This is a genomic window from Gorillibacterium massiliense (assembly GCF_000455485.1).
Lineage (GTDB): Bacteria > Bacillota > Bacilli > Paenibacillales > NBRC-103111 > Gorillibacterium > Gorillibacterium massiliense.
The window spans coordinates 1-57,671 of record NZ_CBQR020000078.1; the positions used below are offsets into that span (position 1 = coordinate 1).

At 51.2% G+C, this 57,671-nt stretch carries 47 protein-coding genes and 2 pseudogenes (1 of these 49 running past the window's edge); 8 read left to right on the plus strand and 41 right to left on the minus strand.

Annotation, left to right across the window (positions count from 1 at the left end; genetic code table 11):
• A partial coding sequence (locus TJ79_RS09150) for a DEAD/DEAH box helicase (protein WP_040950001.1) occupies nucleotides 1-1,223 on the minus strand: 1,223 nt, incomplete at its 3' end.
• A gap of 338 nt (nucleotides 1,224-1,561) precedes the next feature.
• Between TJ79_RS09150 and TJ79_RS09155 the strand changes: the two genes are divergently transcribed.
• Both TJ79_RS09155 and tlp read left to right on the plus strand, forming a co-directional pair.
• On the plus strand, nucleotides 1,562-2,362 hold the full coding sequence (locus tag TJ79_RS09155) for an AAC(3) family N-acetyltransferase (protein ID WP_040950002.1): 801 nt from the start codon (nucleotides 1,562-1,564) through the stop codon (nucleotides 2,360-2,362).
• Between the two features lie 100 nt (nucleotides 2,363-2,462).
• Complete coding sequence (gene tlp, locus TJ79_RS09160) at nucleotides 2,463-2,687, plus strand: small acid-soluble spore protein Tlp (RefSeq protein WP_040950003.1); 225 nt, start codon at nucleotides 2,463-2,465, stop codon at nucleotides 2,685-2,687.
• Nucleotides 2,688-3,079: 392 nt separating this feature from the next.
• Here the strand turns inward: tlp and TJ79_RS09165 are convergent, their stop codons facing one another.
• From TJ79_RS09165 to helD, 3 genes are all read right to left on the minus strand, one after another.
• Nucleotides 3,080-5,464, minus strand: a complete 2,385-nt coding sequence (locus TJ79_RS09165) for a phosphoketolase family protein (RefSeq protein WP_040950004.1) — start codon at nucleotides 5,462-5,464, stop codon at nucleotides 3,080-3,082.
• Between the two features lie 181 nt (nucleotides 5,465-5,645).
• Nucleotides 5,646-6,374, minus strand: coding sequence for a GntR family transcriptional regulator (locus tag TJ79_RS09170; protein ID WP_040950005.1), 729 nt, complete (start codon nucleotides 6,372-6,374; stop codon nucleotides 5,646-5,648).
• 179 nt (nucleotides 6,375-6,553) lie between these two features.
• Nucleotides 6,554-8,971, minus strand: coding sequence for an RNA polymerase recycling motor HelD (gene helD / locus TJ79_RS09175; RefSeq protein ID WP_040950006.1), 2,418 nt, complete (start codon nucleotides 8,969-8,971; stop codon nucleotides 6,554-6,556).
• Between the two features lie 462 nt (nucleotides 8,972-9,433).
• Here helD and TJ79_RS09180 point away from each other — a divergent pair, with 462 nt between their 5' ends.
• Nucleotides 9,434-10,030 carry an NADPH-dependent FMN reductase gene (locus tag TJ79_RS09180; RefSeq protein ID WP_081756800.1) on the plus strand — a complete coding sequence of 199 codons (597 nt, stop codon included), beginning with the start codon at nucleotides 9,434-9,436 and terminating at the stop codon, nucleotides 10,028-10,030.
• Nucleotides 10,031-10,260: 230 nt separating this feature from the next.
• Here TJ79_RS09180 and TJ79_RS09185 read toward each other — a convergent pair whose 3' ends face one another.
• The 4 genes from TJ79_RS09185 to TJ79_RS09200 form a co-directional block, all read right to left on the minus strand.
• The gene (locus TJ79_RS09185; RefSeq protein WP_040950008.1) at nucleotides 10,261-12,249 is read right to left on the minus strand and encodes a methyl-accepting chemotaxis protein; all 1,989 of its coding nucleotides are present in this window, start codon (nucleotides 12,247-12,249) and stop codon (nucleotides 10,261-10,263) included.
• Between the two features lie 260 nt (nucleotides 12,250-12,509).
• On the minus strand, nucleotides 12,510-13,736 hold the full coding sequence (locus TJ79_RS09190) for a DUF4097 family beta strand repeat-containing protein (RefSeq protein ID WP_040950009.1): 1,227 nt from the start codon (nucleotides 13,734-13,736) through the stop codon (nucleotides 12,510-12,512).
• 413 nt (nucleotides 13,737-14,149) lie between these two features.
• Nucleotides 14,150-17,191 carry an efflux RND transporter permease subunit gene (locus TJ79_RS09195; protein ID WP_040950010.1) on the minus strand — a complete coding sequence of 1,014 codons (3,042 nt, stop codon included), beginning with the start codon at nucleotides 17,189-17,191 and terminating at the stop codon, nucleotides 14,150-14,152.
• The gene (locus TJ79_RS09200; RefSeq protein WP_238322914.1) at nucleotides 17,188-17,436 is read right to left on the minus strand and encodes a hypothetical protein; all 249 of its coding nucleotides are present in this window, start codon (nucleotides 17,434-17,436) and stop codon (nucleotides 17,188-17,190) included. Before TJ79_RS09200 ends, TJ79_RS09195 begins: the two co-directional genes overlap by 4 nt.
• Before the next feature lie 25 nt (nucleotides 17,437-17,461).
• Between TJ79_RS09200 and TJ79_RS09205 the strand changes: the two genes are divergently transcribed.
• The gene (locus tag TJ79_RS09205) at nucleotides 17,462-18,184 is read left to right on the plus strand and encodes a class I SAM-dependent methyltransferase (protein WP_040950012.1); all 723 of its coding nucleotides are present in this window, start codon (nucleotides 17,462-17,464) and stop codon (nucleotides 18,182-18,184) included.
• 97 nt (nucleotides 18,185-18,281) lie between these two features.
• Entirely contained in the window at nucleotides 18,282-18,950 is a 669-nt protein-coding gene (locus TJ79_RS09210; RefSeq protein ID WP_040950013.1) for a 3'-5' exonuclease, read from the plus strand.
• Nucleotides 18,951-19,048: 98 nt separating this feature from the next.
• Here the strand turns inward: TJ79_RS09210 and TJ79_RS09215 are convergent, their stop codons facing one another.
• The 13 genes from TJ79_RS09215 to TJ79_RS09270 all read right to left on the minus strand — a co-directional run bounded on the left by TJ79_RS09215 (nucleotide 19,049) and on the right by TJ79_RS09270 (nucleotide 30,257).
• Nucleotides 19,049-19,564, minus strand: coding sequence for a PaaI family thioesterase (locus tag TJ79_RS09215; RefSeq protein WP_040950014.1), 516 nt, complete (start codon nucleotides 19,562-19,564; stop codon nucleotides 19,049-19,051).
• Nucleotides 19,565-19,729: 165 nt separating this feature from the next.
• On the minus strand, nucleotides 19,730-21,667 hold the full coding sequence (locus TJ79_RS09220) for an immunoglobulin-like domain-containing protein (protein WP_040950015.1): 1,938 nt from the start codon (nucleotides 21,665-21,667) through the stop codon (nucleotides 19,730-19,732).
• A gap of 140 nt (nucleotides 21,668-21,807) precedes the next feature.
• Nucleotides 21,808-22,341, minus strand: coding sequence for a CDP-alcohol phosphatidyltransferase family protein (locus TJ79_RS09225; RefSeq protein ID WP_202903309.1), 534 nt, complete (start codon nucleotides 22,339-22,341; stop codon nucleotides 21,808-21,810).
• Between the two features lie 85 nt (nucleotides 22,342-22,426).
• Nucleotides 22,427-23,413, minus strand: a complete 987-nt coding sequence (locus TJ79_RS09230; RefSeq protein ID WP_040950017.1) for a lipoate--protein ligase — start codon at nucleotides 23,411-23,413, stop codon at nucleotides 22,427-22,429.
• A gap of 115 nt (nucleotides 23,414-23,528) precedes the next feature.
• Entirely contained in the window at nucleotides 23,529-24,299 is a 771-nt protein-coding gene (locus TJ79_RS09235; RefSeq protein WP_040950018.1) for an SDR family NAD(P)-dependent oxidoreductase, read from the minus strand.
• A gap of 116 nt (nucleotides 24,300-24,415) precedes the next feature.
• On the minus strand, nucleotides 24,416-24,544 hold the full coding sequence (locus TJ79_RS28425) for an RCKP-type rubredoxin-like domain-containing protein (protein ID WP_272944742.1): 129 nt from the start codon (nucleotides 24,542-24,544) through the stop codon (nucleotides 24,416-24,418).
• Between the two features lie 136 nt (nucleotides 24,545-24,680).
• On the minus strand, nucleotides 24,681-25,427 hold the full coding sequence (locus TJ79_RS09240) for a YwaF family protein (protein WP_238322915.1): 747 nt from the start codon (nucleotides 25,425-25,427) through the stop codon (nucleotides 24,681-24,683).
• Nucleotides 25,406-26,188 carry an alpha/beta hydrolase gene (locus tag TJ79_RS09245; protein ID WP_040950019.1) on the minus strand — a complete coding sequence of 261 codons (783 nt, stop codon included), beginning with the start codon at nucleotides 26,186-26,188 and terminating at the stop codon, nucleotides 25,406-25,408. Before TJ79_RS09245 ends, TJ79_RS09240 begins: the two co-directional genes overlap by 22 nt.
• 14 nt (nucleotides 26,189-26,202) lie before the next feature.
• Nucleotides 26,203-26,925: a phosphonate ABC transporter ATP-binding protein gene (locus TJ79_RS09250; protein WP_337588936.1), complete on the minus strand. Its 723-nt coding sequence runs from the start codon at nucleotides 26,923-26,925 to the stop codon at nucleotides 26,203-26,205.
• A gap of 40 nt (nucleotides 26,926-26,965) precedes the next feature.
• Entirely contained in the window at nucleotides 26,966-27,958 is a 993-nt protein-coding gene (locus TJ79_RS09255; RefSeq protein ID WP_040950021.1) for a YpdA family putative bacillithiol disulfide reductase, read from the minus strand.
• Between the two features lie 127 nt (nucleotides 27,959-28,085).
• Nucleotides 28,086-28,808 (minus strand): amino acid ABC transporter ATP-binding protein, encoded by a 723-nt coding sequence (locus tag TJ79_RS09260; RefSeq protein WP_040950022.1) that lies wholly within the window; start codon nucleotides 28,806-28,808, stop codon nucleotides 28,086-28,088.
• On the minus strand, nucleotides 28,795-29,454 hold the full coding sequence (locus TJ79_RS09265) for an amino acid ABC transporter permease (RefSeq protein WP_040950023.1): 660 nt from the start codon (nucleotides 29,452-29,454) through the stop codon (nucleotides 28,795-28,797). The genes TJ79_RS09260 and TJ79_RS09265 overlap by 14 nt, the downstream gene beginning before the upstream one ends.
• 11 nt (nucleotides 29,455-29,465) lie before the next feature.
• On the minus strand, nucleotides 29,466-30,257 hold the full coding sequence (locus TJ79_RS09270; RefSeq protein ID WP_040950024.1) for a transporter substrate-binding domain-containing protein: 792 nt from the start codon (nucleotides 30,255-30,257) through the stop codon (nucleotides 29,466-29,468).
• 268 nt (nucleotides 30,258-30,525) lie between these two features.
• Here TJ79_RS09270 and TJ79_RS09275 point away from each other — a divergent pair, with 268 nt between their 5' ends.
• Nucleotides 30,526-31,707 (plus strand): M20 family metallopeptidase, encoded by a 1,182-nt coding sequence (locus TJ79_RS09275; RefSeq protein ID WP_040950025.1) that lies wholly within the window; start codon nucleotides 30,526-30,528, stop codon nucleotides 31,705-31,707.
• Nucleotides 31,708-31,786: 79 nt separating this feature from the next.
• Here the strand turns inward: TJ79_RS09275 and TJ79_RS09280 are convergent, their stop codons facing one another.
• The 15 genes and pseudogenes from TJ79_RS09280 to cymR form a co-directional block, all read right to left on the minus strand.
• Nucleotides 31,787-33,928 carry a methyl-accepting chemotaxis protein gene (locus TJ79_RS09280; RefSeq protein ID WP_238322917.1) on the minus strand — a complete coding sequence of 714 codons (2,142 nt, stop codon included), beginning with the start codon at nucleotides 33,926-33,928 and terminating at the stop codon, nucleotides 31,787-31,789.
• 311 nt (nucleotides 33,929-34,239) lie between these two features.
• Nucleotides 34,240-35,510 (minus strand): annotated as a pseudogene (locus TJ79_RS28430) (peptidase U32 family protein).
• 10 nt (nucleotides 35,511-35,520) lie between these two features.
• Entirely contained in the window at nucleotides 35,521-36,453 is a 933-nt protein-coding gene (locus TJ79_RS09290; RefSeq protein WP_040950026.1) for a peptidase U32 family protein, read from the minus strand.
• A 159-nt stretch (nucleotides 36,454-36,612) separates the two neighbouring features.
• The gene (locus TJ79_RS09295; RefSeq protein WP_040950027.1) at nucleotides 36,613-38,772 is read right to left on the minus strand and encodes a methyl-accepting chemotaxis protein; all 2,160 of its coding nucleotides are present in this window, start codon (nucleotides 38,770-38,772) and stop codon (nucleotides 36,613-36,615) included.
• Between the two features lie 238 nt (nucleotides 38,773-39,010).
• The gene (mltG, locus tag TJ79_RS09300; protein WP_052339426.1) at nucleotides 39,011-40,087 is read right to left on the minus strand and encodes an endolytic transglycosylase MltG; all 1,077 of its coding nucleotides are present in this window, start codon (nucleotides 40,085-40,087) and stop codon (nucleotides 39,011-39,013) included.
• Between the two features lie 90 nt (nucleotides 40,088-40,177).
• Nucleotides 40,178-40,483 carry a DUF1292 domain-containing protein gene (locus tag TJ79_RS09305; RefSeq protein WP_040950028.1) on the minus strand — a complete coding sequence of 102 codons (306 nt, stop codon included), beginning with the start codon at nucleotides 40,481-40,483 and terminating at the stop codon, nucleotides 40,178-40,180.
• Nucleotides 40,483-40,794: a DUF1292 domain-containing protein gene (locus TJ79_RS09310; RefSeq protein ID WP_040950029.1), complete on the minus strand. Its 312-nt coding sequence runs from the start codon at nucleotides 40,792-40,794 to the stop codon at nucleotides 40,483-40,485. Before TJ79_RS09310 ends, TJ79_RS09305 begins: the two co-directional genes overlap by 1 nt.
• Before the next feature lie 8 nt (nucleotides 40,795-40,802).
• On the minus strand, nucleotides 40,803-41,219 hold the full coding sequence (gene ruvX / locus TJ79_RS09315; RefSeq protein WP_040950030.1) for a Holliday junction resolvase RuvX: 417 nt from the start codon (nucleotides 41,217-41,219) through the stop codon (nucleotides 40,803-40,805).
• A 19-nt stretch (nucleotides 41,220-41,238) separates the two neighbouring features.
• Entirely contained in the window at nucleotides 41,239-41,499 is a 261-nt protein-coding gene (locus TJ79_RS09320) for an IreB family regulatory phosphoprotein (protein ID WP_040950031.1), read from the minus strand.
• 189 nt (nucleotides 41,500-41,688) lie between these two features.
• Nucleotides 41,689-44,316 (minus strand): alanine--tRNA ligase, encoded by a 2,628-nt coding sequence (gene alaS, locus TJ79_RS09325; RefSeq protein ID WP_040950032.1) that lies wholly within the window; start codon nucleotides 44,314-44,316, stop codon nucleotides 41,689-41,691.
• A 480-nt stretch (nucleotides 44,317-44,796) separates the two neighbouring features.
• Nucleotides 44,797-45,867: an AI-2E family transporter gene (locus tag TJ79_RS09330; protein WP_040950033.1), complete on the minus strand. Its 1,071-nt coding sequence runs from the start codon at nucleotides 45,865-45,867 to the stop codon at nucleotides 44,797-44,799.
• A gap of 172 nt (nucleotides 45,868-46,039) precedes the next feature.
• On the minus strand, nucleotides 46,040-46,240 hold the full coding sequence (locus TJ79_RS09335; RefSeq protein WP_040950034.1) for a hypothetical protein: 201 nt from the start codon (nucleotides 46,238-46,240) through the stop codon (nucleotides 46,040-46,042).
• 8 nt (nucleotides 46,241-46,248) lie between these two features.
• Nucleotides 46,249-46,833, minus strand: coding sequence for a PRC-barrel domain-containing protein (locus TJ79_RS09340; RefSeq protein ID WP_155987825.1), 585 nt, complete (start codon nucleotides 46,831-46,833; stop codon nucleotides 46,249-46,251).
• A 46-nt stretch (nucleotides 46,834-46,879) separates the two neighbouring features.
• Nucleotides 46,880-48,028 carry a cysteine desulfurase family protein gene (locus tag TJ79_RS09345; RefSeq protein ID WP_040950036.1) on the minus strand — a complete coding sequence of 383 codons (1,149 nt, stop codon included), beginning with the start codon at nucleotides 48,026-48,028 and terminating at the stop codon, nucleotides 46,880-46,882.
• A gap of 15 nt (nucleotides 48,029-48,043) precedes the next feature.
• Entirely contained in the window at nucleotides 48,044-48,463 is a 420-nt protein-coding gene (gene cymR / locus TJ79_RS09350; RefSeq protein WP_040950037.1) for a cysteine metabolism transcriptional regulator CymR, read from the minus strand.
• 416 nt (nucleotides 48,464-48,879) lie between these two features.
• On the opposite strand from cymR, the gene mnmA reads away from it, so the two are divergent.
• A complete protein-coding gene (mnmA, locus tag TJ79_RS09355; protein ID WP_040950045.1) occupies nucleotides 48,880-50,010 on the plus strand; it encodes a tRNA 2-thiouridine(34) synthase MnmA in 1,131 nt (376 codons plus the stop codon).
• A gap of 84 nt (nucleotides 50,011-50,094) precedes the next feature.
• Here the strand turns inward: mnmA and TJ79_RS09360 are convergent, their stop codons facing one another.
• From TJ79_RS09360 to TJ79_RS09370, 4 genes and pseudogenes are all read right to left on the minus strand, one after another.
• Complete coding sequence (locus tag TJ79_RS09360; RefSeq protein ID WP_040950046.1) at nucleotides 50,095-50,550, minus strand: GNAT family N-acetyltransferase; 456 nt, start codon at nucleotides 50,548-50,550, stop codon at nucleotides 50,095-50,097.
• 126 nt (nucleotides 50,551-50,676) lie between these two features.
• A complete protein-coding gene (locus TJ79_RS28735; RefSeq protein ID WP_474995146.1) occupies nucleotides 50,677-51,411 on the minus strand; it encodes a X2-like carbohydrate binding domain-containing protein in 735 nt (244 codons plus the stop codon).
• Nucleotides 51,412-54,309: pseudogene (locus TJ79_RS09365) on the minus strand (X2-like carbohydrate binding domain-containing protein); the annotation flags it as partial.
• 374 nt (nucleotides 54,310-54,683) lie between these two features.
• Nucleotides 54,684-55,526, minus strand: coding sequence for a helix-turn-helix transcriptional regulator (locus tag TJ79_RS09370; RefSeq protein ID WP_040950039.1), 843 nt, complete (start codon nucleotides 55,524-55,526; stop codon nucleotides 54,684-54,686).
• A 136-nt stretch (nucleotides 55,527-55,662) separates the two neighbouring features.
• On the opposite strand from TJ79_RS09370, the gene fabF reads away from it, so the two are divergent.
• Complete coding sequence (gene fabF, locus TJ79_RS09375) at nucleotides 55,663-56,901, plus strand: beta-ketoacyl-ACP synthase II (protein WP_040950040.1); 1,239 nt, start codon at nucleotides 55,663-55,665, stop codon at nucleotides 56,899-56,901.
• Nucleotides 56,902-57,538: 637 nt separating this feature from the next.
• Here the strand turns inward: fabF and TJ79_RS09380 are convergent.
• Nucleotides 57,539-57,671, minus strand: part of the annotated coding region (locus TJ79_RS09380; protein ID WP_040950041.1) for an AAA family ATPase (this coding region is incomplete at its 5' end). The annotated region continues 508 nt past the right edge of the window; 133 of its 641 annotated nt are in view.

The window sequence follows — 57,671 nt, forward strand, 5'->3', positions numbered from 1 at the left end:
CCCCGCTCGCCACGGCTATCGGCCGCCCCGTCGCCGCGCCGTCCGCGGCCCTCAGCCGCTCCGCGCTCAGCACCGCCGCGCCTGTTGCGGCCGCCCGCCGGCAGCGTCACGCCGTCCATGGTGCGGCGCTCCAGCGTTTGGCCGATCTCGGCCTCGATGCGCAGCAAACCGCCGCGGTCCCGGGGCGACGACAGCGTAATCGCTGTGCCTTTCTCCCCTGCCCGCCCGGTACGGCCGCTACGGTGGATATACATCTCCGCATCCTGCGGCATGTCGTAGTTAAAGACATGAGTGACCCCTTCCACGTCAAGCCCCCGGGCTGCGACATCAGTCGCCACGAGAATTTGCAGGTCGGCTTCCCGGAATCGGCGCATCACCTGCTCCCGCTTTGCCTGAGACAGGTCGCCATGGAGCTCGTCGGCGTTGAAACCGGCTAATTGCAATTCCTCCGTCAGCTTTTTGGCGCGGATTTTCGTGCGGCAGAAGACCACGGCCAAATACGGCCGATGCTGCAGGATCAAATCCTTCAGCGCCTGAAGCCGTCCCCGGTCCGTCGTTTCGATAACGATCTGGCGGATAGCCGCAACGGTTACCTGCTCGCCTTTCACTTGAATATCCAACGGTTCGCGCATATATTTGCTTGCAAGTCGCCGCACGTTGTCCGGCATCGTCGCCGAAAAAAGCAGCGTTTGCCGGGTGGCGGGAGTGCGGCGGATAATGTCTTCAACTTCCGTTAGAAAGCCCATATGCAGCATTTGGTCCGCTTCGTCAAGCACCAGGATCGCCAACTTGGACAGATCCACTGTCTGTCGGCGAACATGATCCAACAAACGTCCGGGGGTAGCGACGATCACTTGCGGCACCCGCTTCAGTTTGCGGATTTGTCCCTCCACATCCTGCCCGCCATAGGCGGCCAGAACGGCCGCTCCAACAGCAGGGGCAAGCTTGCCCACTTCCTGGGAAATCTGAATCGCCAACTCTCGGGTAGGCGTGACGATCAGAGCCTGAACCTCTTTCAGCTCCGGATCAATCTTTTCCAATATCGGCAAAACAAAAGCCAGCGTCTTCCCTGTCCCCGTCTGCGCCTGGGCGATGACATCTTTGCCCTCCCGCACCAGTGGGATCGCTTTCTCCTGAACCGGGGTAGGAACCCGGATACCATCTTTCAACAAAACGTTGCTTAACTCCGGGGGAATCCCCAAACCGGCGAATGTATTCGTCATTCGTCATAATCCTCATTTTCCGTAATATAGTGTTGCTCCCATAAGCCAACCTTCATTATACCATTTTATCCAGCGCCGTACCGAAAAACACGCAAACCGCACCAGAAACCGGATGACCGGTGAAAAACAACGCGAATCCACAATCCAACCCAATCCCCAGTCGCGGTGATGGTTTCAATCTGGCTGCCGAATTTTCTGTAAGATTCTACACGTTTTTGGTATAATGTAGAAAGCAATTCAATCTAAGGGCAATGCTTCACTAGCATACGCTAGAGACAACCCCGCTACTTGTAGCCGGGTTGTTTTTTTATTTTAGGATAAGGTGGCGATCCAATTTTATGAACACGAAAGATACGAGAGTTATTCTCACCCAAGATGATCTCATCGACCAGTTTAAAAAGTGCGGCCTTCAAGCGGGGCAAACCGTCATGGTTCACACTTCGCTCAGAAAACTTGGCTTTGTTGTCGGCGGCGCTGAAACGGTTATCCGAGCTCTTCTTGAAATCGTTGGAGAAGAAGGAACCTTGATCATGCCGTCGCAAACGTGGAAAAACCTCGACCCCTCCACAGGCGTGCATTGGGAAGAGCCGGTGGAATGGTGGCCGATCCTAAGAGAGCACTGGCCAGCCTATGACAAAGAGGTTACGCCCGCAATCGGCATGGGCGCTGTAGCCGAGATGCTGCGTACATGGCCGGGAGCGAAAAGATCCGATCACCCGGCACGTTCCCTGGCTGCGGTTGGCAAACACGCTGCCTTTCTAACGGAGAATCATGATTTGAGCAATATCTTTGGCGATGGCTCGCCGCTAGATAAGCTGTACCAACTTGACGGTTATGTGCTTTTGATCGGAGTCAGCTACGATAAAAACACCTCTCTCCATCTGGCGGAAACGAGATCCATTTTCCCGAACAAAGCGTTCACGGAAGAAAGCAGCGCCATCCTGATAAACGGGAAACGAGAATGGGTCACTTACAGGACCCAAGCCGTGGAGGACGAAGATTTTATCCGGCTAGGACAGCAGTTCGATAAAGAAATGAACATCAAGGTGCATAAAGTCGGGAACGCCGATGTCCGGCTTCTGGCCCAACGACCGCTAGTCGACTGGGCAACCGCATGGATGGACCGCAATCGAGTGTAGAACCGATAAATCTTCTATTCGGTGTATAGTGTCCCCCATAGGCGATCAAACTACCGGGTAGCGCTCCAACGGGCGCATTACCGACAAGGAGGCGATTACCATGGCAAAACCCGATAACCGGGCGGACAATGTCGACCATTTGCAGAAAAGCATCCAGAACACTCAGGAAAATCTCCATGAAGCTGAAGATTATCTGGAAGAGTTTTCTTCCGAAATCAGCAGCGAGGAGCATAGCCAGATCGAAGAAAAGAACGAGCGCCGTAAAGAAGCCATCAGCGGCTTCCGTTCGGAAATCAAGGACGAAGCGCAGCATTCCCAAGAATAGAGAAACCGGGCGGTTCAGCCAGAGCCTAACTCCAGCCGGATCGCCCGATCCTTTAAACCAACTCCGAATAATGAGTTGATCGGTTTCTGCCGTTTTCTTTAGAAGCGTAAAGGGCTTGATCCGCGTGAAGAATGACGGATTCCTCGGTATCTCCCCACATCAATCGTCAGATTGCCCATAATAAAACTTCTTACCTCCATCCAATCAATACCTTCATTTTGATGGGGGATCGTCTAAATAGCAAGACAAACAAGGTCAGAATCTTTCGTTACGGACCGATGCCGAAGCGGAAATGAAAAACGCCAAACGGCAGCCTCGCGCATATGCGCTTACGGCTGCCGTTTTTTTACTATCTCTCCCGCTATCCGGTTTACTACCTGATAACTAATGCCTTATTTCAATTCTTTCCATACCCAGCTGTCTACTTCCGGCAGATCGACGCCTTCTTCGCGAATGTAAAGATGATGCTTCGCAATGATCGCATCCATTTCATCTGCGATGGCTTTGTACTTGTGAGCTTCTGGAAGACCCAGTACTGCTTCCTTCGCCAAGTCAAAACGGTCCATTTGGTTCAATACGCGCATATCAAACGGCGTTGTGATGTCGCCATTTTCCCGATAGCCGTGAACATGCAGGTTATGGTTGTGACGCTCAAAGAACAGATCTTTAATCAGACCTTCATAACCGTGGAAAGCGAAGACAACCGGTTTGTCCTTGGTGAAATAACGATCGAACTCCTCGTCGGACAAGCCCCGCGGGTCCAGCTTTTGACTTCTCAGCCGGAGCAGATCAACCACGTTGATATAACGGATTTTCAACTGCGGCAGCTTTTCATGGAGGATGGTGATCGCAGCCAAGCTTTCAATAGTCGGTTCCGTGCCGGCCGAAGCGATGACGATATCCGGTTCCCCATCATGATCCGTGCTTGCCCAATCGATGATTTTCAAGCCCTTTTCCACCAATTCCTTGGCTTCTTCTACAGAGAACCATTGGTGGCGCGGGTGTTTCGATGAAACGATCAAGTTGATCTTTTGACGGTCGTTCAATACGGTATCGAAAACAGCCAGCAAGGAGTTTGCATCAGCAGGCAAATATTCGCGGATGAATTCCGGCTTTTTATCAGCCAGGTGACCCAATAAACCCGGATCTTGGTGGGTGTATCCGTTATGATCCTGTTGGAAAACCGTCGATGTAGCAACCACGTTCAAGGACGGAATATCCGCACGCCAGCCTTGATCCGTTGCTTTGCGCAGCCACTTGAAGTGCTGGGTAAGCATCGAATCAACAACGCGTAGGAAAGCTTCATAGCTTGCGAAGAAACCGTGACGTCCGGTTAATACATAGCCTTCCAACAGACCTTCCGCTTGATGCTCGGACAATTGGGAATCGATCACGCGGCCGTAAGAGGACAGGAATTCATCGTTCGGTTCGATAATTTCATCCATCCACTGGCGTTTGGTTACTTCGAAAACAGGTCCCAAACGATTGGACATCGTTTCGTCAGGTCCGAAAATCCGGAAATTCCGGTTCTCTTCGTTAAGAAGAACGACATCCTTCAAATATTTCCCCAGAACCAGCATATCTTGCGCAATCACTTTGCCGGGAACGGAGTTATCAAGGGCATACTCGCGGAAATCTGGCAATTTCAAGTCTTTGACGAGCTTGCCCGCATCGGTAACAGGGTTCTTGCCCATACGTTTGTCGCCCTTCGGCATGATGGCGGCAATTTCAGCTTTCAAGAGGCCGTTATCCTCGAACAGTTCCTCAGGACGGTAGCTGTTCATCCATTCAAGCAGCGCGGGAGCGTGCTCCATATGCTTTTGGTCGACGGGAATCGGAACCTGGTGAGCGCGGAAGGAATTTTCGTTAGGCACGTTATCCCATTCCTGCGGTCCCGTCCAGCCTTTGGGGGAACGGAATACGAGCATCGGCCATGCGGGACGAGTTGCGTCATTGTTTTCACGGGCATGCTTTTGAATCGATTGGATCCGCTCGATGATGGCATCCAGCGCCTCAGCCATGGCCGGGTGCATTTTATTCGGGTCAGACCCTTCTACAAAGAATGGCTCCCAACCCAAGCCCTTAAAGTAAGCGGTGATCTCTTCTTTCGATTGACGGGATAGTATTGTCGGGTTGCTGATTTTGAACCCGTTCAAGTGCAGGATAGGCAGTACTGCGCCATCGGTGATAGGGTTAATGAACCGGTTAGAAAACCACGAAGCAGCCAAAGGTCCTGTCTCTGCCTCACCATCGCCAACAACGACAGCCGAAATCAGATCAGGATTATCCAAGATCGCGCCAACGCCATGAGAGAGGGAATAGCCAAGCTCTCCACCTTCATGAATGGATCCAGGCGTTTCCGGTGCGGCATGGGAAGCGACCCCGCCTGGGAACGAGAATTGTTTGAACAGTTTCTTCATGCCAGGGATATCCTGGGTAATTTGCGGATAAATCTCCGTGTAGCTGCCGTCAAGATAGGAATTGGACACCATGACCTGGCCGCCGTGACCCGGTCCTTCGATGTAGAACATATCTAGGTCGTACTTGTTGATGACACGGTTCAGGTGAGCATAGATGAAGTTTTGCCCCGGAATGGTTCCCCAGTGTCCAATGGGTTTTACCTTCACATCAGAATCTTTCAGCGGTTCTTTCAGCAATGGATTGTCTTTCAAATACAGCTGCCCAACGGAAATATAGTTCGCCGCGCGCCAATAGGCGTCGAGTTTATCCAAATAGGCTTTGGACGAATAATCGACTTTCAGGTTTAGTACGGTCATCTTCTCCACTCCTTATATATCGTTCTCTCTATCAATCATTTCCACAAGATCATCATACCGCTTGTGAAATATAATACAACCTATTTCAAAAGTGATACGTATCAATTTTGTGAATTTTTGAACAAACTTGTGTAAATACGGAGGTTGGCGCAAAAAAATAAGACCAAAAGGAGCTTTGGCCTTATTTCGATTGAACCGATACGATCGTATTGAATTTCGAGTATTTGTAGTGAAAACGCATGTGGGAGAACTCGAAGGGAGTCCCGTTGTCCAGAAAGAAAATGCCCTCCATAATGCTCACCGGCTCATTTTCCTTCAGATGCAGCAAATCTTGATCATTAGCAGTGGAAGGCTCTGCGAATATCGATACGAAGGATTTGGTAACGGCCAAGTTGCGCGAGTCTTCTAGATAATTGAAGATGGACCCTTCGATAATCGTTTGGTTCAGGTCCTGAACGATCTTTATCGGTATGTAGCCCGTCTCGATCATAAAGGGATCGTCGTCAAACAGACGCAGGCGAACGATTTTATAAACGAAATCATGGGGCTGCAAGAACAATTCCTGCCGGATATCTTCAGGTGGCGGAATCACCTCAAAATTCAACACTTTGGTCTTCGGCTTTTTACCGTTCATTTGAAAGCTGTCGGTGACGCCCAAATTCGAACCTTCGTAGTTGAAGATGGATTCGTTTTTTATGTATAACGGATTGATATAGGTTCCGGACCCGCGTTTTTTAAAAATGATCCCTTCGCTCTCCATTTTGGTAAGAGCGCGTTTCACGGAGCTCAGGCTGACCTCGTAAGTTTTGGCAAGACTGCGTTCGTCCGGCAACCTCATATCCGAATACTGGCCGGAAAAAATGTTCTTTTTCAGATCGTCGATGATTTGCTTATAGACTAATTGTGCCATGCAATCCTCCACTTCGATTCAAAAAAATCGATTCCATTACCATGATACCATTTCTTCCACCCGCGGAGTAGTGTCATTCATTTCCTCGCCGTTACAAAAAAACAGGCGATCCCACTTGTAACATCCCAAGCGGATCACCTGTTGTTGAATTCCGGCCTCTCAGCGCCTATTGCTTGGCTTCAATCCTTCACGTCATACAGCGATGGATCCAATGTCTGGACTAAGGGAGTCCATTCCCCGACTGAGTACAATAGAAGCCGGTGCATGGCGCGAGTGCATGCCGTATAAAAGAGTTTGCGCTCGCTTTCCCGGCGGTACGTCTGCGTGGAAGCGTCGTAAATCAGCACGGCGTCAAATTCAACGCCCTTGGCAAGATAAGCTGGGATCACCATCACTCCCTTCTCGAATGCGGGAGTTTTCTTACTAATGAGCGTCAGCTCTTGGCAACCCGCGGCATTCAGCACCTCGAAAGCCTCATGGCTTTCCGCCTCCGTCTTCGTTATGACAGCAATTGATGGGAAGCCTTCGGCTTGCAGCGCGGCAACATCCGCGGCTATCCGCTTTGTTCGTTCTTTACTACTGGCCATTTTCAGGAGCAGCGGTTTCCGTCCGCCGCGATCAAAGGGGACAATGGCTTCACCATGAGGCAGCATCGATTTCGTAAACTCCACAATCTCTCGAGTCGAACGGTAACTGCGGATGAGAAAAATTCGGCTCGTATCCTCCAGGCCGAATAAACGGATTAGAGGCGAATCATCTTCATGCAAATTCATGGACTGGGTGAAAATCGCCTGGCCGAAATCCCCTAGCACCGTCATGCGCGCATAGGGAAACAGCTTTTTCAAAAATACGTATTGGAACATCGAATAATCCTGGCCTTCGTCAACGAAAACATGCCGCACTTCCGTATTGGTCCGTACTCCTTCGACCAGTTCTTTTAAGAACAGATAAGGGGTCGCATCCTCATAAAACAACTCGGCACGGCTCAGCTTCTCCCTGGTCCCACTACAGATGTCCGGCCAACATTCCGGCACATCGGCTTCCTTCGTCATCTCCTGGTAAGACGCAACGCCATCGAAAAGCTGGACGTATAGACAGATCATATCGATGAACTCCATTCGCTTGACGCTTCGTTTAAGCGGCTTAAAGCGCTCCTTCACCACCATGCGGCGCAGCAAATCTTCTTCTTTTTTGGCAAAATCAAAGTCGTCGTCTTCTTGCTGACCTTGCCCGGGCCTCATGTTGAATGCATCGACGAATTGTTCGGCGAAGTGGAAGACTCCCTCTTCTTTACGCAGCGCTTTATAGGCTTCGGCATACTGCTCGTTATCCAAGTAATTCAATTCCTCTTGAACCCAAAGCTGCTCCCGTTCCTTGCGTTCCAAGAGCGACAGTTCCCTCAGCAACCATTCCTGCAGCAGATTTACGCGATTTCCCAGCCGAACGGAAGGGTCATAGCTGTAAAATTGCTTCTCCATTTGCTCTGCGGTGATGACGTCACGATCCCGGAAGCGGATGGCGTTGAAGCGCATGCCTTTCCGCCCCAGCCATAGCGCATAGTTTTGAAGGGCTTGGAGATAAGCTTCCGACGACTTATACTTGATTCCGCTTAACCGGGCAGCATAACCCGGCTTTTTTTCATCCGATAATACATACTCAAGCTGATCGAATGGGTCCTCCAGCCGCATCTCGGCTCCAAGCCAATATTCCAAATACTCTTGAAAAGTCGTCTGCTGCATATTCTCCTCGCCAAGCTCGGGGAGGACGGTGGATACATAGCTGTTGTACATCGGATTCGGCGAAAACAATACAATTTGGTCGGCTTTGAGTCTATCCCGGTGTTTGTACAGCAAATAAGCCACACGCTGCAGCGCTGCAGAGGTTTTGCCGCTTCCCGCCGCCCCTTGTACCATGAGCATTCGGCTTTCGTCGTTGCGGATTATGGCGTTTTGTTCCCTCTGTATTGTCGCTACGATACTTTTCATCTGGGGATTTGCGCCCTTGCCCAAAACCTGTTGGAGCAGTTCATCGCCTATCGTCAAACTCGAATCAAACACGTTCCGAAGTTGACCGTCGCTTATTTGATACTGCCTTTTTAACGTCATCGTTCCTGAAATGAGTCCTCCCGGCGTTTCAAAAGAAGCTTCACCCGGAGGATAGTCGTAATACAGGCTTGCAATGGGTGTACGCCAATCGTAAATCAGAAAACTCATCCCGTTCGTATCGACAAAAGACGATACGCCGACATAAACTTGCTCGTTTTCCTTCTGGCCATCCTCCAGAAAATCGATACGCCCGAAATAGGGAGAAACCATGAGCCTATTCAAACTCTTCCATTGCTGGATAAGCTGGCGGTGCCGCCGCTCCCTTTCCGACAATACTGCAGCTTGCTGCTTAATCGTGAAGTAGCTTTCCTCGAAGTCTTCTTGCGTGCTGGTATTGACCGTAACTTCTTCCCAAAACCGCTTGCGGATATCCGCCGCCTGTTCGTGCAGTTGATTTACCTCGGGCTGCAGTTCAATGATTCTCGCCTCAAGCTTTTCCATGATCAAATCCAGCCGATCCTGCTCTTGCTGCCAGTCTTTTGCGTTAATCATCTTTGAATCCGCTCCTTCTCATTGGCATAAGAAAAAACATTTGACAAACCACAAATTCACGTGCTATGATTAAGGTGTAAATAAAATAGGTTACTTGTGTCTTTCGTAAACAGAACAATCGTCTTTTCATATTACCATAATGCGTCTTTGCGCGCAATTCAGAAAGAGAGAACCCAGCTCCTAGCTCGGGTTCTTTTTTGTTCTGCTTCTAAACCGCTAGCAAACATGATCTTCCTGTAATATCCAAATCTTAAGGATGAATATTTTATCCGGTTTGGACAAAATATGATGAAGAAAAGTGTGGTCGCAAAACGAAAGGAGTAGGTATCTTTCGGGATACCAGGTTTCTTTTAAGTACCTTCTTCCCTTGTCGATTACAATGAGTTACTATTATTTATGAGCTTACGATTTTAGAGTATCTTAAACGAATGAAACAACAAGAAAAGGCTGGCGGTGAATGAATTGGGTTTCTTAAATAAACTATTTGGAAGAACTGAGGAGGAAGAAATCATGACGAAGGAAAATTTAAAGATTGGCATCATCTTGGGCAGCACACGTCAAGGCCGGGTAAGCCCGCAAGTAGGGGAATGGGTTAAAGGCATCGCCGACAAACGTGGAGACGCGAGTTACGAAATCGTTGATATTGCGGATTATAAGCTTCCGTTTCTCGGAACAACCGACGGATCGGAACCCGGAATCGCTGCCTGGAATGCAAAGCTCGACAGCCTCGACGGTTTCGTCTTCATCGCTCAGGAATATAACCACAGCATCACGGGCGCATTGAAAAATGCCCTCGATTTTGCCCGCGAAGCTTGGAATAACAAAGCGGCCGGTATCGTCAGCTACGGTTCTTCAGGCGGAACCCGTGCAGCGGAACATCTCCGCGGCATTCTGGGAGAACTGCTGGTTGCCGATGTTCGCGTCCACCCCGCATTGTCCCTGTTTACGGATTTTGAAAATATGACCACCTTCAAACCGGCGGATCTGCATCTTCCCAATGTAACCGCAATGCTTGACCAAGTGATCGCTTGGAGCGGTGCTTTAAAAACGTTGAGATAATTTCTAAGGACAATTAAAAAGACCTAATCTACAAGCTGGCGCCGGTTTTCAACCGGTGTCAGCTTGTTCTGTTTTCACAGATACTCTATTTCAAATAAAAAAACACTCCCTGGAATTCCATCGGACTAACCCGCGAAGGGTTTTCCAATATCCAATCTAGGGAGTGTATACTGCTGGTGTTACTTGCCGATAAGGCCCGTGGTTTTCAGCAAATTCGCGATCAGGGTTGACTACAATTTAAACCGTTCAACGACACTATGAAGCTTTTCAGCCATTTCCGCCAAAGCCTTGGCCGATTGGCCCACTTCTTCCATGGTAGCCAACTGTTCTTCCGATGCAGCCGAGACGCTCTGCGTATTCCCATTCGACTCTTTGGACAAGTTGGCCATTTCGTCAACTGAAGCGGCTACTTGCTGGGCGCTGGCTGACATCTGCTCTGTAACCGATGAAATTTCCACAATTTGATCGGCTATGCTTTGGGTCGACTTTTCAATCTGATGGAAGGCTTGCTCCGCTTTGTTCACGATGGTGAGACCTTCATCGGCTTGCTGTGTCTTCTGCGCCATATCATGTTTAGCCTTGTCCATAAGGGAGGCCATCTCGATAATGACAACGAGAATACGTTCCACGGTGCTCTTGGACTGTTCCGCCAGTTTCCGCACTTCGGTAGCGACAACAGCAAATCCTCTTCCGTGTTCTCCCGCCCGAGCAGCTTCAATTCCCGCATTCAAAGCAAGAAGATTGGTTTGCGTCGACATATCGGCAATTGCTGAGTTCATATCTCGAATGTTTTCTGAAAGACGGCTCAGCTTGCCGATCATTTCAGCCGTATCCATAACGGACTCCCGAATGGAGACCATTTGGGACGTAACTTCGTAGATAGCCTGTCTTCCCACCTCAACATCTTGCCCAGTTGAAATCGACGTATCCACAATCTGGTTAGCCGATTCGGCGATTCTCGAGATGCCCACCGACATTTCCGACATGGCATACGCGGTTTCCGTAGCAGACAGAGACTGTCTTTCCGCACCGGATGCCACTTCTTGGATAGACATGGTGATTTGCTCGGAGGCTTTAATCGTCTGTTCGGCGCTTGCGATCATTTCCTCCGAAGAAGCCGCTAATTGGCTGGATGCATCGGACACTTCATGCAAAACAAGATGCAGGGATTCGGTCATTCCATTGAATGATGACGCAAGATGGCCCAGTTCATCCTTAGATTTCGTTTCAATCCGCTGTGTCAAGTCACCGTTGCCGACACGTGCGGAGGCTTCCACCAGGTGCTTAAGCGGACCCGAAATAGAGCGGACAATGAATATCGCCAGAAGAATACCAATCGTAATGAAAATGGTCTCAACAACCAAAGCAGCTACCCATATTGGCTGAGTGGCTTTGTCAACCTCCTTCAACTCGATGGTGCCGACGATTTTCCAGCCTGTCTTCTCATTGGTTTCGAAGGCGGCTCGCTTCTTGACGCCGTTCAGCTTATAGTCAATCATACCTGCGGTTTGGGCCAACATTTTTTCGTAATGTGAACCGGTGGCTTCGCTTCCAGCCGCATTTTTCGGATGGTAAACGAACTTGCTGTTACGGTCGAGGATATAGACATAACCCTCTTTCCCGATTTTGACATCACTGAAAATTTCGGCGAAATGCTTCATGCTTAAATTAATGGAAACTACGCCTTTTTTATCCTTTGTTGCTTTGCTAATGGAGAACACTACATTATTCGTACTCACAGAAACGTACGGATCGCTGATGACGACTTCGCCCGGCTTGCTCATGGCCAATTTGTACCAATCCCTTGTCCGGGGATCGTACTCTTGCTTGCCGGGATCTGGAGATTTCATCCAGTGGCCTTTGTCATTTCCCAGGATGAGAAGCTCCACTTCCGGATGATTGGTTGTGAAGTTGTCAATGAACGTTTGGACTCCGCTGTTCGCTGCATCGGCCGCTGAGGAGTCCATCAATTCGGAAAGCAATTGAACGTTCTGCATCTCTGCTTGAAGATACTGTTCAGTCAAATGATTCGCGATATTCACATTTTCTTTTGCAGATTGGGAGATACTGTCATTCAGTTGGTTGGCTGCGGTTAAATAGGAAAAAGAGGAAGCCACAAGGACAGGAATAATCAATAAAGTAAGAAATGAAATAAATAATCGGGCTTTGATCGAAATGCCTTTGAATTTGCGAAAAACCGGGATCCCCTTTTTCATCATCTTTACATTCTCCTCGGCGCAGGCATTCCCTTATGCCTACCTATGTTGTTGTAAAACGGTTAAAATTTACATTTATTGCATATATACACCGGAACTGACAACATGTCACTCCAGATGCTACGGTCTATATCGGAATATTAATAGTAATATTGTAGGGGTTTTAATAATGGCTAAAAACGCCAAACGGCAGCCCTCGCGCCTTAAGCGCTCGCGGCTGCCGTTTATTCAAACTCTCCTACTCTCTATCTAAACACCGGGTCTTAGTCGAGGGTATTTACCTCAATTTTCCCAGTTGTTGCACCAAGTTGGACATGATAATCTCCGCTCCCCAAGGTAGCGGTCTTATTATGCGTCTTGCCTTTCCAAGGAATGTCTCCGCTAATGCCACCCATCGTTGTAGTTGCTTCAAACATTGCTGACGATCGATTATTTATCTCCATGCCAATTTTGCCAGTAACGGTGTTGATGTCATAATCGCCGCCGATAGGCGAACCGGCATCAACCTGAATGGATCCGGTGGTATTTTTGACGTGAACACCTTTTTTAGCGTTTTTCACGACGATCGATCCGGTGGTGGTGTTGATTTCCAGGTCGCCGCTTATCTCCTCTGCCGTTATGGCTCCTGTAGTTGCACTCAAGTTCGCATTACCCTGAATATTAATACCTCTTACCGATCCGGTTGTCGCCTCTGCTGTCCCGTCCCCGTCGATATCTTGGAGCGTTATGCGCCCCGTGGTGGTATGAATCGTCGCGCTGGCTACATGAGTCGCCGTAATGTCACCGACAGAGGAATCTACCTCCACTTCCATCCCCTCCGGTACTTCAATAACCAATTCGACGGTAGGAGGATTGATTTTACTGCCATGATCAACTACTTGCAGCACCGCCTCACTGCCGCCGTGCAAGTTCACATCGATCTCCGCAGCGCGTTTTTTTGCAGCTTCCTCATTGTCCGTGCGAACGTGGATCACGCCGGTCATCCGTATGCTGTCCCCACTGATTCCAGTCACTTTAGTAATCCCGACATTGTTGCTAACCTTGAGTATTCCCGCATCCGGCGCCGATATGGTCTGTTCCGTTAGGGGAATATCAGTCATTTTACCTGTTACCAGATTACCTTCGGATACTTTGTCTACAACATCGTCAATGACACTGTCGACTACCGTGTTAACCTTATCCCCGAAGCTAAGGTTCCCATGCAGCACTTCTTCCATCGTACCGGACTGTTTGCTGCTATGATACCAGTTGGCAGCCACCAGCACGATTGCCAGCAGGATGACCAATTTCCAACTGATCCTCCAATTGTTATTTTCCGTCCGACGCATTTGCAGCCAAATCAGTTCAAGTCCCAACAAGATGAGCAGTGCCGGCCACCAGCCAAGTATTACGCCGAGCCAATCAGTCCCCCTTAACTGATCCGCTAAAAACGCTCCACCCAGAACGATTAAAGTAATGGCGACTGTAAAGCCCCCCAGTTTTCTCTGCATCCCGTTTCCTCCATCCTATCTCCTGCTCTATGGCATTATTGTAGCTTATGGTTTAAAAGTGCTGAACGGACTCGGGACGGTAATTACACTGGACTTTGGTCGGGTAGATCCCAATCTATACAAATCGAACGAAAGATTGAATGGATTCTGTCCCTGCAAAACCTGATTATTCTTCCAATCGCTGTTGCACTCAGATTCCATGATTAGATAATCCCTATAGGTAGGAATCTGATTGCAAAGGCGACCGCTGACGCTTTTCCAGAACAATCGGTTTCTCCGCTCCTTCATCCCTTTCTTTCGTTCCATTTATATATTTGCCTCAGTAAGATCCCCGATTTACAAAATGAGGCCGTCCCGCCGGTCGGAAATCCGAACCTTTGGAGACGGCCTCATTTTTCGATCCATTTTACTTATTACGCTTCAACCGATGCGGCTGCGGCCACAAGGGTCTCGCTGCTGGTTTCACCAACCGCCGCTTTCCGCTGCTTGGCGGCCTTGCGGAAGTAGAACAATTCATAGACGCAAGGAATGACGATGAGCGTCAGCACCGTGGCTACCACCAGCCCGCCGATAACGACGATGGCAAGGCTTTGGGAAACGATGCTGCCCATTTCCGCTTTACCGAACAGCAAGGGCAGCATGGCGCATATGGTCGCGATAGCCGTCATCAAGATCGGACGCATGCGCACCGATGCGGCTTCGATCAACGCCTCGCGGATCGGCATCTTCTCTTCGTTATGCCTTACCCGGTCGATGAGCACGATGGCGTTGGTGACGACGATGCCGATGAGCATCAAGGCTCCGAAAGCTGCCGTATAATCGGGTGTAATTCCGGCGATGATGAGGCCGACGACGGAACCGATAGCCGCCAGGGGCAGCGACAGGATGATGGCGAATGGCGCGCGGAAGGTCTTGAAGGTAACCACCAGAATCAGGAACACCAGTCCGATGGAAACTAGCGCCGTCGTGTACAGATCGGAGAAGTTATCGGATTGCTCCGCCGAGGCGCCGCCGATGACCAGGTCGGTATTCGCCGGCAGCGTGATCTTATCCATCTCCTTCTTGATATCCGCGGCTACCACGGAAAGCTTCTTCGCATCGGCCGAAGCCGTGATCCGCACGTATGGTTTGGCATCCTTGTGATATAGGAGACTGGGCTCGTCGACTTTGACGATTTGGGCTACTTGGGACACGGGAACTACGCCCGCCGCCGTACTTACCGTCAGCTTATTCAAGTCGCCGACACTTGCCGGAGTGATCAACGGCTCCAAATTAACGGCTACATCCTTACCCCCGTCGGTGATTTTCCCAAGGGGGATCGAATTCATCATCCCCTGCAATTGCGCCCCGATCTCTTGGGCGTTGCCGGCTTCCGGCTTCACCTTTACGTTATAAACAGGTTTTGTCTCTTCCATGTTGCTGGTTACTTTGGTGACACCTTCGATGGCAGCGATCTTCTTCATGGCATCCGCAGCCGTGCCATCAATAGCCTTGGCGTCCTCACCAACGATGTCGACGGTGACGGAGGTGGTGCCGCCGCCCATCAGATTCATGGCGCTCACGGTAAATTCGGCATCCGGAAATTGATCCTTTTGCTTTTTGACTTTCTCGATGAATGCCTTGCCGTCCTTACCGTCTTTCAGAACCATGATGTAATCGACCAGCGTCGGGGAGACGACGTTGCCCCATGCCGCCGAATCGGAACTGTTGCCGTTTTGCATAAACGTATACTTCGATTCCGGCTGGTCAATGAGATAAGCCTCCAGCTTCTTCCCTTCGTCCAGCACTTTGCTGATCGGCGTATCGCTGGGGAAATTAAGCGAAGCGCTGATCAAGGAGTAATCGGAGGAATCGATGGCTCCTTTTGGCATGGCCATATAGCTAGCGATCGAACCGAAGAAGAGCAGCGTCGCGACAACGAGCGGAACCCATTTATGCTTCAAGTTCCAGCCCAAGATGCCGGCGAAGCGGGCGCTCCCGCGGTGCTCTTTGGTCCGGGTACGGCGCAGCAGCAAAGAGCTGAGCAAAGGCACGACGGTCAATGCTACAATCAAAGAAGCGAGCAACGAGTAGGTCACCGTCAGAGCGAAAGGCAGCAGGAACGCCTGCAAGGAGCCTTTCAAGAGACCGATTGGCAGGAATACCGCCACGGTCGTGATCGTCGAAGACGTAATCGCGGAAGAAACTTCCCGAGTAGCGTCGATGATAAGCCCGGCGCTGAAGGATTCTTTTTGCAGCCTGCGGTAGATATTCTCGATGACGACGATACTGTCGTCCACCAGCCGGCCGACTGCGACAGCCACGCCGCCCAAGGTAATGATATTGAGAGTAACGCCGGACAGGTTCAACAGGTAAAGCGTAATCCCAAGAGAAAGAGGGATGGAAACGATGGTAATCAGCGTCGTCCGGATATTGCGCAAGAACAGGAGAATGACGATCGTGGCGAACAGCGCACCCATCAAGACCTCCCGCATCATGCTGTTCACGGAATGAACGACCATGTCCGTGGTGCTGAAGAAGACATCCAGTTTCACTTTGCCTTCATAATCCTTGTTGATCCGGTCAACGGTCTTTTTTACTTCCTTGCCGACCTTGACGGAGTTGGCATTCGCCTCTTTGGTGATGTCTACCACCAAGCTCTCTTTGCCGTTCAGACGCGTAACGCTCTCCTGACCCGCCGATAACTTAACCTGGGCCACGTCCGCCAGCTTCACTCCGGGTGCGACGGGAAGATTGCGTAGGGCATCGATGCCTTCCACGCTGGAACTGACCTTCAAATTGGCCATTGCTCCGTCGATGGCTTTCTCCCCGACGGTAAGGGAGCTGTCTTTTCCTTGCAAAAGGCCCATCAGCACTTGTGGAGCGATGCCCTTCTGCGCCAACTTGGACGTATCCGCGGCCACCGAGATACCGGGAACTGCTTTTCCGAAGATGAGCGCGCTGCCGACGCCGTCTATTTTATTCAACTCGTAGGATATCGTTTTCCCCAATGATTCCCGTTCCGTATCCGACAGACCGTCGGCATACACCACCGAAAGCTCGGACACTGGGATCATGCTCGTATTCAATTGGAGCACGTATGGTTTTATGACGCCTTGAGGGAGCTGCACCTGGCCGACGGCTTCCTGTACATCCGCCTTTGCCTGCTTCATATCTGTCTTCGATTCAAAAAAGAGATTGATCTGGGCGTATCCGTCTCCCGATTCAGACAGCATTTCCTTCTTGCCTTTGATGGCGCCTAAGGCGCTTTCCAACGGTGTGGATACCTCCCGCTCCATGCTTCGGGCATCATAACCCGGGCCGATGGCGGTAACCGTTACCTGGGGATTATCCGCAGACGGCAACAGCTCCATGGGCAGTTGAAAATAACTCAAAATCCCTACTGCCAAAGCCATGATGACTAGTAAGCCCACCGCCGCTTTGTTTTTGAAGCCCCACTTCGTAAACAAACTCATTTTCCCACTCCTCCTGATTTCACCTGGTTTCTCTCTTCTTGCTGTATGTTGGCTTGCCTTATGCACTTTGCGATCAACAACCGGGCGATTCCTCTCATGACGATAAGACGCTCAATCTTCACTGTTTGTTCATCTTGACTCAGTTTAGCCTGATCCAGAAAAATCCAAAACGGACCGAAGACGGTTAAAAAACTGGACTTTAGTCGGGCAAAATCTGGCAATGTCATTTCCGCCTCTACCGCCATATGCTGAACATAAAGAGGTGGAACCATGAATTATTTGGATATGTTAACCAAACTGGGAGAGGCAAGTGCCCATCCCGGCGGTTTCAAGGCAACGGCAGCATTATTGAAAAAAAGACGGCTCCCCAAAGGGAGCCACGTGCTGGAGGTCGGCTGCGGCGCCGGCCGCACCGCCTGCTTTTTGGCCCGACAGGGTTATCAGGTAACAGCGGTGGATCAAAGTGCGGATATGCTGGAGAAGGCACAGCGTCGCGCAGCCAAAGCAGGCCTTGATATCCGCTTTCTCAAAGCGGATGCGGAATCGCTGCCTTTTGACAACGAAAGCTTTGATATGGTGTTCGTTGAATCGGTGACGGTGTTTACGAAGGCCGATATTTCGCTGGGCGAATATTGGCGCGTGCTTAAGAAGGACGGCAGGCTGTACGACCGGGAAATCGTTCTTTTCGGCAATCCGGGGGAGAAGGCGCGCCGCAGGATCCAGCGTTTCTATGGAATCCGCACCCTCCTGCCCCTTCCCGAATGGATCAAACTGTTGAAATCAAACCGGTATGCCGGATCGAAGACCGTCGTGGTCAAACGAACCATTCCTTTTATCACCGAGCTGGACCAGCAACGGGAATCTGACCCAGGCTCCATCCTGGACCCGGAACTGCTGCAGATCGCAGTAAAGAACTACAGGATGCTTGTCCGTTATCGGAAACATCTTGGTTATGCCGTGTTTACGGGAAAAAAAGAGGACGCATCCAGATAAGCCTGCTGAAAATGAACCCGGCCGCCTGCTTTTTCCTTACATCCTCCTGACAAAAATCTGCTATAATAGGATGACTATTTTTTTGGAGGTGGCCGGAATGGTTCATATCATCTATGATCTGGAAATGACTGTTTGCCGTAAGAAAACCCACATCTCCGAAACCATCGAGATCGGCGCCGTCAAGGTTCTCGAGCAAAATGGAAAAATGGAGATTATCGATACATTTCAATCCTTTATTCGCCCAAAACTTCAGGTGCTCTCCCGGGCAACCGTCGAATTCACCGGAATCACCCAAGCTGATGTAGACGGCGCGGAAGCCTTTGATAAAGTAATGGAACGCTTTCTGCAGTGGATCGGAGAGACAGAGGATTATTACCTTTGCTCCTGGGGACCTGACGATAAGCTCCAGTTGACCCGAGATTGCCGGGCTCATCAAATGACGATGGAGTGGATCCGCAATCACAACAATTTGCAGAAGCATTTGAACAAACTGCGCAAGCAGGAAAAGCATCAGCAAATGGGGCTTAAAGCGGCGCTGGACTGGCTGGAAATTCCCTTTTCCGGATCGCAGCACCGGGCTCTCGATGACGCGCTGAACACAGCGAAAATTTTCCTCAGACTGGCTGACGACATGGAACTGGAGAAAAACGAATTCGACTCCGAAACCGGTGAAGGCGAAGAAGTCGTATACAAAACGGGAAGCTTCAGCAATAATCCATTTGAAAAATTAGCAGGAATGATGGGCAACGAACCTTTCGCGGGATGAGGCGAAGGTTCTTTTTTTTTCGCAAAAAAGCCCCGGCCGCCCTGCGAATTCGCATTTGGACCGGAGCTTTCACGCTGCTTCTCTTTTTTTCGTAATTCTTATTGATCTTCCCCACTAGCCTGACGCTGCCCTCTGCGGACTAGGTGTAAAAAGGTCCCCGTCGACGTGACGACAAGATCGCCCTTATCGTTTTCGATCTCACAGCTCACTTGCAGCACTTCCCGGGCAACGTTTACGAGCCGCGATTTAGCGATGAGCCGCTTGCCGGTTCCAGCATTGTGATAATTGACGTGCATGTCGATGGTGACAAACCGCGCCCGCCGGCCCATATCTTCCCTATGTTCCAGCATCCAGGCCATGGCCATGTCGGCAAGAGCCGCCGTAACTCCGCCATAGACGATGCGCAGCGGATTCAACAGCTCGGGCACGATGGGCATAGAGCAGACGAAAACGTCCGGGTCGTCGCTCTCCTCTTTTACAATGTCTAAAAAATTCCCGAAAAACGGGTATTTGTTCACCTTCATATCGTCTAGCGCTCTCAATACATTTTCCACGGGACGCAGTTCGCGCTCTGATAGCGCGCCGATACGATCCAGCAATTCGTTCCGTTCCATCCTTATCCTCACCTGCGGTATCGTGATTTTTTGAAGGAAGCCATTTGTTTATCTTACCCCAAACGCTTCCCGTGCACAATAAAACCGCCCTGCCGAACGCCGCTCTGGGCGTCCAGACAAGACGGTTTTGGACCAATATGCCGCGTTCTGCGACAGTTGGTCATTTTACCATTCCTTGACGACGACTTGGAAAGATTTCGTGCTGCTGGCGCTGCCGTTGACCAAGACGGCTGTGAGCGTAATCACCGCATCACCGCTGCCGTCCTTCGGCCGCACAACCGTTTTGCCGTTGTTTGAGATGACGCTTGCGTTCGAGGACAGCCAATAGATGGTGGACCCGTTGGCCCCCTTAACCGGCAGCGTCAGCGCGCCTGTTACCCAAACAGCCGAATCCGTACCGGTATAGCCAATAACGAGTGCGGCCGTGTCGGCAGCGATTTTTTGGGCGTCCGTGAGCAAATTCTGTTTTACGGTAAGAATAAACGTCGTTTGATCTACCGCATTGTTATATCTAATAAAAGCGATAAGTGCGACTTGCGTATCACCTGATCCTGCTGCTGGCCGCACGAGCACTTTGCCGTCGTTGGACAGGACCGCCGGATTGCTCGATGTCCAGGTGATGGTCGATCCATTGGCGCCTTTTGCAGGAAGAGTATCCAAAGGCATCGTCACGGAGCCGGCATTGTCGTTGCCGCCAAAGCCAATTTTCAGCGCCGCCTTATCCGCAGCCACCCGTGTCTGATCCGACTGTTGCTGCTTGATAGTTAACTCGAACGTTTTAACATCCGATGCGCTGCCGTATTGGATCAGTGCAAGCAGCGTCACTTTCATGTCTGCCGCTATCGGCCTTATAAGCACTTTGCCGTCGTTTGAGAGAATAGACGGATAACTTGAGGTCCAAGTGATGATGGACCCGTTCGCGCCTTTTACGGGAAGCGCGTCCACAGGCACCGTCACGGAACCGGCGTTGTCGTTGCCGCCAAAGTCGATGGCAAGTGCCGCCTTATCTGCCGCCACCCGTGCTTGATCGGAGACTTGCTGTTTAACGGTTAGCTCGAACGTTCTGATATCCGATGCGCTGCCGTATTGGATAAGAGCAAGCAACGTTACTTTCACGTCTGTCGATGCCGGTCTCACAAGCACTTTACCGTCATTTGAGAGAACGGCTGGATTGCTCGACGTCCAGGTGATAGTCGACCCGTTAGCCCCTTTTGCGGGGAGAACATCCAAAGGCACCGTCACGGAGCTGGCTTTGTCATTACCGCCAAAGTCGATGGCTAGCGCTTGCTTATCCGACGCCACACGGGCCTGATCCGACTGCAGCGGTTTAACGGTGAGCTCAAAGGTTTTGACATCCGAAGCGCTGCCGTACTGGATCAAGGCAAGTAGCGTCACTTTCATCTCTGCCGTTGCCGGCCGCACAAGCACTTTGCCGTCGTTTGAGAGAATGGCAGGATTGCTCGACGTCCAGGTGATGGTCGATCCGTTCGCCCCTTTTACGGGGAGAGCATCCAGAGGCACCGTCACGGAGCCGGCTTTATCGTTGCCGCCAAAGTCGATGGCTAGCGCTTGCTTATCTGCCGCCACCCTTGCCTGGTCCGTCGTTTGCTGGGAGGAAAGCTGCTTCACTGTCAGTTCGAATGCTTTCTTCGTCGTGACGTCGCCGTATTTGATCACGGCAGTTAATGTCACTTTTACATCGCCAGCCGATGGCCGAACCAATGTCTTTCCGTCATTGGACAAAACCGCCGGTTTGTTTGACGTCCACGTAATCGTCGAACCACGTTTCCCCTTTGTGGGCAGTCCGTCTAAAGGTACCGTTACAGACGACGCTTTATCCTTGCCGCCGAAATCGATCTTCAGGTCCGCTTTGTCCAGTGACACGATCCATTGATAGTATTTTTTCTCTTTTTCCCGGTATTCCTTGTCATTCTTTCCGTGTTTCTCTTTCTCATGTGCAAGGGACATTCCTGCGAGATGACTTGGCATATTGCCAGCCATCGTCGCACTTCCTTGGGCCGGGTGCGCGAAAGCCGCTGCAGGCAAAGCTGACGTTACCAAAAGCATTCCGGCAGCCATCCAGGTTATCGCTTTCTTCCTCATCTCCTTCATCCTTTCCCCACTGTATTCGATTCTATAAACGAAACAAAGCTGACAATTGTTTCACCCATATGCCGTGACATTTGCCCCGTCTATATGCACCTATAGCAATCGGAAGGATATTCCATTTTAAGGGGATACGTTTACATATTTCTGAAAAAAGTTTTCCGGTTCAAATCCAATTCCACGGAAGTCGCATGGATCAGGCTTTCTTCCGCTGCTGACAGCACAGCAAAACTACACGGAAGCCAAAGGTATTCCCACCAGCCGTACGCAACAAACAGGGGAGCCGCAAATAAAAAAACGCCAGTCAGCTTGTTTCCCCACGTATGCAAACTCGCCGGCTCCCCGTATTTGGATGCGGAAAACGCCAGATTCACGCCGCGGATCGCGGCAGCGGCAACAGCCATGAAAATGAACGCGTTCCCGCTAACAGGAAGCTTGGATAAAACGTAGACGACGATCAGGGCGCAGAATAACCCGTCGGCTGCAGAGTCCAACCGGGCGCCGAAAGCACTCGCGGTTTTCGTTTTTCGCGCTACAAAGCCATCCAGAACATCGCTCAGCCCGCACAGCAAATAAACGGCAACAAAGAGCGGTGTAAATCGGAACGAAAGCAACAAGACCGGTATGAAGGCGATTCGGGTTACAGATATCCAATTGGCGGCATGCTTCACAATACGGCCTCCCTTTGCAGCAATTAAAAAAAGCCCTGCCGCTAGTTGTTTCTTATGCGGTGGGCTGGTTGAGTACTATTACTTTTTAGAACAGCAGGTCGATGAAGTCGCTTGCTTCTATATTGCCAAAATAACGCTTGATGTCCGTATCCTTCAGCGCCTGTGTGACGGCTTCGCGGTCATACCGCACACCCTTGAGGGTTTCTTCCACATCGCTGACATCCCCGAGTCCGAAGAAGTCGCCGTAAATGTTGGCGCTCTCGATGAGCCCGCCGGCAATCTGCAGCCGAACGTCGAAGGTACCGGAAGCAAGCCGGCGCGTCGCCCTAAAATTGGACTCCGGCGATTTTCCGTAGTTCCAATCCCAGTTGGCGTACCGTTCTTTGGAAAGCTCGTGGATTCCGTCCCAATCTTCCGGCGTAAGCCGATATTGCTGGACTTCTTGGCCGTCAAAGATCGATTCCAGGACAAATTGTTTGAATTCTTCAATGGTCATGGGCTTGTCCAAAAATTCGGAGATATTCGCCACCCGGCTGCGGATGGATTTGATGCCCTTGGATTTGATTTTCTCCGGATTGACCTTGAGCGCCGCGTTGACATCTTCCATATGGGAATCGAACAGCAGGGTGCCGTGGCTGAACATCCGGCCTTTATGACTGAATTGAGCATTGCCGGATATTTTTCGCTCGCCCACTTGAATATCGTTGCGGCCCGACAGTTCCGCCTCCACACCCAATTTGCGCAAAGCATTGATCACCGGTTCGGTGAATTTTTGGAAGTTGTGAAAGGAGTTTCCGTCATCCCTGGTAATAAAGCTGAAATTCAGATTGCCCAGGTCGTGATAAACCGCCCCTCCGCCGGACAAGCGGCGAACGACGTGAATCCCGTGCTCCTGTACATATTCGTAGTTGATTTCTTCCATCGTGTTTTGGTTTTTGCCGATAATAATCGAGGGTGCGTTGATGTAAAACAATAAGTAATCATTCTCGATTGGCAGATTTCTTAAAGCATATTCTTCAATCGCCAAGTTGATTTGCGCGTCTGTAATGCCTTCGTTGTCGATGAACAGCATGGGGCTCCCTCTCTTTTCCAAAAGGTTTCTAGTCTTAACATTCACCTTACCATGCTGGAAAAAGGGAAGCAAGGGCACTGCCCTCCCTTGACCCTTGTGCATTAAGTACGTCCACCTAGAAGCCGTAAATCGTCATGCCGCCGTCGACCATCAGCGTTTGCCCCGTTACATAATTGGCCGCATCGGAAGCGAGGAACACGACGGGACCGACCAGCTCCTCCAGCGCCCCAATTCGTCCCAGCGGGGTTCTGGCCAAGATCTCGCCCACATATTCCTCGTTTGCGAGAAGCTTTTCCGTCAGTGGGGTACGGAAGTACCAGGGGCCGACGGCATTGACGAGTACGCCGTATTTTCCCCATTCCAGTGCGAGGATTTTGGTCATCTGAATGATTGCAGCCTTCGTTGCCCCGTAGACGACACCCGTCCGCAGAGCGACATGACCTCCAACCGAGGAAACGTTGATAATTCGCCCTGCGCCTGCCTCCTTCATGATGCGTCCGCAGGTTTGGCTCATTAGAAAAACGGATTTCAAATTCGTCTGAATGATCGTATTCCATTGCTCGTCCGTCACCTCAAGAGCGGGGGTACGGATATTCATTCCGGCATTATTGACCAGAATATCGATGTTGCCCGCCAGTCCGCGGACTTCTTCAACAGCCGATTCCACCTCTTCACGCTGAGTGACATCGACGCGGAGCGGATAAGCTTTTTTGCCGATTTTCCGCACTTCTGCGGCGACTTCCTCTAGATCGCTTTGGGTACGGGCAAACAAAGCTACATCGGCGCCTGCTTCAGCCAATCCTATAGCCAGAGCTCTGCCGATCCCTCTTCCCGCTCCAGTGACGATAGCTGTTTTTCCTTCAACGCTAAACGATGGCAAGTACATAAACCTTACTCCTCTCTAATGGTCCGAAGTATATACTTCCTAACCTGAAATAACCTTCATATGAAGTAAAAAAACCGCCCATGCGGACGGTTTCGGGAAAGCCGGGACGGAAAAACTTACGCCTTTTTGGTCGCTTCTTCTGCTTTAACAAAGCTTTCCTTAGGCGCGCCGCATTTCTCGCACGTATTCGGGCGGCAACGTCCTTCTTTCGTTTCGCCGCATGCACTGCATTTCCAAACCGCCATCTTCGACACCTCCGCATAGTCGGCCTTCCAGCTTATAAAAAGCTGCTGCCATCCTATACTCGTTCTCGAAGAAAACGCCGAAATCCTCTCCTGCAACTTCGAGTATTTTGTGAACGGCTAGAGTGGGAAAGCTCCTTCAACCCGCAATCCGTTTTCTCCGCCTATCGCTTATGGCAAAGGGCAGGTACATCAGAACAAAGAGCACGATGGCCGTCCCTTCCAGCGAAAGCAGGTACCAAGGATAAGGACCCAAAACATCCAAAAGCGAAGGCGTATCCGGCTTGCCGGCAAGAAACATATAATTGCCGCCTGTCCACTTATTGACGCCCAGATCGATGACCAGCATCACGTTAAGAAAGCCCATCGTGATCGGAATGGACTTCCAGGTCGGCCGGTACTTCTCCACCCATACCATATAAAGTACGGATAAAATGATCGCAATATGGGCGGCAAAAAACTCCAGAAAGCGGTAATGGGGAAAGGCATACCCTACCGCAGGGGTAAGCATCGCTTGCATCGCTCCACCGATACCGGTAAAGTAAACGATCTGAAAGAGCCAGTAACTGCGGGTCAAAAGCATGAAAAAACACATATAGAGCGAAAGGCTGCAAAGCTCAAGAGGCAAGCTATCCTTCACGTCATACATGTTCTGCCAAACATACCACAGATTAAGAGACAGCTCCGAGAGGCCCAACACCCCCGCAAGACCATACCGCACCCATCGGGAGCCCCCGCCTTCACGCAGCCCTTTACGCCAAATAAACAGCGCAGCCGTCAAGAAAACAAAGATTAGGAGCACCACCCAATGGGAGGTTGAGTAAGCGACAAACCACGCCGGATCGTCTGCGGCAAAGTATCGGTTCATCGGGTCAGCGGTAGCCATTCCAGCACCCGCTGGATCTTCATGTCCCAATATTCCCAGTTATGGGTTCCCGGCTCCTCTTCATAGACGAGGTCCAGATTCAGGCTACGGGCGTGCTTGAGGAAATGCTGATTGTCTTCATAGAGAAAATCTTCGGTTCCGCAGCATTGAAAAAGCTTCGGTTTCGCACCTTCGCGCCGTGCCACTTCCTCCGCCAGATGGAACAAATCGTTTGGCCCTCCGGAGAATACTTCTTCGCTTCCGAAAATATTGAGCCATTCCTTAGGGGAGAGGGGACTATCTATGCGAAAATGCTGCAGCATGTCTACCGCGCCGGATAGGCTCGCACCCGCGGCAAAACGGTCCGGGTGGGAAAGTGCCAGCTTGAAGGCGCCATAACCGCCCATGGACAAGCCAGCCGTGAAATTGTCCTCTCTCGCCTCCGACAGCGGGAAGAAGGAACGGGCAATAGCTGGCAGTTCCTCGCTGATGAAGGTCCAATACCGCAAACCGTTTTCCATATCGGCATAGAAGCTGCGGCCGACGGCGGGCATAACGACGGCGATGCCCAGTTCGGAAACATACCGCTCGATCGAAGTTCTTCTCAGCCATATCGAATGATCATCCGACAGCCCATGGAGCAGGTACAGCGTCGGAAGCTTTTCTTTTGTTCTTACGGAATCCATGCCGATTTGCCCCGTGGTCGTTTGCGGCAGAATGACATACATCGAGCTGGATAAGCCCAGCGCTTCCGAGAAAAAATCGCAATGAATCAATGCCATTAACGTTTCTCTCCTTAAAAGATCATGTTTTTCTCCCGCAGCGTCAACCGGCGTGCCGGGATGTCGAGCATGATTTTGCCATCCTTCAAGCCCCAGATGCGGGTGGCAAAGCGCTCCGCCAACTCCAACTGCTGCATGGCACAAATGACGATGATTTTTTCCTTTTCGGCGATTTTCCGAAAATCCTGCATGATCCGCTCCACCGATTGGGGATCAAGCCCTTTTACGGGATCATCGGCGCATATCATCTTCGCCTCCTGAACGAGAGCCTTGGCTAAAGCGACCCGCTGCTTCTCGCCGCCGCTCAACTTTTCCACTTTGGCATCCCCTTTGTCCAAGAGGCCTACCTTCTCCAGAAAATCCGAGGCGAGGAAATGCTCGTCCATGGAGCTGCGCCGCGTGATTTTTCGCCAGATCGGCATGTGCTGCCAGCGGGCGCCTAATACGTTGCGGACAGCCGTTTTATTCGGATTGATGTTGGGGTTCTCCTCCAGGAAAGCCCAGCGGCTCTTGACCCGAAACTTCTCCCACAGATTCGCCTTCAGCAAATCCTTTCCTTCGTAAACGAACTCGCCTTGATCCCAAGAATCTTTCAAGGTCAGGCAGCGAAGCAGCGTTGTTTTCCCGCTGCCGCTTGCGCCGACCAAGGCGATAAACTCACCCGGATCAGCTTGAAAGCTGATCCCTGACAAGATGGATTTGCCTTCATGCGATTTGCTCATGTTGCGAACAATCATGATTTCACACTCTCCTGTAGCTGACTAGTGATCAACCTTTTTAAGCTTTTGAACCGTTCGAACCTTTTGAAATGATATCCGCCGCAATCAGCTTGCCGTGATGACGGCCGGTTTCGATAAAGATTTCATTCGCACGACTGCCTGCGGCAACGACTCCCGCGATATACAGATTCGGCACAGCGCTTTCCATCGTGTCCGACTGATAGATCGGGCCGCCGGTTTCCGGATTAAGGGTTACGCCCGCTGCCAGCAGCAGCGACCGGTCCGGCTGAAAGCCCGTCAGAGCCAATACCGCATCGTTTTCCAACCGCATCTCTCCGCCAGGGCCGGTGATGACGACTTCGTCTTCCCTAACCTCTGTCAGTTGGGAGGACAACAGCAGGCGGATTTTTCCTTTGGCCACCATGCTTTCAAAAAGCGGCCGGGTCCAAGCTTTTACATGGGAGGACAAAACGTCGCGGCGATAGACAACCGTTACGTCCGCCCCTCCCCGCGCAAGCTCCAGAGCTGCATCAACCGCTGAATTGTTGCCGCCGACGATGATCACCTTCTGCCCGGCATAAGGGTGCGCTTCCCGGTAGTAATGGGACACTTTGTCCAGCTCTTCGCCGGGAATGCCCAGCATATTGGGATTGTCGAAGTATCCGGTGGCGATGACCACAGCTTTCGATCCGTACTCCTTTTTCCTGCCGCTGCGGTCCGAAGTCGAGATGATAAATGGCCCGTTTTCCTGCCGGTCGATGGCCTTTACCGTCTCGTAAGTACGAATGCGCAGCTCATGCCGTTCCGCCACAGTCCGATAGTACGTAAGCCCTTCCAGCCGTGTCGGTTTTTCATTTGGCGTTACAAAAGGTACGCCGCCGATTTCCAGCAGCTCCGGTGTGCTGTGAAAGATAAGGTAAGTGGGGTAGCGGTATATAGAATGGACGATCGAGCCCTTTTCGATAATAAGCGGGTCAAAGCCCGCATTTTTCAGCTCAACTGCCGCCGACAAACCGCAAGGTCCTGCTCCGATAATGATCACTTGTTCCATGTTGTCAGTCTCTCCTTGAATGCTTCTATCCGGTTTCATTATACTATACCATTGCCCGGATTTGGGAAAAGCATAAGGAAAAACCGGCTCGCCCTCCTCGCAAAGGGCTGCCGGTTAGTTCACTCATTTATAAAACCTTGCTGAGAAAATCCTTCGTACGGGGATGCTTCGGGTTGCCGAAGAGTTCTTCCGGCGTACCTTGCTCCACAATGGTGCCGCCATCCATAAAGATGATGCGGTCGCCAACCTCACGGGCGAAGCCCATTTCATGGGTTACCACAACCATGGTCATGCCGGCTTTGGCCAGATTCTTCATGACGTCGAGCACTTCCCCGACCATTTCCGGGTCAAGAGCCGATGTCGGCTCGTCGAAGAGCATGACATCCGGCGACATGGCCAAGGCACGGGCGATGGCGATGCGCTGTTTTTGGCCGCCGGACAGCTGGTTCGGATAGCTCTGAGCTTTTTCCTCCAACCCGACCATTTTCAACAGGCGCATGGCGTTTTGCTCTGCATCCGCCTTGTTTTGTTTTAGCACATGGTTAGGAGAAAGGGTCAGATTGGCCATGACGTTCAAATGGGGAAACAGGTTGAACTGCTGGAACACCATGCCCATTTTCTGCCGCAGCTTGTTGATATCCTGCTTCGGATCGGTGATGCGGTAGCCTTCAAAAATTACATCACCCTGCGTCGGTACTTCCAACAGGTTCAGACAGCGGAGAAACGTGCTCTTGCCGGAGCCGCTGGGGCCGATGACCACGACCACTTCGCCTTTTGCTATCTTCAAGTCTATCCCATTCAACACGTTCAGCTTGCCAAAAGCTTTGTGTAGGCCGTTAACCTCGATCACTGGTCGCGAGCCTCCTCTCGAATTTGCTCAGCAGCCTGGACAAGGTAAAGGTAAGGATAAAGTAGACAAGGGCTGCGCTGATGAGCGGTTCAAATGCTTGATACGTAGCGGCCTTGACCACATTCGTATTGTACATTAGCTCGTGAATACCAATGACACTGACGATGGAGGATTCCTTGATCACCACGACAAACTCGTTGCCGAGGGCCGGAAGGATATTCTTCACCGCCTGCGGCAAAATGACGAGACGCATCGCAAGGGATTTTTTCATCCCGAGGGATCGGGCGGCTTCCATTTGCCCCCGGTCGATATTCTCGATGCCGGCGCGGAAAATCTCTGCGATATAAGCGGCACTGTTGATCGACAAAGCGATAATCCCCGCGGTAAACTCCGGCAGATCAAAAGGCGTAATCTGAGGAATTCCATAGAAGATAATGAAGACTTGAACCAACAGCGGCGTTCCTCTGATAAATTCAACATAAGCGGTGCCAAGCCATTTTAGCGGCTTGACCGATGACATTTTCATTAGGGCGATAAGCATACCGAGGATAGTCCCGAAGACGACGGTAAAAAAGCTTAAGTAAATCGTGATGCCCGCGCCTCGTTCGAAATAGCCCCAAAACTCAGGTAAAAATGAAAAATCCATTAGCTCTCACCTTACTTTTCCATCAGGTTCGAAGCATCAACGAAGAAAGCATCGATCTTTTTCTCGGCGGCCAGCTTGTCGATGGCGCTGTCCAACGCTTTTACCAAGCTCGGGTTTTTCTTATGCACAGCGATGGCGGATCCGCCTACGTCGTCATTTGGTTTAGCATCCGCGATAACCAATTCCGGGTTCTTGGAAACATAGACTTGAGCAACAGGCAATTCTACAATCAGCGCATCCACTTTTTTGGATTTCAACTGCAGCATCAGATCGCCTACCGAAGCGATAGCGGTAATTTTGGCGTCTTTCACTTGGGTTTTCGCGATTTCCTCTTGAGTCGTTCCCAGCTGTACGCCTACTTTTTTGCCATCCAGATCGGACATTTGCTTGTAGCTGTCTTTGTCTTCGCTGCGGATGACAACGCCTTGCTGAGCTTGATAATAGATCTTGGAGAAATCAACGCTCTTCTTGCGTTTTTCGTCCGGCGTCATCCCTGCGATAACCATGTCCACTTTTCCGGCTTGCAAAGCAGCCAACAAACCGTCGAACGCCATATCCTTGATTTCCAGTTGAACGCCAAGCTCATCCGCAATGGCTTGGGCGATGGAGATGTCCATGCCGACAATTTGGTCTTTTCCGTCGATTTGCTTGTGGAATTCGTAAGGCGGATATTCGGCGTTCGTGCCGATTACCAGCTTGCCGCTCTTCTTGATGTCGTCCATTTTTGCATCGGTTTTGCCGCAACCTGCCAATACCGTTGTTATAGCCATGACAAGTGCCAGCAGCACTACTACTCTTTTCATGAATCTTGCCCCCCATTTATTCTTGAAAAAGCATCAGGTTGTTTTCAACATGAGCTATTATATATAATCTACTATAGGAATAGCAATGATTCCTAACCATTGTTCACTGAATTTTTATACATGGATTGGTATATTTTCGCTATTCCGTAACGATTTCGCAAAATTACTCGTAAAGCTCTATCCACATACTTACAATATTTATAAAACCAATCACTGCAATTGAAACGTTATACAATTTATTTCTGTTTAAAAAGGAGCTGCAAAAACGTTGAAAAACAAGATTATTGAAGCAATTGAAGCTCACTCAGGCGTCATAACCGAAACCGCGAAATTCATTGGATCGCATCCTGAATTAGGAAATGAAGAATTTCTCGCTTCTTCACGGCTTATTGATGAATTTACAAAATTTGGATTCCATATTGAAAAAGAACCGCTGCGGATTCCTACCGCGTTTATCGCCTCTTATGCATCATCCAAGCCGGGTCCCGTCATTGCCTTCCTATGCGAGTACGACGCACTGCCTGAATTGGGCCACGCCTGCGGCCACCATCTAATCGCAGCGATGGGACTTGCTGCCGCTGTCGGTCTCAAGGCAGTCATAGACGAAATCGGCGGAACGATTCGGGTATACGGCACACCTGCGGAGGAAACGGAGGGTGCCAAAGTACTTATGGCGGATGCCGGAATGTTTGACGACGTCGATGCCGCAATGATGGCGCATCCCTACCATTCTCACGTAAAATCGGGAACCTCACTGGCTATGGATGCCCTGCAATTCGACTTTCACGGCAAAGCCGCCCACGCCGCCGCTAGTCCGCATGAGGGAATCAACGCACTGGATGGCATTATTCAGTTGTTCAATGCCGTGAGCGCCCTGCGCCAGCAACTGCCCAGCCACGTCCGCATCCACGGTATTGTCGCAAATGGCGGCAAAGCGCCTAATATTATTCCCGACTATGCCTCAGCACAGTTCTACGTCCGTTCCGCTAATCGCCCTTTCACCAATGAGACTGTGCAAAAGGTGCTGCGCTGCGCAGAAGGAGCCGCGCTGCAAACCGGCTGCCGGATGGAGTCGTTTCATTATCAGCTCTCCTACGATGAGCTAATCACCAACAGCGCCCTTTCGGAGCTATTTACACAAAGCCTGGAATATCTGGGCGTCTCATCGGGTGCGATTCAGGAGCCCCGCAAAGACAGCGGCTCTCTCGATCTCGGCAACGTATCCCGCCGCTGTCCCGCCGTACATCCGTATGTAAAAGTCGCGGATGGAGATTATTCCCTGCACACGCCGGAATTTCGCGATGCGGCGATGCTGCCGAAAGCTTTTGACGGCATGCTGCTGGGTGCCAAAGCCCTCGCCCTATCTGCTTATGAAGTCATGACCCGTCCGGATTTGATGCAGCGTATCAAAGACGAGTTCGCTTGGTCCCTTCAAAATCCCCAGGAATAAACGAGCATGAAAAAAGGCTTCTGTTCCAACGATTCAGTCGATGGGAACAGAAGCCTTTTCATTTTTGGTGATATTGATTTTAGATTTTGAAAACAGCCAAGCTTTGCTTCAAAGATGTCGACAACCGTTCCAGATTTTCAGCGAGATTGGTCAGCGCTTCGCTGACGCCAAGCTGCTCCGTACTAAGCGATGCCACCTCTTCGGAAGTAGCAGAAGATTCTTCAGAGACCGCGCTGACATTGCTCATCGAAGTGGTCAGCTCCCGCTGGGTGATCTCCAGTTTGCCTACGGATTCGGATACTTCCGACAACTGCAGCTCAAAGCCGTGCATGCTATTTTGCACCTGGCGGAAAATGGCGTCGACGGCGGAAACGGATTGAATCTGTTCTTGGAAGATCGGATAGGCTTCAGAGAGAACAAGAACGGTTTCGTCGATTTCCTTCTGGATCGTTTCGGTAATTTCCCCGACATAGCCGATATTCTCTTTCGATTGCTCTGCCAGCTTGCGAATTTCGTCGGCTACGACCATAAACCCTTTGCCTGCCGTTCCGGCACGTGCTGCTTCAATGGCTGCATTCAACGACAGAATGTTCGTCTGTTTCGTTTGATTGATGAGCAAATCGAGAATCTTCCGAATGGAAACGGTGCTTTGCTTAAGGTGTTCCACCTTATCCACCATGGAACGAGTCATCTCTTCGGTTGACGAGGTTTTCGTCGTCAAATCGGCCATGGTCAAGGAACCTTGCTTGCTGGCTTGCTGTACAACAGTTGCCGCTTCCTTCATTTCCAGGTTGGCTTCCACTACCCCATGCATCCGGGTGCCAATTTCATGAGTCAAATGGTTGCCTTTCTCTGCCTCCAACGCCAAGCTGGAAGCGCCTCCCGCAATTTCCTCCGTAGCGACGGCGATCTCCCGCGCCGAAGTTGTTGTTTGCTTGGAAGCTTTAAGCAACTGGGCGGAAGTATCCAAAACCTCGGTAGCAGATTGAGTCGTTTGCTCAACCAGCTTTGTGATCTGTTCCATCATCTGATTGAAGCTTATGCCAACCTGTCCAATTTCGTCTTTCGATTTAAACGAAGTGCGGATCGTTAAATTTCCTTTAGCCCCTTCTTGCATCCGGCTGCGAAGATTCCTTAGCGGTCTGCCGATCATGTAAGCAACAAATATTCCGACAACCACCGCCACCAGAATGGCTACCAATGTACTTATAATGGTAATATTTTTAATTTTCGCGGTTTCCTTTGTCAATTCGGAGACGGAAGCTGTTGCAACAACCGTCCATCCGCTCTTCGACATCTTTTTATAAACATTTAAGCGCTCGCTGCCGCTGGAGCTATCTTTGCTTGCAACTGCCCCTTCCAGACTTGCATCTTTATCTTTGATCTTGATATCAGAGACTTTGCCTACATTCTCGGCGTTCCCCGAACGAATGATTTGATCCTGATCATTCAGAATCAGCACATCTCCGCTATCCCCCATTGAGAGTCCCTGAAGATAGGATTTTTCGATGTAGCTGAGGGGAATCTCATAAATGACAACGGCATTGCCTGTTGAACCAAGGGTATTTTTCAGGAGTCTGCCCATAGCTAGGAATTTACCGGTCTTGGAACTGCCGGCTAGATAGCCGCCATCCTTGGATTCAAGCCATACGACCTTTCCATCCGCGTCCATGATCCTCTTATACCAATCTTGCTCCTTATAACTGTCATCTGGCTTTACAGAGTTTACTGGGTCCCCGTTGGACAAAATCAAATCCGCCGTCGAAATCCCATTTTGTCCGCCTACTGTATAAGAGAGCATCTTGTCCTGAATATCCTTCGTAGCCGTAAAACGGTCGAAGGTTTCAGTTTGCGGATCTTGTACCGTGACGAGCTTCTCGGAAAAATCTTTATCCGTCAGGAGCTGCAAGCTCAAATCCTCGTAGAAACGGAAAGCCAGCTCCAGCTTGTTCGCCAACTGATCGACCGTTTGGCTCGTCGTTTCCGAAACCTTATCCGCGATAATCTTTTTGGATTGGTTGTAGGAGGACAACCCGACAACTAGAACGAGTCCGACCATAAATAAAAAAATGATGAGAAACAGCTTCATGCCTACAGAACGCAGCGGATTCATACTAAAACCGCTGGAACTCATCGACTCGATGCTCGGCATAATCGACTTGCTTTTGACCTTCCCCTGCTTTGAAAGCGCATTCTTTGAATTCCGCACTGATCTACTCATTGTGCCACCGTCCTGAAAATAAATTAGTCACCGTTCCCGAAATTCCTCATAAAGAGACAAAGAAAAGCACCTTTTGACAACCTGGAATAACGTCTGACTATGGGGTCAAAAAGGCACATTGGATATTCTGTTACCCCTTCTTCCGTTGAACGTCGTCAGCTACGTGAGTGAGACTCATTCTATCTAAAGAATTAGATTCGACAGGTCTTTTTTATTTCCTTTTCGTTAAGAAATAAAAAAACCCGCTTTCGCGGGTGATTTACAATTTTTTACAATATTTCACAAATTATTCATCTTTCATCTGATTGTCTCTATCTATTTGCACCGATACGTTTGCGCATCATATCGAATTCATGCAAGGGTTGATCAACGGCAAACCTGACTTTCTGCAGCGGATGCCTTGCCGCGTCGAGGGTATTGCCTTTTTCATCCTGTAGGGCGCCAACGGTTTGTTTGAAGAACGTTCCGCCGGGACCGAAAAACTCCACTTCCTGGCCGGGTTTGAAATGGTTCCTCTGCTGGATCGTGGCAATTCCCGTCAACGGGTCATACCCCGTCACCAAACCGGCAAAATCATAAGGTGCCAATTTGTCTTCCGCGCCATAAATATGGTCCTCGTGCCCAGGCTCGTCAAAATAAAAGCCGGTATTAAGCGGCCGGTTCGCCGCCTTATGGATTTCCTCCAGCAGCCGCGGGTTAAGCTTGTAGCCTTCCGGATCGCGCAAATAAGCGTCAATCGCTTGCCGGTACGCTCCGGTAACCGTCGACACATAGTGGATGCTCTTCATTCGTCCTTCGATTTTGTAAGCTGTCAATGCCCGCTTCGATCAACTGAGGAATGTGCTCGATCATGCACAGGTCCTTCGCTCCCACTGGCAAAAGGATCCTCCTCATGTTGTCCGTAAAGATGAGCATCCTCTTCCGAAAACAAATCGTACTTCCAACGGCACGATTGGCAGCAGCCGCCCCGATTGGAATCCCGATCTGTAAAGTGGTTGGACAGTACGCAGCGACCGGACCAGGAACTACACATGGCACCGTGCACGAAGGTTTCGATCTCGATGTCCACCCTGCTTTTGATCTCTCGAATATCGGCTAATGATGCTTCCCGGCCAAGAACGACCCGGTCCACGCCTTCATCCTTCCAATATTGCACCGCCCGCCAGTTTACGGTGGACTGCTGGGTGCTGAGGTGCACCTCCAGCTTCGGCGCCGCTTTTTTGCAGGTTTCGATGATGATGGGGTCGGCTACGATAATGGCGGCTACTCCAGCGTCCTGCAACGAGCGCATATAGTTGGCGATGCCGGCAATGTCTTCGTTATGCGCGATGATATTCGCAGCCACAAACACTTTTGCGCCGTACCGGGAGGCAAATTCAACCCCTTCCCGCATCTCGTCGAAGGTGAAATTGTCGGCACCCGAGCGAAGACCGTATTTTTGTCCCCCGATGTATACCGCATCGGCGCCGTAGCGCACGGCGAATTTAAGCTTCTCCAGACTGCCGGCAGGAGCCAACAGCTCGGTTTGTCTTGTTTTCTTATCTATGATTGTTTGCATTTGTTCATTCATATTCACACTCATGGGATTCACCTCAATACACTTGATCTTTGTAGAAAAATCCGAAGGAAAGCGGCCGTTCCGCAGGCTGCATGGCTTCGATTTGCTCCACCCATGCAGGATCGTACCAATCACCTTCCGGGTTGGTGCAATAAGCATCAATGGCCTTGCGGTAAAGGGAGACGACTGTTTCGTTATAGAGTGGGCTTTTCAGCAGCCCCTCGATCCACAAGCTGTCGATTCCGGCTTCGATCAACTCGTTCAAATTCTCCAACATGCAAATATCCTCAGAACTCATGATATGCATCCCGCTTCGGTCTTCAAAAACCGGGAATCGCTCATCCTGACGCTCTGCCTCGATTAGGAACAAACCGCGTTCCTGGGATAAATCCGTCACCTGCGCGCCTGCACCCAGATGGTTGCCATAATGCTGGAGCAAATTGCGTTTGGAGTGATAGATGTTCGTCGCCCCATGCACTTGAACCTGCACCTCAACCTGAGCGTTTGCCTTGAACTCCAGCACTTCGTCCATATTCAACTCCCGAGCCAGAACAGCGCGCACCGCTCCGCGCTTTCCCCAATAATTGGCCGTCTCGTAGTTGGTTGTGGTCATTTCCCCGTTCCAGTGGAGTGGCAATTGAACCCCAGCTTCTTTCATGGAGAAAATCACGGCGGGGTCGCCGAACAAGAGGGCATCCGCTCCGGCGGCATGGATATCCCGGATGAATCCCGGCAGCTCATCCAGCACTTGATTCTCCATGATTCCGTTGGCGTTTATATAAATTTTTGCGCCTAGAGCGTGGGCGATATCCACCGCGTTACGAATATCATCAACGGAGAAGCTGCCTTTCAGCCGCATGCCGAAGACATCGTTGCCGATGACAGCAGCGTCCGCCCCTGCCTTCAGAACTTGTGTAAGCTCTTCTATTGTACCTGCCGTCGCCAGCAGTTCCGGTTTTTTCAGCATAGCAAATCACCTCAATTGCAAGACATATCTTTTAGTATAACAAATCTCACACTCGACCGCGAACGGAAAACCCCGGGAATAAAAAAAAGCCGCGAATCGCGGCTTTTTTTCCTCTAAAGGCGGTCTGTCTTTATTGATTGTTCATCGATAAATTTTTTCTTATATTTTGAAAACGCGCAAGCTTTCCTGCAAGGAGACGGAGAGCTGCTCCAGCTTTTCCGCCAGATTGGTGAGGGCCTCGCTGACGCCAAGCTGTTCCGTACTGAGGGAAGCCACCTCTTGGGACGTTGCCGATGATTCCTCTGATACGGCACTGACGTTGGTCATAGAGCCGGTCAGTTCCTGCTGAGTAAATTCCAGGTTGCCAACGGAATCTGAAACTTCCGAAAGCCGCTGACCGAAGCCGTCCATGCTGCTCTGCACTTGCTTGAAGATGCCGTCTACAGCCGCGACGGTCAGGATCTGCTGTTGAAATACCGGATAGGCTTCGGAAAGGACATCGACGGTTTCCCCGATTTCCTCTTGAATCGTTTCGGTGATTTCTCCAACATAGCCGATATTCTCCTTTGACTGCTCCGCCAGCTTGCGGATTTCATCGGCAACTACCATGAAGCCTCTACCGGCTGCCCCAGCCCGGGCGGCTTCGATCGCCGCATTAAGCGACAAAATATTGGTTTGCTTAGTCTGATTGGTAAGGAGATCGAGAATTTTTCGAATGGAAACCGTACTCGATTTCAGGCTTTCGACTTTCTCCACCAAGGAGCGGATCATGGTCTCTGCCGATGATGTTTTTGCCGTCAGATCCATCATGGTTAGGGAGCCTTGCTGACTGGCGTTTTGCACCGTACCCGCCGCATCCCTCATCTCCGTATTGGCTACGACAACCTCCTTCATCCGGCTGCCGATCTCTTGGGTCAGCATGTTTCCTTTCTCCGCTTCCAGCGCCAAACTGGAAGCCCCACTGGCTATCTCTTCCGTAGCGATGGCAATTTCCCGCGCTGAAGTCGTCGTTTGCTTCGACGCACTCAAAAGTTCCGCGGAGGTAGAAAGTACTTCCGCTGCGGACCGGGTTGTCTGTTGGACGAGTCCGGTAATCTGCTCCATCATGACGTTGAAGCTAGAGCCGACCTGCCCGATTTCGTCTTTGGAGCGGAAAGCGGTGCGTACGGTAAGATCACCTTTGGCACCTGCTTGCATTCGTTCACGCAAAATCCGCAGGGGCCGACCGACCATCAAGGCGATGATTAGGCCGACAACAGCAGCGATCACCATTGACGCGAAGGCGCTAATCATTGTAATGTCTTTGATTTTACTCGTTTCTTTAGTCAATTCCGCAACGGATGCCTTTGCCAGCACGGTCCAACCGCTGGTATTCATCTTTTTGAAGACATTTAGATAAGCCGCGCCATCTACCTTGTCTCGGGCGACAACAGCTCCCTTCAGACTAGAGGCCTTATCCTCCGATGAAAGGGTGATTCCCGAAGGCTTTCCTACGATTTCGGAGTGTGTGGAGCGGATGACTTGGCCTTGATCATTCAAAATAAGCACATCGCCGGCATCTCCCATCGAGACACCTTGCAGGTACGAATTTTCCAAATAGGTGAGCGGAATATCAAAAACAACTACCGCTCCCCCCTGCTTTCCACCGTTGTATTTCAACAGCCTGCCCATTGCGATATAGTTTTCATCCTTGGAGGCGTTTTGACTTTTGCTCAGATAACCGCCTTGCCGCGTATCCAGCCAAACGACTCGACCTTCCGCAGCGACAATCTGCTTGAACCAATCCAAATCGAGAAAGCCGTTCTCCGGCTTCACGGTATTGACCGGCTCCCCGTTCATTAAAATGATATCGGCTACATCGATTCCGTTATTGCCGCCGATAGTGAAGGCATTGATTTTATCTTTGATCGCGGTGATCATAGAAAATTTATCGAAGGTGCCCACGTCTTTGCCTTGAACCGACGTAATCTTTGTACCCAAATCTTTATCCGTCAGGAGCTGAAGGCTCAAATCCTCATAAAAGCGGAAAGCCAGTTCCAGTTTGCTTGCCAACTGGTCGACGGTTTGCGCAGTTGTCCCGGAAACTTTGTTTTCAATGATTTTTTTAGATTCGTTGTAGGAAAATATTCCCACAGCATAAACAAGGGCGACCATGCAGCAGAAAACAATAAGGAACAGCTTCATTCCAACAGAATGCAACGGGTTGAAGCTGATACCCCGAGCTTTGCCTAGTAATCCAACTCCAGTTTCGCTTTGCATGCTTACAGTCTTTTTCGTCTCGGGAAGCGATTTTTTTGTCCGTTGCCCCAATTTGCTCATAGATGACACCATCCTGTATGTAAGTTGATCACGATGAACCCCTCATTTACCGGTATTTTGCCTGAACGGCTACGTTTTTTCGAGTTGTTGCCCCTTTCCTAGATTGTCTCATGGTCTCTGTTTCTTCGAGTCAAAGGGAGTAAATTCGACAGCGTTTTCATAATTCCTTTTCCGAAACGAAAAAAACTGCCGCAAACGCGGCAGTTTCGATAACCGGGTATATCAGCTGTCAGGACGATTATTTCGCCGTTTTCTTACTCTCTTCGATGTTCTTCAAATGCTGCTCGTAGGTTTCCGCGAACAGATGAGTGCGGGAGCCATCTTTTTTCGTGACATAAAATAAATACTTGCTGTCTTTCGGCGACAGCGCCGCTTCGATGGAATCGAGTCCCGGGTTCGCGATGGGACCTGGGGGAAGCCCGTCGTGCAGGTACGTGTTGTAGGGGCTTTCGGTCTTCAAATCCGCCTCAAACAAACGCTCCTTATATTCGGGCAGCGCATATTGGACGGTGGCGTCGATTTCTAAGCGCATCTTCGCCTTCAGTCTGTTATAGATTACACCAGCAATCATCGGGCTTTCTTCTTTAACGGCAGATTCCTTTTCAACGAGAGAAGCGACCGTCAGAAGTTCATGCAAAGTCAGTCCCCGGGCTTTCAAACGCGAATCAAAGTCGGGAATCGCACTCAGCTTGTTCTTCAGTTCCTCCGCCATCCGTTCCATGATGTCCTCAGCCGTGCTGCCTTTTTTCATTTCGTAGGTTTCCGGAAAAAGGTACCCCTCCAGCTTATGGCGAACCTGATTGTCCGTTGGCAGCGGCCCAGCCAGCACTTCGGATAGCGCCGTCGGCGGCTTGTCCGCCAGCTGCAGGAAGGCGGTCGCACTCACCGCATTTTGCTCTTCCAGCTTCTTGGCAACCTGCTCCAACGTATACCCTTCCGGCACCGTAAAATGGATGGTTTCTTCCTTGACCGTCTCACCCCGGTTCAACTTGCCGATGACCTCGTTCAAGGTCATACCCGGCGTCATCTCATACTCTCCGGCTTGGAACCGGGCGCCTTCGCCTTTGTATTTTAGATAAAGCCAGAAAAAGCTGCCATTCTTGACGATCCCCTTCGTTTCAAGGGTATCGGCGATATCCCGGCTGCTTGTACCTGCGGGAATGGTGAAACTCACCATTTCTCCTTTATGGGGAGGCTGCAGTTCATTCCAAACATAAGCAACCCCGCCTGCCGCAGCGATGAACGCTACAAGCAGCACAACCAGGAAAAGTTTAAATATTTTCCAAGCTAAACGGGGACGACGCGTTTCCTCCATGCACAAATCCTCCTATAGACAACGCTCACAACAGAGTGCAATAAAAAGAGCGACAACCGCCGCTCTCTTGAATCCTATTCAAATCGTTCGTTACTCGAAGGAGACGGTCATCTCGTCATACAGCTCGACAAGATCCTCCCATGCGTCGTTATCCTCTACAATAGAAAGCTGCAAGGTTCCGTCCGATTCTCGCTCGATGCGGAATACTTCAACTTCATCATGCTTCTGCATAGCAGCGCTTTGCAGGATGGCGTATTCTCCTCCGCCAACGGAAAATTCGGCAAGAATGCGATAAGGCTGCGATTCCGTGCCATCGTCCTCCAGCTTGATTTCGTCTCCGAAAGCATCCTTCAACAATTGTAGCGGGACAACGTCTTTAAGCGCATAAGCTGCCATTAGTTCTCCTCATCCTCAGCTTCCGCCATCAAGGTGTTGAAGGTCTCTTCCACAATGTCCCATTCCTCTTCATCCTCGATGGTAAAGAGCTTCAGATCGTCGCCATCCTCTTCGTACCGGAAAGCGTACACTTCATCCGATTCCTCATCCTCGGAGTCCACGGGAACAACCATCATGTACTTGCGATCCGAATCGTCAACCTCGAATTTCATGATGACTTCAAATTCTTCTTCATTGCCGTCTTCATCCGGGATGTAAATGATTTCGGGCTCTTCGTTGTTGTCCGTGTTTTTGAGATCATCGTTTGCCATCGTGAACCTCACCTCTTCGTCATAGAATCGAGATAACCTTGCAGAATGAACGACGCGGCCAGCTTATCCACCACTTGTTTGCGCTTTTTTCGGCTGACATCCGCTTCTATTAATGTACGATGCGCGGATACGGTAGTCAATCTTTCGTCCCATAAATGGACGGGCAAACCGAAAGTTTCCCGCAAAATGTCGGCAAATTCTATGCTGGCTTCACCGCGGGGACCGATGGTGCCGTTCATGTTCTTCGGCATTCCGAGGACGAATGCCTCTACGCCGTATTCGTCGACAAGCTGGCGGAGGCGGCCAAGGTCGCTCTCGCCGTTTTTGCGGCGGATTACTTCCACGCCTTGAGCCGTCCATCCCATCTCGTCGCTTACCGCCACTCCGATGGTTTTATCGCCATAATCCAAACCTAATATTCTCATGCAGCAGCTCCTGTATCCTTTATCGGTTTCGGTTCAGGTAGGAACGGACCAATTCTTCGATAAGTTCGTCCCTTTCTCTGCGCCGAATCAAGCTGCGCGCATTGTTATGCCGCGGAATATACGCCGGGTCTCCGGACAGCAGGTAGCCCACTATCTGGTTGATCGGGTTGTACCCCTTCTCCTGAAGCGCGTCATAAACAGATAGAAGCACTTCCCGGGGGGAGGTTTCTTCTCCGTCCCCTTTTACGTTAAATTTCATTGTCTTGTCCATGGAATTCATAACCGGCACCTCCCGGAAAAGATTGGCTCCCCAATACTTAACATATTCTTGACTCAGCAAAAAAATCCTGCTAACTTGCGGCTTCTTACCGATAAGTCGCGAAAATTCGGTTATTCGGTAAAGGTTCGAGTAAATAGGTTGAACGAAAGATAGAAACTGTGGAAACGTCGGAACTGAGGAAAATTTGAACTAAGCCATTTGCGCTACCAACTCTTCGATACGACGCAGAGCTTCCGGCAGCTTTGCGCTATCCTTGCCGCCGGCTTGAGCCATATCCGGCCGTCCGCCTCCGCCGCCTCCGCAAACCGCAGCCGCTTCTTTGACTAGCTTGCCGGCGTGGAAGCCCTTAGCCACCAAATCGGGCGTTACCGCAGCAACCAGATTGACCTTGTCGCCAGCTGCAGAGCCCAACACGATGACGGCGGAGCTAAGCTTCGTCTTCAACTCGTCGACAATGGTACGCAGAGAATCCATGTCGGCTGCACCCACTTGGGCTGTCAAGAGCGGCACGCCGCCAATCTCTTGCAGACTGTCAGTCAAGCTGCCAGCTTCGGCATGGCTCAGCTTGCCCTTCAGCGATTCGTTCTCCCTGCCGAGCTCCTTCAATTGCTGCTGCAATCCTTCTACGCGCTTCGGCAGGTCGGCCACATTAGCCTTCAGCAAAGCGGCAGATTGCTCCAGAAGACCCAACTGCTGTTCCATATAGTCATAGGCATGGCGTCCGGTTACCGCTTCGATGCGGCGGATTCCGGATCCGATGCCGCCTTCACTCGCGATTTTGAACAAACCGATCTCTGCTGTGGTGCTGACGTGGCAGCCGCCGCAAAGCTCGATGCTGTAATCGCCGACACGCACAACCCGTACGATGTCGCCGTATTTTTCGCCGAACAGTGCCATGGCCCCCATTGCCTTCGCTTCCGCAATAGGCTTCTGAGCGATGCGCAGCTCGGTGTTATTCCAGATCTGGTTATTGACCAGATGCTCCACCCGCTTCAATTCTTCTGGGCTAACTCCACCAAAATGGGAGAAGTCAAACCGCAGACGCTCCGGCGCCACAAGGGAACCCGCTTGATTGACGTGCTCACCCAGCACTTCTTTAAGAGCCTTGTGGAGCAAGTGGGTGGCGGTGTGGTTCTTGACGATGTCCTCCCGCATGGTGCGGTCGACAGTGGCTACGATTTTGTCTCCAACATGCAGAGTACCGCTATCCACGCGAACCGTCATGACGTGCTGGCCGCGGGGAGCTTTGGCTACATCCGTAACGACAGCTTTGACATTTGCGCTTTCAATGGTTCCGTGGTCGCTGACTTGGCCGCCGCTTTCAGCATAGAAAGGAGTTACATCGAGAATGACGGAGCACACCTCTCCTGCTCCCACCTGATCCACCATTTCGTTGCCGAATACGATGGTTTGGACATTCGCCTGAGTTATCCACTCAGTATATCCGACAAATTCCGATTTATCCTGATAGTCTGAGAGCGGACCTCCCTGGACCTTCATGCTCTCCGTTTCCTGCCGGGCTGCACGGGCCCGTTCCCGCTGCTCGTCCATCGCCCGATCGAAACCTTCGCGATCGACGCCAAAACCGGCTTCGCGGACGAAATCTTCCGTCAGATCGAAGGGAAACCCATACGTATCGTACAGCTTGAAGGCGTCGTCGCCGGCGATGATGCCGCTGCCTTCCGCCTTCGCTTTCTCGACCAGGTTAGAGAGAATGGCGAGGCCGTCGCTCAAGGTTTCGTGGAACCGCTCTTCCTCCGTGCGAATGACCTTCTCGATGAACTCCTGCTTGTCCACTACTTCAGGATAATAAACACCCATAATCTCGCCTACCACCGGCGTCAAGGTATAAAGGAACGGTTTTTCCATGCCCAATACTTTTCCGTAACGGACGGCACGGCGCAAAAGCCTGCGAATGACATAGCCGCGGCCCTCATTGGACGGAAGCACCCCATCGCCTACGGCGAAGACGACGGTACGGACGTGGTCGGCAATGATCTTCAGCGCGACGTCGGTTTCCTCATTCTCATGATACTTAACGCTGGCTAATTGGCAGGTTTTCTGGATGATCGGCTGGAACAGATCCGTGTCGAAGTTGGAATCCACATCCTGCAAAATTGAAGCAAAGCGCTCCAGACCGGCGCCGGTATCGATGTTTTTATTAGGCAGGGGTGTATAGCTGCCGTCCTTGTTGTGGTTGAACTGGGAGAATACGTTATTCCATACTTCCAGGAAGCGTTCGTTTTCTCCGCCAGGCCAGCATTCCGGATCGTTCAGATCGCCGTAAGCATCGCCACGGTCATAGAAAATTTCCGTGCAGGGTCCGCAGGGACCTTCGCCGATATCCCAAAAGTTATCGTCACCCAGCTTGTAAATCCGTTCCTCGGGCAGGCCGATCTTATTGTGCCACAGATCGAAGGCCTCTTCGTCTTCCTTATAGATGGTTACGGACAGGCGCTCCGGGTCGAAACCGATCCATTTCGGGTCGGTAAGGAACTCCCAAGCCCAGGTGATGGCTTCCTTTTTGAAGTAATCGCCGATGGAGAAGTTGCCCAGCATCTCGAAAAAGGTGTGGTGACGGCGGGTGTGTCCCACGTTTTCGATATCGTTGGTGCGGATGCACTTCTGGGCGTTGACGATCCGCGGATTTTCCGGCTTGACGCGGCCGTCGAAATACGGCTTAAGCGGCGCCATCCCAGCGTTGATCCACAAGAGAGACGGATCGTTATGGGGAACCAGCGAAGCGCTCGGTTCAATGTTATGTCCTTTCTCGGCAAAAAATTGCAGCCATTTGCTGCGAATTTCGCTTGCTTTCATTATCGTATTCCTCCCAAAATCGGATATGTAAGCCAAAAAAACAAAAAACGCCCCTGCCAAGCAGGGACGATTTCATCAATCGCGGTACCACCCTGGTTACCGCCCTTTCGCCCCATGTAGGCTAAAAGCAGTCTCCTCGCCAGACGTTAACGGGTCCAACCGGTGGAGTTCGTCCACGCTCCGAATAGGGCGCCGGTCATCCTTCGCCGAAAAGCCCTTTCAGCCGATTGGACAAGCTCATGGTCCAAACGGGGCTCTCTCTCTGCCGGACGGGCAACAACCGTTTACTATTCTTCAACGCTTTTTCACTATATAAAAAAGTATACGTTTCACTATACTTAGCCTTATGCCGCTACAGTAAACGTCGCTCGTCCTTTAAGGACGGCGTCAGCCGTTTATCCTTGCAACCGATTATAAACAGAGATTCAGGGAAATGTCAATGTTGGCGGGGTCAGGAGATCGGTCGTCGAGCTGCGGATACTACGGTGTCTTTTGCCGGATATAGTATTGAAACAAATATTGTACGAAAACTTTGATGACCGCGTAAAAAGGCACCGCCAAAATGAGCCCCATTATTCCTGCCAGCTCGCCCCCCACCAGGAGTACAAAGATGATGGTCATGGGATGCATATGCAGCGTTTTTCCCACCACCTGGGGCGAGATGACGTTGCCCTCCAATAGCTGTACCAGCCAGTTTACCAGCGCCACGTACAGCACCATTTTCCAGGACAAAGTAGCCGCAAAAAGCAATGCCGGAGCCGCTCCCAAATACGGCCCGAGATACGGTATGATATTGGTCAGCGCCACAACGGAGGCAAACAGCAGTGGATAGGGCAAGCCGATAATCCAGTATCCGATCCACGCCAGAATCCCGACGATCAAACAGACGAGGAACTGTCCCCGGACATAGCTACCTAAAGCCTCGTCAATCTCTCCGATGAGACGCACCGCATGCTTGCGGTGTTTTTTCGGGATGGCGGACAGGAGCCCTTTCTGGATAGTGTTGAAGTCCTTTAAGATGTAGAAAGCCAAAAACGGAATAATAAAAGCGATAAACAAGGCGTTAAGCGTATTTCCCAAGCCGTCAATGTAGTTGGAAATCCATCTGGAAAAGCCCGTCTCCATTTTGATCAAGGAGTTGTTGACGCCCGTCCGCACACTCTCCGGAAGATGTCGGTTTTCGTTGACTTGCGAGATAAAGGCTTGCGCTCTGGCCGTAAACTGGGGCAAATGCTCGTTTAATTCTTCCAGTTGCTTGATGAACATCGGAATCAGATTCATCAAGATGACGGCGGTCGAGGCGATAAAAGCAGCATAAATAAGCAGCACCGCAATGCTGCGGGGCACCTTGCGCTGATTGAGCAGAGAAACGATGGGATTAAGGACATAAGAGATGATGATGGCGATAAAAAAAGGCGCCAATACCGCGCTGATGAACTTGTAAAGGTTAAGAAAAAGTGGCTTTAATTCAAGCAGCATGTAGATGACCAGAAGTCCGAGCAGTGTCAGGACTAGAGCGCGAAACCAACGATTGTTATTTAATGAACTCACATGCTCACCTCCAGAGGGCAGACAGGCCCTCCTTCAGTATATGTGGATTATTTGCCGGCTAGTCCCGGGAAGTCCGTAAAACAATAGCACCCGAGTTTTGGAAGCGGGCTTGGCGGACAATCCAGCTTCCGGAACTCGGGTGCTTGTTCATCTTTTCCTTATTATGCTTGCATCAGTTAAAAAGCATCGGCTGCTCCGTCACGACATCCTCAAAAAAGAGATCGTCCAAAGAGCTTAACGTTCCATCCTCTTCCACTTGGTAAACGGACATCTTATCGCCGTTAACCGTCAGCTCAATGTAGCAACCCCAGCAGTAAAACTGGTGCGAGCCGATTTTGCCGATATCCTTGGAATTGCAGTTCGGACAGTGCATCTCTCGTATCACCCGTTCTTCAAATTAATGTATGGCTTTACTTCCTGGCTGTAATGAACGGGCACGATAAACGCGTCATCGCCTTTCACCGCATCATCGGGAAAAGGGAGCCACTTGCGGCCTTCCGTTACATCGGACAGGAAGCCTTCAGATATTTCGAAGCCTACTATTCTTTTATCCATTTTTTCACCAAAGTAAACATCTTGGATGACACCAATTTCTTGTCCATTCTTCGTAAGAACAGGGAGTCCGATCCATTTTCGTTTTCCATCGCGCAGTTGGAAGGTCTCTTCTTCTTCGAAGAAATCTAGAAGAAAATCTTCCTCTGGCACAAGCACTGCATCCTCGCCAAAGGCGGATACCCGGTCCCATTCGATCCAACGCGGAGAAGTGAGCCACGTTCTTGTCTCCAATAAAACACCAAGCGCTTGAAGATTCTGACTAAAGACCATGTCTTTGATGACACCGACCCGGTTTCCCGTATGAACATCGATGACTGGAAGTCCGACGATATCCAGCGCTTTGCGCATATCCATCCCCTCTTCGTCCAATTTTACTGGTCCGGAACTAGCCGGCCCTCGTTTCGGAGTCATTTTGGGCAAAAAGGTTCTGGCTTATGCGTTTTAGAAAGTGCCGGTTCTATTCCTTACGTATTCGCCGCACGGAGGTTGCACAAATTTCTGCCGCGCGAATAATTTCTTCCTCTGTCGTCGACTCGGCAAAACTGAACCGCACCGCTGAATGCAATACCGCTTCAGGCAGCTGCATCGCCTTTAAAACATGGGACAGTTCAAGAGAACCCGACGTGCAGGCCGAACCGCTGGAGGCGGCGACGCCTCCCAAATCCAGATTCATCAGCAGGCTTTCCGAAGAAACGCCGGGAAAGCTAACGTTCAGAATATGCGGCAGCCGGTAATCGGTATTTCCATTTATAATGACGGTTTCCGCAGGCAAAAGGTTACTTAACTCCTCCAGCATACGGCTGCGAATATTTTCAAGTTTGCGGCGTTTTTCCGGCAAATCGGCCAAAGCAAATTCAAGAGCAGCGGCAAAGCCGACGATGCCCGGCAAATTTTCTGTACCGGCTCGCTTGCCCCGCTCCTGGAGCCCGCCGTAAAGCTGGGGAACCAGTTTCATTTTTTCTGAGCAATAAAGAGCCCCAATACCTTTCGGCCCGCCGATTTTATGGCCGGAAAAGCTCATCATATCGACGGAAAGCTCCTCGGGTTTGATTTCTTCCGTCCCCAAAGCTTGCACAGCGTCGCAGTGAAACGGGATGCCCATTTCCCGGGCAATGGCTCCGATTTCCGCGATCGGCTGCAGCGTTCCTACTTCGTTGTTTCCATACATAATGGTAATCAGATAAGTGTCAGGGCGGATTGCCTCGCGTACGGCTTCAGCGCTTACCCGGCCCGTATGATCAACAGGGAGATAGGTGACGGCGGTGCCCAACTGCTCCAGACGCTGGCAGGCATGCAGCACCGCATGATGCTCGATCTGCGTGGTGATGACGTGGCCGCGGTACTCTTTTGCAGCTCCCATTCCGAGAATGGCCAGATTGTCGCTTTCCGTTCCTCCGCTCGTAAAGATGAGCTGTCTTGAACGGACGCCAAAAAAAGCCGCGGTTTTATCCCGTGCTTCGGTTAAAGCGGCTTGGGCATCCCGCCCAAACGCATGAATGCTGGAAGGATTGCCGAACCTTCCGGTGAATATTGGCAGCATCCTCTCCAGCACCCGGGGATCAGTTGGCGTCGACGCGGCATGATCCAAATAAATAGGCGTGTTCATACGGATCTCCTAAAATTAAATGTAAAACATGTAGTTGTCATATTTGCCTTCGTCTTTAAACGAGACCAAGGACTGCAGGGTAGTGTTGTCCAATACTTCGGCAATACTGTCGCGAATGCGCATCCACAGGTCACGCTTGGCCGGGTCGTCTTCATCGGTGAAATCAACGGGACTGATAGGCCCTTCCAGCACCCGGATCACATCTCCAGAAGTGATCTGCTCTGCGCTTTTAGAAAGGATATAGCCGCCGTAGGCGCCGCGAATGCTCTTGACCAGTCCGGCATTGCGAAGGGGGGCGATCAATTGCTCCAGGTAATGCTCCGACAAGCCATGCTTCTCAGCAATGCTTTTAAGCGAAGTCGGTCCCTCGCCAGTGCGGGCAGCCAACTCCATCATGATGGTTAAACCGTAACGTCCTTTGGTTGAAATTTTCAAAAAAGGCACCTCATTTATTGTCATTATGGGGTTAAGTCTGGGAACGATGAATAATAAGTATCAGTTTTACCCAACTTTGAGCATTCTAAGCAGCTGAATCCTGCGGGTTCTGTATCGAATCGGAAAATATTTAACTATCCCCATCGGATATATGCTATCATAAACCCTGCTTTCTGAAAACGCCATGCTGCGGACAATCATGAAAAACATTGAAGAGATGTGTTACAATAGACACACATTCGTTCGCCTCTAGCGATGATGAATGAGTGCAGAAACGGCAAAGCCGCTTGAACAAATAACCATTGGTTAACAAGCTCAGGCAAATTGACATCATGCCGAATGAGTACATTTTTATAGATTGGGGATCGCCGTTTGATGCAGCGGCCGATTCCAACCTGAAAGTGAGGGTAAGAAACATGGCAAAAGCGAACAAAGACACCCGGGTCGTGCTCGGGATGTCCGGAGGCGTCGATTCCTCCGTTGCCGCTCTGCTCTTAAAGGAACAGGGCTATGAAGTAATCGGCATATTCATGAAAAACTGGGACGACACCGATGAGAACGGCGTCTGCACCGCCGAAGAGGATGCCGCCGACGTTCGCCGGGTTTGCGCCCAGATCGGCATTCCCTGCTATACAGTCAATTTCGAGAAAGAATACTACGACAAGGTGTTCACGTATTTTCTCGATGAATATACAAAAGGGCGGACGCCCAATCCCGATGTCATGTGCAACCGGGAGATCAAATTCGGCGAATTTCTGCAAAAGGCTCTGGAGCTGGGAGCCGATTACATCGCCACCGGCCACTACGCCCGAGTCGAAGAAGGTCCGGAAGGCTTTCGCCTGTTGAGAGGGATTGATTCCGGCAAAGATCAAACCTATTTCCTTAACGCCTTAAATCAATACCAGCTGTCCAAAGCGATGTTCCCCATCGGTCATCTTCCCAAGCCGAAAGTGCGGGAAATTGCCGCCGCTGCCGGACTGGCGACAGCCAAGAAAAAAGACTCAACCGGCGTCTGCTTCATTGGTGAACGGAACTTCCGTGAGTTCTTGAGCCAGTACCTTCCCGCTCGTTCCGGTGAAATGCGCACTTACGAAGAAGAAGTGAAGGGCCGCCATGATGGGCTGATGTATTATACGCTAGGCCAGCGCCAAGGTCTGGGCATCGGCGGTTCCGGCACCGGTTCCGGAGAACCATGGTTTGTAGCGGACAAAGATTTGGAGCGGAATGTCCTTTATGTCGTGCAAGGCGAAGGGAATTGGCGGCTCTATTCCGAAGCTCTCTACGCAGACGGCATCAATTGGGTAAGCGGCCGGACGCCAGACGCTCCCTTCCGCTGCACCGCCAAATTTCGTTACCGCCAACCGGACCAGGGTGTCACCGTAGAACCGCTGCCGAACGGCGGCGCCAAAGTCGTCTTCGACGTTCCGCAGAAGGCGATTACCCCGGGTCAAGCCGTGGTTTTCTATGACGGGGAGATTTGCCTGGGCGGGGGTACCATCGATCGTATCGTCAAGGTGACGGAAGAAGCTTTTATGGCCCGGAAGTAAGTTGCTTTTGATCATTGAACATGAAAACGCCCCTTCACTTACGCGTGAAGAGGGCGTTTTTTTCGCGGAGAAAGAGTAAAACTCCTATAATTCCATCGTCATATATAGACTGTAGGGGTCATCGGTATAATCCGCAAATGGCCCGCAATATTGGAAGCCGTACTTTTCATATAGACTTACCGCGGGTTTAAAATCTTCGGTGGAGCCTGTTTCCAAACTTAACCGCCGATAACCGCGCAGTTTGGCTTCCCCGATGATATGAGCGAGCATATATCCAGCAACCCCCTTGCGCAGGTGTGCGGATGCCGTCCGCATGGACTTCAACTCGCCATTCTCCTTATCCAATTCCTTTAGCGCGCCGCAGCCGACCAAATCGCCTTGTTCCCACGCACTCCAGAAGGTAATATCCGGTTTTTTCAACCCATCCAAATTGAGTGCATGTACGCTTTCCGGCGGCGTGGTTTCAAACATACCTTTTAAATGTTCGGCAATAAGCGCAGTCACTTCCGGTCCTGACAGATCATCCACTTTGATATCCACATTAATCACTCCACTATTTCTCTTGTTTTTTTCCAGTATATATCATGGGAGATTATCTGTCATAAGTTTCTCAAAAGAAAAACAGCCCGGAACCATGAAAGGTTCCAGGCTGTTTCTTTACCTTAATTAAGGTTCAATGCCCCATTGAAGCGCACCGGATACGTACCCAGGCACCTTGCTCCAATCGGTGTAGGCCGTTGAAGCGGAGTTAAAGGAATAATCGCCCGTTTGGGTGTAGTTGCTCCAGTCGGTCTTGTTGATCCGTGTTTGAATCTCAATGCTTGCTCCCGCCGCCAATGAGCCCGCCGCGCTTGTAAACCCGATCTCGACATAATAGTCAGCACCGGTTTTCGCAGTCGGCATGCTCACGAACGTCCCGGTCACATTAGAGCTCCCGATGGTTGACCAGTCGCACCAGAAATTTTGCGTCGTGATTCCCGGGTCTACGGTGTAATAATAGCGCAGCTTGACATCAGCCAGGGAGATGGCCGTTGTCCCCGTATTGGTGAGCTTATACCGGGGATTCAACGTATTGATGGAAGCGGTCGTATTGCCGTTGTACATCTGAACTTTGATAGAGCCGGTGGTTGTCGTTGTCGTATCGACAACGGTTACGGCCAGAACGGGGTCGGTACCGGCGCTGAAGTCGAAAGTCAGATTCACTGTACCCACCGCCAGTGTAGCCAAGTAGCTCTTGTTGATCGTCACCGTCGTGCCGGACACGGTGTAATCGGTTCCGGAGACAAGCGACGCCGTTCCGTTCTTGATGCCGCTGAGGGTGTTGCCGTTCAGCGTCATCGTCACGGCGATGTTCGCCTGATTGGCCGTTTTCTTATCAAAGGTGGCCGTCGTCGGCGTGATGGTGGAATTGCTTGTTGTCGTTGTCGTATCGACAACGGTCACAGCCAGAGCAGGATCGGTACCGGCGCTAAAGTCAAACGTCAGGTTGACTGTGCCCACGGCCAAAGTAGCCAAGTAGCTCTTATTGATCGTCACCGTTGTGCCAGATAAGGTGTAATCGGTTCCGGAGACAAGCGAAGCTGTTCCGTTCTTAATGCCGCTGAGGGTGTTGCCGTTCAGCGTCATGGTTACGGCAATATTAGCCTGGTTAGCGGTATTTTTGTCGAAGGTAGCCGTTGTCGGCGTAATGGTGGAATTGCTTGTTGTCGTTGTCGTATCGACAACGGTTACGGCCAGAACGGGGTCGGTACCGGCGCTGAAGTCAAAAGTCAGATTAACTGTACCCACAGCTAATGTAGCCAAGTAGCTCTTGTTGATCGTCACCGTCGTGCTGGACACGGTGTAGTCGGTTCCGGAGACAAGCGAAGCTGTTCCGTTCTTAATGCCGCTGAGGGTGTTGCCGTTCAGCGTCATGGTTACGGCGATGTTCGCCTGGTTAGCCGTTTTCTTGTCGAAAGTGGCCGTTGTCGGCGTGATGGTGGAATTATTCGTCGTAGTACCCGCCGGGTCACCGTAAATGATGCCGCGTCCGTTCGTTCCGACATAGACTCGCCCGTACAGTTTGGGATCACCGGTAATCGCACTGTTGGTGGAGCCGTATTGATGCAAGTCGTCGTTAATCCGGACCCAACTTGCACCTGCGTCGTCGGAACGGTAAAAGCCTCTAACATTATCGATCTTGGCCGATGTATACAGCGCCATGTAGGTATTTCCGGGTGCAGCTTTGCCGAAGCCGACCACATCCGCTTCCTGCACGTTGGAGAGCTTCGTAAACGACGCCCCGGAGTTAGTCGAATGCCACAGGCCATAAATGCCGCTTGTCGTACTCCCTCCCGCCAGCCAGATATCCCCTTCCACGCCCGGCATGGCTTTGAAGTTCAAAGCCCCGTCGGTGGGAAGTCCAGTTGCAGCGGTCTGGGTAAAGGATGCGCCGGCATTGGTGCTCACATAGAATTTTCCGGCCGAGGAGGCATAGAATTTGGTCTTGTTAACGCGGTCTGCAGCGATTTTCGCTCCTGCAGGAACGCCGGTGCTGGCTGTCCAGGAGTTGCCGCTGGTGGAATAGAACACACCTACATCCGAAGTACTCCACAATAAGGAGCTGCCGTCTGCTGCCACGGCGATCATGCCGCCGCCTTTCGTTCCGGACGGCTCGCCGCTGGGATTATACCAGTTACTTCCGCCATCATAGGAAAGGGCAACGGATTTCCCATTGGGATAGGCCTTATAGTCGTTGTACCCGACCTTGGCCATAAACGTCGGATTCAGCTCAGCAAAATCGATGCTCGATGTGCTGGTGGGATTGGTCAGCATTTTGCTGGGAACGACGGTCACATCCGCATGCCGGAAACCGGACACGTCGCCTACGGCGCTGACCAATGGCGCTCCGCTGGGCGGGCTGACCAAATCCATGACCGCTTCTTCTTCAATTCCTTTTGCCATGACGGAGATATTGATCTTGCCACCCGAATCCCAAGCGGTCAAATTGTTCGTGCTGTAAAGCGTCGCTCCCGTTCCGTACATCATACGGTCGGAATTGAAGGGGTCGATTTCCAGATCCCCGACCATCCAGCCGAGCTTCGGCGTAATTTCCGGCAATTGCGGATTGGTGGCGAAATCAAGCCACGGCGCCGCCGATATATCCTGCGTATAGCGGTAAGAACGGTTCGGATACCCGTTCCAATCCCAGATTCTTGTCCAGGTGGTACCGCCGTCCGTACTCCGGAAAATGATCGTATCCGGCCACCACGAATTCAACGCAGCGACCATGAGCGTATTCGGATGCTGGGCATCGATGGCCAAACCGCCGTATCCGTAATAGTTATCGCTGCTGCTGCTCGCCACGGGGCTGATATCCGTCCAAACTCCTGTAGACGTGTTATATTTCCATACTTGACCCTTGGTGCCGTCGTACGGGCCGATGCCGTCGCTGTAGGTAATAAACAGGTTGCCGGTGGAGGCGAGTACACCGTGATGGGGCAAATAGCCTGTCGGTTGACCGGCGACAGCCGCCCAAGTCGCTCCGCCATCGGTGCTGCGGTAGATGCTGTTCGCTTTGTCTGCTACACCAACGTAAATCGTCTTTGTTGCAGTCCCGGAAGTGCTGCTAGTTGGATCGAAGGTAATCCAGGCCAGCCCCATGATATCGCTTTGATAGCTGTTGGAGGGATCCTGCACATACGTACCGGGGTTCGGGAAGCTGGTGACTTTGCTCCAGGTAACGCCGTAGTCCGTGCTTTTCCACAGGCCATTACCGCTCCGCGCTCCGAAAAAGAGGACGCTGTTCTTGTTCGGATCGATCGCCAGCCGTTCGCCCATGGAGCGTCCGGGCATATTGCCACCGACCTTGAAGGGCAACTGAGTCCATTGCCAAGTGTCGCCCTTGTCGGTGGAACGCCCAATATATCCGTTATTGGGGTCCCAATCGTTGGTGTAGGTGCCGGCTGCGATATAGACGCGGTTCGGATCAACCGGGTCGGTGGCCAGGGCATCCACCCCGTACTTGCTCCAATCGGTCCAGCCGACAAAATCGAGCAGTTGTTTCCAACTGCTAGTGGTAGAATTCCAGCGGTAGACGCCGCCGATATCGGTGCGGGCATAGATCAAATCTTTTTGCGCCGTATTGAAAATAATCCCCGGAATGAAGCCGCCGCCTGCGCCGGTGTTGACATTGTTCCAGTTATAAGCCACGCTTGGAGCAGCGTGGGCAATAGACGGTGTGTAGGTTGTGTAAGCACTTACAAGAATAAAGAAGCCTACTAAAGCACAAAACACTCTTTTCATTCGCTTGCCGATCATCATGAAACCTCCTCGTTTTGGTTTATTCCAGATAAAGAGGCTGCTGCGTCGAACATCGCTTTACCAGGTATAGGCTGCATTGGTGTCTGAGGGGCAATCACCGCCGTTCAAGTGAATTCGTTTGTGCATTATGTCATTGACTTGTATGCGCTTACAAGTATAGCTCTTGTCCAATATTTTCCATACTCTAATTTTTCATGTGAAAATCCCCTCTAAATTGGATATTTCAGGATATTCCTTAGGCAAAAACGGCAATGTTATAAAAGAAACGGAAGCAGCGTGGCGGCACGAAAGCAGTACCTGCTGTTCGCTCCCTGTGCAAACCTAAAAATGCCTCGTTCACCTTGGTGAAACGAGGCGTCTTTACACCTGATTTACAGCCGCTCCATTCGTTTTCGCAGCTTGCTTTCTGTTGTCGTATCGGGAGCGGGCGTATAGATGCTGACGCGCAGATCGGAAGAACCTTGGACGACGAGGGAGGTGAGCTGGAAAAGCATTTTCCCCGCTTTTGCATGGCGAAATTCAATCAACACCTCAGGCGCCGATTTCACCTCGCTCATCTGCCACAACCGTTCAAACTCCGGGTGAACTCCCTTCATTTCCTGCAAAAAGTCCTCGTACCAATCGTCTTCTACATATTGACCGTAGGAGGCGCGAAAGCTCGCAAGAAACCCGCTGACAAATTGTTCCCAGTTGACGGCGAGGCGCTGGAGTTCTTTTCGCGTAAACAGGAGACGAATCATATTGCGCTGATCGACCGGTATTGTTTCGAAATCCAGAAACACATAGGAGGCCGCTTCATTCCAAGCGACAATATCATATCTCCGGTCTGTGATGAGAGTCGGACAAGCCTTCAGCTCCGTCAAAATTTTAGTTAGGGACGGGCTGATGACAGGCGGCAATGTTTCCTCCCGGGCATTAGCGGAAGGAGCCGAGTCCATGGCCAGGGCATGCAAATAGTTTCGCTCGTCGAGGGTAAGGCGCAAAGCCGTAGCTACGCAATCCAATACCGACGCGGACATGCGGATGTCTCTCCCCTGCTCCAGCCATGTGTACCAGGTTGTGCTGACACCGGCCAGTTGGGCGACTTCTTCTCTGCGCAAGCCCGGTGTCCTTCTGCGGCTGCCCGGGATCAAACCGACTTCATCGGGCAGCAGTTTGGCCCGTTTTGATTTTAAAAATAACGATAAGGCTTGCAGCCTCGCTTCCCGGTCCATTGGCGGATTCTCCTTATCCAACCTGTTATCGTAGTACTCATTATCCTATTATAAACCATAACTTGTAATAGGATAAATCAAGTGGCAGGATAGGGATAAATCGCGAAATACTCAGGCAAGAAGGAGGTTTCATTTCATGGAAAGAGTCGTAATAACGGGGATGGGCGTCATCACGCCATTGGGGAATACGGTGGAATCCTTTTGGTCTCACTTGAAGGCCGGTGAATCGGGAATCACACACATCGATACCTTTGACACCACCCGGTTCAAATCCAAAATAGCGGGCTTAGTTCGGGATTTTGATGCGGAAGCTCTTTTTGGCCGGAAAGAAGCAAGGCGTATGGATCGGTTTTGTCAGTTCGCTTTGGCGGCCGCTGAGCAAGCCTTGAACGATTCCGGTCTTCCCCTTGATGAGATGAATCGGGAACGGCTCGGCGTGTTCGTCGGCTCCGGCGTTGGCGGCATCGGAACCTTGCTCGAACAGGATGGGATCCTGCAGGAACGAGGACCCGAAAGAGTGAGCCCGACCCTCGTACCCATGATGATCACTAATATGGCAGCGGCTTTGATCAGCATAAAATATAGCGCCCTCGGCCCCACTCTGTCGCCTGTTACCGCATGTTCCATCGGCAACACGGCCATTGGCGAGGCATTTCGCGCTATACGCCACGGCTATGTCGATGCCGTCATTGCCGGAGGCGCAGAAGCGGCCGTTACAGAAATTTCCCTCGCCAGCTTCGGCAACGCCACTGCGCTCTCCTCCCGGAATGAGGAGCCGTCTCGGGCAAGCCGGCCTTTTGATGCTGACCGGGACGGTTTTGTCATGGCGGAAGGCGCTGGCATTCTCGTATTGGAGTCCCTCTCCCACGCCATGCGGCGGAATGCCCGCATCTATGGAGAGGTCATCGGATACGGAGCTACGTCAGACGCCTACCACATGGTTGCGACTCACCCGGAAGGGGACGGCGCCTACCGGGCGATTAAGCTTGCCCTCGACGAGGCAAGGATCTCGCTTGATTCTGTCGACGTCATCAGCGCACACGCGACCGGCACTTTGCTAGGCGATAAAACAGAGACGATGGCGATCAAGCGGCTTTTCGGCGACTACGCCTATCGCATTCCCGTCACCGCCAACAAATCCATGACCGGGCATTTGCTCGGCGCATCCAGCGCAGTTGCCGCCATCGCTATGGTCAAGAGTCTGGAACAAGGCATCGTTCCCCCCACCGTCAACCAAGAGCATGCCGATCCCGATTGCGATCTGGACTACGTGCCGAACGAAGCCCGCCAAGCCGACTTGACCATCGGCCTATCCAACTCCTTCGGCTTCGGCGGCCATAACGCCGTGGTTGTGTTTAAGGCATTTCGAGGGTAGGGAGTTAGCTAGAAACACTTGCTGCCTTTCTGGTGATGTTTTACTATGAAAACAAGACGAAGAACGTCCCAATCACTCATGCGGGTGAAAGGGGCGTTTTTTTTATTGGAGCGTTTTTTTATTGGAGAGAGGAGAATGGATAACAATGAGCTTTGAAGAAGCGCATCGATTGTTAGTGGAACATCATCTGGGGAAAAGATCGGGAGAGCGGCGGGGTCGATTAGAGCGCGGCCATGGTCATGCGGAGGTCATGTTTTTGCGGAAAATATGGTGGGTGCTGCGAAAAAATTTTGACCATCTCCATCCGGAGTACGAAGTGTTGGACTGGAGAGGACGCCCGTATTATGCCGATTTCGCCTGGCTGCCGGTTCAAGTGAGGCTGATCATCGAAATAAAAGGGTTTGCTTCCCATGTCCGAGATATGGACAGGATGAGCTTTTTGCAACGAGCTGAACCGGGAAACGTTCCTGACCGCTTTAGGCTACCGGATCGATGGCTGGGTTCAGCATCCAACTTTAAGACGATGACAACAAGAGAGTTGGTAGCTCGCGGGTTCTCTGCAACTGCCAAGCGGGTCGCCAGAAGTCCGCGATTATCTGATCACGGGCAGCCGGTACCGCCCGCGAGCACCCTGCGCTTACTTCACATCCCCTTCGCCGCGGCGGCGCTCCTGGTTTTGGCGCATTTTGTCTTCGGTGCCCTGGCTGCTGGCGCGGAAGAAGACGTTCCCCTGCAAGGGGTCGGGCAGATACTGCTGCTCGACGTAGTGG

Excerpts from the sequence above, each read along its gene's own strand:
- TJ79_RS09310 (WP_040950029.1), bottom strand. The coding sequence starts at position 40,794 with ATGGCAAACGATGATCTCAAAAACACGGACAACAACGAAGAGCCCGAA.
- TJ79_RS09280 (WP_238322917.1), bottom strand. The coding sequence starts at position 33,928 with ATGAGTAGATCAGTGCGGAATTCAAAGAATGCGCTTTCAAAGCAGGGG.
- TJ79_RS09255 (WP_040950021.1), bottom strand. The coding sequence starts at position 27,958 with ATGGAACAAGTGATCATTATCGGAGCAGGACCTTGCGGTTTGTCGGCG.
- TJ79_RS09240 (WP_238322915.1), bottom strand. The coding sequence starts at position 25,427 with ATGGCTACCGCTGACCCGATGAACCGATACTTTGCCGCAGACGATCCG.
- TJ79_RS09230 (WP_040950017.1), bottom strand. The coding sequence starts at position 23,413 with ATGCTGTTCATCGACAACGAAGGCATTACAGACGCGCAAATCAACTTG.
- alaS (WP_040950032.1), bottom strand. The coding sequence starts at position 44,316 with ATGAAAGCAAGCGAAATTCGCAGCAAATGGCTGCAATTTTTTGCCGAG.
- ruvX (WP_040950030.1), bottom strand. The coding sequence starts at position 41,219 with ATGAGAATATTAGGTTTGGATTATGGCGATAAAACCATCGGAGTGGCG.
- TJ79_RS09185 (WP_040950008.1), bottom strand. The coding sequence starts at position 12,249 with ATGATGAAAAAGGGGATCCCGGTTTTTCGCAAATTCAAAGGCATTTCG.
- TJ79_RS09295 (WP_040950027.1), bottom strand. The coding sequence starts at position 38,772 with ATGAGCAAATTGGGGCAACGGACAAAAAAATCGCTTCCCGAGACGAAA.
- TJ79_RS09210 (WP_040950013.1), top strand. The coding sequence starts at position 18,282 with ATGGTTCATATCATCTATGATCTGGAAATGACTGTTTGCCGTAAGAAA.
- TJ79_RS09265 (WP_040950023.1), bottom strand. The coding sequence starts at position 29,454 with ATGGATTTTTCATTTTTACCTGAGTTTTGGGGCTATTTCGAACGAGGC.
- TJ79_RS09250 (WP_337588936.1), bottom strand. The coding sequence starts at position 26,925 with ATGATTGTTCGCAACATGAGCAAATCGCATGAAGGCAAATCCATCTTG.
- TJ79_RS09320 (WP_040950031.1), bottom strand. The coding sequence starts at position 41,499 with ATGAATTCCATGGACAAGACAATGAAATTTAACGTAAAAGGGGACGGA.
- helD (WP_040950006.1), bottom strand. The coding sequence starts at position 8,971 with ATGATTAACGCAAAAGACTGGCAGCAAGAGCAGGATCGGCTGGATTTG.
- TJ79_RS09335 (WP_040950034.1), bottom strand. The coding sequence starts at position 46,240 with ATGCACTGTCCGAACTGCAATTCCAAGGATATCGGCAAAATCGGCTCG.
- TJ79_RS09245 (WP_040950019.1), bottom strand. The coding sequence starts at position 26,188 with ATGGCATTGATTCATTGCGATTTTTTCTCGGAAGCGCTGGGCTTATCC.
- TJ79_RS09190 (WP_040950009.1), bottom strand. The coding sequence starts at position 13,736 with ATGCAGAGAAAACTGGGGGGCTTTACAGTCGCCATTACTTTAATCGTT.
- TJ79_RS09200 (WP_238322914.1), bottom strand. The coding sequence starts at position 17,436 with ATGGCGGTAGAGGCGGAAATGACATTGCCAGATTTTGCCCGACTAAAG.
- TJ79_RS09155 (WP_040950002.1), top strand. The coding sequence starts at position 1,562 with ATGAACACGAAAGATACGAGAGTTATTCTCACCCAAGATGATCTCATC.
- TJ79_RS28425 (WP_272944742.1), bottom strand. The coding sequence starts at position 24,544 with ATGGCGGTTTGGAAATGCAGTGCATGCGGCGAAACGAAAGAAGGACGT.
- TJ79_RS09220 (WP_040950015.1), bottom strand. The coding sequence starts at position 21,667 with ATGAGGAAGAAAGCGATAACCTGGATGGCTGCCGGAATGCTTTTGGTA.
- TJ79_RS09290 (WP_040950026.1), bottom strand. The coding sequence starts at position 36,453 with ATGCTGAAAAAACCGGAACTGCTGGCGACGGCAGGTACAATAGAAGAG.
- mnmA (WP_040950045.1), top strand. The coding sequence starts at position 48,880 with ATGGCAAAAGCGAACAAAGACACCCGGGTCGTGCTCGGGATGTCCGGA.
- TJ79_RS09340 (WP_155987825.1), bottom strand. The coding sequence starts at position 46,833 with ATGACTCCGAAACGAGGGCCGGCTAGTTCCGGACCAGTAAAATTGGAC.
- mltG (WP_052339426.1), bottom strand. The coding sequence starts at position 40,087 with ATGGAGGAAACGCGTCGTCCCCGTTTAGCTTGGAAAATATTTAAACTT.
- TJ79_RS09165 (WP_040950004.1), bottom strand. The coding sequence starts at position 5,464 with ATGACCGTACTAAACCTGAAAGTCGATTATTCGTCCAAAGCCTATTTG.
- fabF (WP_040950040.1), top strand. The coding sequence starts at position 55,663 with ATGGAAAGAGTCGTAATAACGGGGATGGGCGTCATCACGCCATTGGGG.
- TJ79_RS09235 (WP_040950018.1), bottom strand. The coding sequence starts at position 24,299 with ATGTACTTGCCATCGTTTAGCGTTGAAGGAAAAACAGCTATCGTCACT.
- TJ79_RS09305 (WP_040950028.1), bottom strand. The coding sequence starts at position 40,483 with ATGGCAGCTTATGCGCTTAAAGACGTTGTCCCGCTACAATTGTTGAAG.
- TJ79_RS09270 (WP_040950024.1), bottom strand. The coding sequence starts at position 30,257 with ATGAAAAGAGTAGTAGTGCTGCTGGCACTTGTCATGGCTATAACAACG.
- TJ79_RS09215 (WP_040950014.1), bottom strand. The coding sequence starts at position 19,564 with ATGGAACGGAACGAATTGCTGGATCGTATCGGCGCGCTATCAGAGCGC.
- TJ79_RS09195 (WP_040950010.1), bottom strand. The coding sequence starts at position 17,191 with ATGAGTTTGTTTACGAAGTGGGGCTTCAAAAACAAAGCGGCGGTGGGC.
- TJ79_RS09345 (WP_040950036.1), bottom strand. The coding sequence starts at position 48,028 with ATGAACACGCCTATTTATTTGGATCATGCCGCGTCGACGCCAACTGAT.
- TJ79_RS09370 (WP_040950039.1), bottom strand. The coding sequence starts at position 55,526 with ATGGACCGGGAAGCGAGGCTGCAAGCCTTATCGTTATTTTTAAAATCA.
- tlp (WP_040950003.1), top strand. The coding sequence starts at position 2,463 with ATGGCAAAACCCGATAACCGGGCGGACAATGTCGACCATTTGCAGAAA.
- TJ79_RS09205 (WP_040950012.1), top strand. The coding sequence starts at position 17,462 with ATGAATTATTTGGATATGTTAACCAAACTGGGAGAGGCAAGTGCCCAT.
- TJ79_RS09170 (WP_040950005.1), bottom strand. The coding sequence starts at position 6,374 with ATGGCACAATTAGTCTATAAGCAAATCATCGACGATCTGAAAAAGAAC.